This window comes from Paenibacillus sp. ov031, assembly GCF_900143165.1.
Classification (GTDB): Bacteria; Bacillota; Bacilli; order Paenibacillales; family Paenibacillaceae; genus Paenibacillus; species Paenibacillus marchantiae.
Map to the genome: position 1 here is coordinate 1,329,125 of NZ_FRDO01000001.1, position 57,671 is coordinate 1,386,795.

50 protein-coding genes (2 of these 50 running past the window's edge) are annotated in these 57,671 nt (G+C 47.1%); 44 read left to right on the plus strand and 6 right to left on the minus strand.

All coding sequences use genetic code 11. The annotated features are described in order from the left end of the window. From BUA17_RS05725 to BUA17_RS05765, 9 genes are all read left to right on the plus strand, one after another. A protein-coding gene (locus BUA17_RS05725; protein WP_083584590.1) for a VPS10 domain-containing protein crosses the window boundary here: on the plus strand, positions 1-32 show its final stretch. It extends 1,246 nt beyond the left edge of the window; only the last 32 of its 1,278 coding nucleotides appear in the window; its start codon lies off the left edge, out of view; the stop codon is at positions 30-32. A gap of 135 nt (positions 33-167) precedes the next feature. Next, positions 168-377 (plus strand): hypothetical protein, encoded by a 210-nt coding sequence (locus tag BUA17_RS05730; RefSeq protein ID WP_063564961.1) that lies wholly within the window; start codon positions 168-170, stop codon positions 375-377. 358 nt (positions 378-735) lie between these two features. After that, positions 736-1,866, plus strand: a complete 1,131-nt coding sequence (locus BUA17_RS05735; protein WP_072732887.1) for a collagen-like protein — start codon at positions 736-738, stop codon at positions 1,864-1,866. A 208-nt stretch (positions 1,867-2,074) separates the two neighbouring features. Beyond that, positions 2,075-2,467, plus strand: a complete 393-nt coding sequence (locus tag BUA17_RS05740) for a DUF2500 domain-containing protein (protein ID WP_062319566.1) — start codon at positions 2,075-2,077, stop codon at positions 2,465-2,467. A 183-nt stretch (positions 2,468-2,650) separates the two neighbouring features. Then, a complete protein-coding gene (locus tag BUA17_RS05745) occupies positions 2,651-3,400 on the plus strand; it encodes an SDR family NAD(P)-dependent oxidoreductase (RefSeq protein WP_063563954.1) in 750 nt (249 codons plus the stop codon). A gap of 204 nt (positions 3,401-3,604) precedes the next feature. Next, a complete protein-coding gene (locus BUA17_RS05750; RefSeq protein ID WP_244552078.1) occupies positions 3,605-5,290 on the plus strand; it encodes a hypothetical protein in 1,686 nt (561 codons plus the stop codon). A 158-nt stretch (positions 5,291-5,448) separates the two neighbouring features. After that, positions 5,449-5,871, plus strand: a complete 423-nt coding sequence (locus BUA17_RS05755) for a cell wall hydrolase (protein ID WP_063563952.1) — start codon at positions 5,449-5,451, stop codon at positions 5,869-5,871. A 108-nt stretch (positions 5,872-5,979) separates the two neighbouring features. Beyond that, positions 5,980-6,381 (plus strand): spore coat protein GerQ, encoded by a 402-nt coding sequence (gerQ, locus tag BUA17_RS05760; protein WP_231952753.1) that lies wholly within the window; start codon positions 5,980-5,982, stop codon positions 6,379-6,381. Between the two features lie 215 nt (positions 6,382-6,596). Beyond that, positions 6,597-8,168, plus strand: a complete 1,572-nt coding sequence (locus BUA17_RS05765) for a sigma-70 family RNA polymerase sigma factor (RefSeq protein WP_072732889.1) — start codon at positions 6,597-6,599, stop codon at positions 8,166-8,168. 165 nt (positions 8,169-8,333) lie between these two features. On the opposite strand, the gene BUA17_RS05770 is transcribed toward BUA17_RS05765, so the two are convergent. Next, a complete protein-coding gene (locus BUA17_RS05770) occupies positions 8,334-10,190 on the minus strand; it encodes an alkaline phosphatase (protein WP_211754037.1) in 1,857 nt (618 codons plus the stop codon). Positions 10,191-10,571: 381 nt separating this feature from the next. Between BUA17_RS05770 and BUA17_RS05775 the strand changes: the two genes are divergently transcribed. The 8 genes from BUA17_RS05775 to BUA17_RS05810 all read left to right on the plus strand — a co-directional run bounded on the left by BUA17_RS05775 (position 10,572) and on the right by BUA17_RS05810 (position 19,681). Beyond that, positions 10,572-11,888 carry a hemolysin family protein gene (locus tag BUA17_RS05775; protein WP_063563949.1) on the plus strand — a complete coding sequence of 439 codons (1,317 nt, stop codon included), beginning with the start codon at positions 10,572-10,574 and terminating at the stop codon, positions 11,886-11,888. 158 nt (positions 11,889-12,046) lie between these two features. After that, positions 12,047-12,955, plus strand: a complete 909-nt coding sequence (locus tag BUA17_RS05780) for an ArsR/SmtB family transcription factor (protein WP_244552079.1) — start codon at positions 12,047-12,049, stop codon at positions 12,953-12,955. A gap of 322 nt (positions 12,956-13,277) precedes the next feature. Beyond that, on the plus strand, positions 13,278-15,002 hold the full coding sequence (locus BUA17_RS05785) for an ABC transporter substrate-binding protein (RefSeq protein ID WP_072732891.1): 1,725 nt from the start codon (positions 13,278-13,280) through the stop codon (positions 15,000-15,002). 101 nt (positions 15,003-15,103) lie between these two features. After that, positions 15,104-16,060, plus strand: coding sequence for an ABC transporter permease (locus BUA17_RS05790; protein WP_072732892.1), 957 nt, complete (start codon positions 15,104-15,106; stop codon positions 16,058-16,060). A 12-nt stretch (positions 16,061-16,072) separates the two neighbouring features. Continuing rightward, the gene (gene opp4C, locus BUA17_RS05795) at positions 16,073-17,014 is read left to right on the plus strand and encodes an oligopeptide ABC transporter permease (RefSeq protein ID WP_063563945.1); all 942 of its coding nucleotides are present in this window, start codon (positions 16,073-16,075) and stop codon (positions 17,012-17,014) included. Between the two features lie 9 nt (positions 17,015-17,023). Then, positions 17,024-18,007 carry an ABC transporter ATP-binding protein gene (locus tag BUA17_RS05800; RefSeq protein WP_072732893.1) on the plus strand — a complete coding sequence of 328 codons (984 nt, stop codon included), beginning with the start codon at positions 17,024-17,026 and terminating at the stop codon, positions 18,005-18,007. Continuing rightward, a complete protein-coding gene (locus tag BUA17_RS05805; protein ID WP_072732894.1) occupies positions 18,000-18,965 on the plus strand; it encodes an ABC transporter ATP-binding protein in 966 nt (321 codons plus the stop codon). The genes BUA17_RS05800 and BUA17_RS05805 overlap by 8 nt, the downstream gene beginning before the upstream one ends. 224 nt (positions 18,966-19,189) lie before the next feature. Further along, positions 19,190-19,681, plus strand: a complete 492-nt coding sequence (locus tag BUA17_RS05810; RefSeq protein ID WP_072732895.1) for a hypothetical protein — start codon at positions 19,190-19,192, stop codon at positions 19,679-19,681. Position 19,682: 1 nt separating this feature from the next. Here the strand turns inward: BUA17_RS05810 and BUA17_RS05815 are convergent, their stop codons facing one another. The 4 genes from BUA17_RS05815 to BUA17_RS05830 all read right to left on the minus strand — a co-directional run bounded on the left by BUA17_RS05815 (position 19,683) and on the right by BUA17_RS05830 (position 23,980). Then, complete coding sequence (locus BUA17_RS05815) at positions 19,683-20,651, minus strand: hypothetical protein (protein ID WP_063563941.1); 969 nt, start codon at positions 20,649-20,651, stop codon at positions 19,683-19,685. Further along, positions 20,629-21,219, minus strand: coding sequence for an RNA polymerase sigma factor (locus BUA17_RS05820; protein ID WP_063563940.1), 591 nt, complete (start codon positions 21,217-21,219; stop codon positions 20,629-20,631). Before BUA17_RS05820 ends, BUA17_RS05815 begins: the two co-directional genes overlap by 23 nt. Before the next feature lie 213 nt (positions 21,220-21,432). Continuing rightward, entirely contained in the window at positions 21,433-22,665 is a 1,233-nt protein-coding gene (locus tag BUA17_RS05825) for an aminopeptidase (RefSeq protein WP_072732896.1), read from the minus strand. Between the two features lie 82 nt (positions 22,666-22,747). Next, entirely contained in the window at positions 22,748-23,980 is a 1,233-nt protein-coding gene (locus tag BUA17_RS05830) for an aminopeptidase (RefSeq protein WP_063563938.1), read from the minus strand. Between the two features lie 214 nt (positions 23,981-24,194). On the opposite strand from BUA17_RS05830, the gene BUA17_RS05835 reads away from it, so the two are divergent. The 18 genes from BUA17_RS05835 to BUA17_RS05920 all read left to right on the plus strand — a co-directional run bounded on the left by BUA17_RS05835 (position 24,195) and on the right by BUA17_RS05920 (position 48,355). Continuing rightward, the gene (locus BUA17_RS05835) at positions 24,195-24,461 is read left to right on the plus strand and encodes a hypothetical protein (RefSeq protein WP_079696002.1); all 267 of its coding nucleotides are present in this window, start codon (positions 24,195-24,197) and stop codon (positions 24,459-24,461) included. Between the two features lie 184 nt (positions 24,462-24,645). Next, entirely contained in the window at positions 24,646-25,455 is an 810-nt protein-coding gene (locus tag BUA17_RS05840) for an MBL fold metallo-hydrolase (RefSeq protein ID WP_072732897.1), read from the plus strand. A gap of 214 nt (positions 25,456-25,669) precedes the next feature. Next, positions 25,670-26,680: an aldose 1-epimerase gene (locus tag BUA17_RS05845; RefSeq protein WP_072732898.1), complete on the plus strand. Its 1,011-nt coding sequence runs from the start codon at positions 25,670-25,672 to the stop codon at positions 26,678-26,680. A 224-nt stretch (positions 26,681-26,904) separates the two neighbouring features. Further along, on the plus strand, positions 26,905-28,293 hold the full coding sequence (gene fumC / locus BUA17_RS05850; RefSeq protein WP_072732899.1) for a class II fumarate hydratase: 1,389 nt from the start codon (positions 26,905-26,907) through the stop codon (positions 28,291-28,293). 179 nt (positions 28,294-28,472) lie between these two features. Further along, positions 28,473-31,217: a CHASE3 domain-containing protein gene (locus BUA17_RS05855; RefSeq protein WP_072732900.1), complete on the plus strand. Its 2,745-nt coding sequence runs from the start codon at positions 28,473-28,475 to the stop codon at positions 31,215-31,217. A gap of 254 nt (positions 31,218-31,471) precedes the next feature. Further along, positions 31,472-33,094: a PucR family transcriptional regulator gene (locus BUA17_RS05860; RefSeq protein ID WP_072732901.1), complete on the plus strand. Its 1,623-nt coding sequence runs from the start codon at positions 31,472-31,474 to the stop codon at positions 33,092-33,094. Between the two features lie 256 nt (positions 33,095-33,350). Next, positions 33,351-34,895 carry a factor-independent urate hydroxylase gene (pucL, locus tag BUA17_RS05865; protein ID WP_244552080.1) on the plus strand — a complete coding sequence of 515 codons (1,545 nt, stop codon included), beginning with the start codon at positions 33,351-33,353 and terminating at the stop codon, positions 34,893-34,895. Further along, on the plus strand, positions 34,892-35,272 hold the full coding sequence (gene uraH / locus BUA17_RS05870; protein WP_348537060.1) for a hydroxyisourate hydrolase: 381 nt from the start codon (positions 34,892-34,894) through the stop codon (positions 35,270-35,272). Before pucL ends, uraH begins: the two co-directional genes overlap by 4 nt. Before the next feature lie 40 nt (positions 35,273-35,312). After that, positions 35,313-36,728 carry an allantoinase AllB gene (gene allB / locus BUA17_RS05875; protein ID WP_072732904.1) on the plus strand — a complete coding sequence of 472 codons (1,416 nt, stop codon included), beginning with the start codon at positions 35,313-35,315 and terminating at the stop codon, positions 36,726-36,728. Continuing rightward, positions 36,715-38,016 (plus strand): Zn-dependent hydrolase, encoded by a 1,302-nt coding sequence (locus BUA17_RS05880; protein WP_083584591.1) that lies wholly within the window; start codon positions 36,715-36,717, stop codon positions 38,014-38,016. The genes allB and BUA17_RS05880 overlap by 14 nt, the downstream gene beginning before the upstream one ends. A 6-nt stretch (positions 38,017-38,022) precedes the next feature. Beyond that, the gene (locus BUA17_RS05885; protein WP_072732905.1) at positions 38,023-39,264 is read left to right on the plus strand and encodes a pyridoxal-phosphate-dependent aminotransferase family protein; all 1,242 of its coding nucleotides are present in this window, start codon (positions 38,023-38,025) and stop codon (positions 39,262-39,264) included. Then, the gene (gene ggt / locus BUA17_RS05890) at positions 39,258-40,856 is read left to right on the plus strand and encodes a gamma-glutamyltransferase (RefSeq protein ID WP_072732906.1); all 1,599 of its coding nucleotides are present in this window, start codon (positions 39,258-39,260) and stop codon (positions 40,854-40,856) included. The genes BUA17_RS05885 and ggt overlap by 7 nt, the downstream gene beginning before the upstream one ends. Positions 40,857-40,963: 107 nt before the next feature. Then, positions 40,964-42,286, plus strand: coding sequence for a 5'-deoxyadenosine deaminase (locus BUA17_RS05895; RefSeq protein ID WP_072732907.1), 1,323 nt, complete (start codon positions 40,964-40,966; stop codon positions 42,284-42,286). Between the two features lie 129 nt (positions 42,287-42,415). Beyond that, entirely contained in the window at positions 42,416-43,591 is a 1,176-nt protein-coding gene (locus tag BUA17_RS05900; protein WP_072732908.1) for an XdhC family protein, read from the plus strand. After that, on the plus strand, positions 43,557-44,201 hold the full coding sequence (locus BUA17_RS05905) for a nucleotidyltransferase family protein (protein ID WP_072732909.1): 645 nt from the start codon (positions 43,557-43,559) through the stop codon (positions 44,199-44,201). The genes BUA17_RS05900 and BUA17_RS05905 overlap by 35 nt, the downstream gene beginning before the upstream one ends. 308 nt (positions 44,202-44,509) lie before the next feature. Then, positions 44,510-45,424 (plus strand): FAD binding domain-containing protein, encoded by a 915-nt coding sequence (locus tag BUA17_RS05910; RefSeq protein ID WP_072732910.1) that lies wholly within the window; start codon positions 44,510-44,512, stop codon positions 45,422-45,424. Between the two features lie 70 nt (positions 45,425-45,494). Further along, positions 45,495-47,828, plus strand: coding sequence for a xanthine dehydrogenase subunit D (gene pucD, locus BUA17_RS05915; protein WP_072732911.1), 2,334 nt, complete (start codon positions 45,495-45,497; stop codon positions 47,826-47,828). Continuing rightward, entirely contained in the window at positions 47,825-48,355 is a 531-nt protein-coding gene (locus BUA17_RS05920) for a (2Fe-2S)-binding protein (protein WP_072732912.1), read from the plus strand. The genes pucD and BUA17_RS05920 overlap by 4 nt, the downstream gene beginning before the upstream one ends. A 74-nt stretch (positions 48,356-48,429) precedes the next feature. On the opposite strand, the gene BUA17_RS05925 is transcribed toward BUA17_RS05920, so the two are convergent. Further along, positions 48,430-49,344, minus strand: a complete 915-nt coding sequence (locus BUA17_RS05925; protein WP_072732913.1) for a hypothetical protein — start codon at positions 49,342-49,344, stop codon at positions 48,430-48,432. Between the two features lie 210 nt (positions 49,345-49,554). Between BUA17_RS05925 and BUA17_RS05930 the strand changes: the two genes are divergently transcribed. The 9 genes from BUA17_RS05930 to BUA17_RS05970 all read left to right on the plus strand — a co-directional run. Continuing rightward, positions 49,555-49,911, plus strand: a complete 357-nt coding sequence (locus BUA17_RS05930; protein WP_072732914.1) for a hypothetical protein — start codon at positions 49,555-49,557, stop codon at positions 49,909-49,911. Positions 49,912-50,005: 94 nt separating this feature from the next. Next, a complete protein-coding gene (locus BUA17_RS05935; protein ID WP_079695986.1) occupies positions 50,006-50,227 on the plus strand; it encodes a 2Fe-2S iron-sulfur cluster-binding protein in 222 nt (73 codons plus the stop codon). Between the two features lie 240 nt (positions 50,228-50,467). Then, positions 50,468-51,415, plus strand: coding sequence for a helix-turn-helix transcriptional regulator (locus tag BUA17_RS05940; RefSeq protein ID WP_072732916.1), 948 nt, complete (start codon positions 50,468-50,470; stop codon positions 51,413-51,415). Positions 51,416-51,481: 66 nt separating this feature from the next. Next, the gene (locus BUA17_RS05945) at positions 51,482-52,048 is read left to right on the plus strand and encodes a DinB family protein (RefSeq protein WP_072732917.1); all 567 of its coding nucleotides are present in this window, start codon (positions 51,482-51,484) and stop codon (positions 52,046-52,048) included. Positions 52,049-52,098: 50 nt separating this feature from the next. Then, positions 52,099-52,596, plus strand: coding sequence for an EVE domain-containing protein (locus BUA17_RS05950; protein ID WP_072733497.1), 498 nt, complete (start codon positions 52,099-52,101; stop codon positions 52,594-52,596). 676 nt (positions 52,597-53,272) lie between these two features. Continuing rightward, positions 53,273-54,349 carry a class II fructose-bisphosphatase gene (gene glpX, locus BUA17_RS05955; protein WP_064638164.1) on the plus strand — a complete coding sequence of 359 codons (1,077 nt, stop codon included), beginning with the start codon at positions 53,273-53,275 and terminating at the stop codon, positions 54,347-54,349. A 260-nt stretch (positions 54,350-54,609) separates the two neighbouring features. After that, positions 54,610-55,656: a LacI family DNA-binding transcriptional regulator gene (locus BUA17_RS05960; protein WP_170867792.1), complete on the plus strand. Its 1,047-nt coding sequence runs from the start codon at positions 54,610-54,612 to the stop codon at positions 55,654-55,656. Between the two features lie 36 nt (positions 55,657-55,692). Next, positions 55,693-56,865 (plus strand): Gfo/Idh/MocA family protein, encoded by a 1,173-nt coding sequence (locus BUA17_RS05965; RefSeq protein WP_063563916.1) that lies wholly within the window; start codon positions 55,693-55,695, stop codon positions 56,863-56,865. 162 nt (positions 56,866-57,027) lie between these two features. Beyond that, positions 57,028-57,671: the 5' portion of a ThuA domain-containing protein gene (locus tag BUA17_RS05970; RefSeq protein ID WP_072732919.1), read on the plus strand. The gene runs 85 nt beyond the window's last position; only the first 644 of its 729 coding nucleotides appear in the window; its start codon is at positions 57,028-57,030; its stop codon lies beyond the right edge, outside the window.

The following is a 57,671-nucleotide window of genomic DNA, read 5'->3' on the forward strand; positions in this document are numbered from 1 at the left end:
TAGACGGCGGTGTGCGTTGGAAAGTACTATAATTGCGTTCGAATAAAACGTCTTAAGAAAGGGAACCTACGGGTTTCTTTTCATTTTAATTACTTTGTGAATTAAATCACAATAAATCCCTTCAAATGATGTTATATTGAATTCAAGAAGAGATGGGAGTGATGAACATGAGAACGAATGAACAAGCTCAATTCACGCAGGCGGACGAGTTAACCAGATACATGCTCCAATTATGCTACACATGTGATGATGCCAACCGTTGTACCACTGAGGAAGAAGTCAAAGCCTGCATGGCGAAGCACGCACAGGCAGATGAACCGGAGCAAGCGGATGGTGAAGAAGTCACTCGCGGATTCATGGATCTGATGTACGCTTAGACTCATAGAAAAAGTGTCAAATGTTCTGAATATGACAGTCCGATTGTTAGGAAACATCTCCAAGCGGGGATGTTTCTTTTTTGAGCGGATTTCCTCTTGATTATGGAATCAAAATCACGAAAGAGATTTATAAGAGAAAGATACATAATTGGTCAAAACATAATAAATCAAAACTATATACTATTACGATCAGAGCCTTTTTTTAATTTTAGTCATCTATAATCGGGCTAATCTACGATGTTAATAGCCTCTTTTTCCTAAATATAGGTTGTAGTTTAGTTGAATATGGTTTTTCGTCCATACACCAAACTAACCACATACGTACGTTAAACTATGTCTATAGGGAGGTGTCCACACGATGAGCAGTTCAGAAGAGAAGAAGCGATCTAAGAGGAAAAAGGTAACGGTATATCCCTGCAAATCTAAAAGAAAAAATTGCAAAGTGAAGGTGACTAAAAAATTAGTTCAGGTAAAATGTCCGCCGCCTAAAGTGAAAATTATTACGCCTACGGTCACTGGTCCAACAGGACCACAAGGTACTCAGGGCGCACAGGGAATTCAAGGACAGCAAGGGGTGCAAGGGGTGCAAGGGCCACCTGGAGCTCAGGGTCCGGCCGGAGGCCCTCCAGGTCCACAAGGTCCTCAAGGTCAACCTGGACCAGCGGGAGCCATGGGTCCACAGGGGCTGGCTGGTCCAGCCGGACCGATGGGCGTGCAGGGTATTCCTGGGGAACAAGGACTTGTGGGTCCACAAGGACCTCAGGGTGTGCCTGGCCCAGCTGGCGCTATTGGACCGCAAGGCTTTCCCGGTGCGACTGGGGCCACGGGCGCAGCTGGAGTGGCAGGTCCAGCAGGTGCCACGGGAGCCACGGGTGTTACAGGAGTGGCGGGTCCAGCGGGGCCTACCGGAGTGACAGGCGCAGCTGGAGTGGCAGGTCCAGCGGGGCCTACCGGAGCGACAGGCGCAGCTGGTGTAGCAGGTCCAACGGGGGTCACCGGAACCACGGGAGTAGCTGGTGTAGCTGGACCAACGGGTGTTACTGGCGCTACAGGAGCAGCCGGAGGGGTTCTGGGATTTGCTGATTTCTTTGCGCTGATGCCTCCAGACAATGCTGCAACGGTTGCTCCGGGCACGGATGTAAGTTTTCCGCAAGATGGACCTACAAGTGGGACTACAATTACTCGTACAGGACCGAGTACATTTAATTTGGCTGCGATCGGTACGTATCTGGTTTTGTTTCAGGGGAGTATGAATGAAGCTGGGCAACTTATGTTAACACTTAATGGCGCTGACCTCTCCAATTCAGTTGTGGGGCGGGCAACAGGTACAAGTCAGATGCCAGGAATGGCTATCGTGCAAACAACAGTAATTAATACAATACTCACTGTACGCAATCCAGCTGGAGAATCAACGGCATTAACCATGACTCCGCTCGCAGGAGGAACAAGGCCAGTTTCGGCACATCTGGTTATTACTCAATTAGCATAGAGAGGGGGTAGGGTACCTCAACTGGGATAACGTTCATTCATCAAGGCGCTATCCCAGTTGGTGCCTAGGATTTGATTAGGACGATTGATATGTTAATACATATTGGATTTGAATACGAATAACAAGTTCCCTGTTAACGTGCATATATATTACAGAAGACGGGTCAAGACTCCGGCTGTCCTAGGTTTGATGAACGGAGGGGAGAGACATGGGCATTGAATCATCCTGGATGTTTGATTTTTTTGGAACCGTCTTTCCGGTAGTATTTGTCCTGATTATAGGTATCGTTCTTCTGTCGGTAGGGAAAGAAGTATGGAGATGGGGTCGTAATAACTCAGAGCCTCTGCTTACCGTACCTTCACGGATTACCAGCAGGAGAATGCAGATGAGTCAGTCGCACTCCGAACCAGGAAGTACAGCCCGTACGCTTTATTACATCACATTTGAAGTGGAGAGCGGGGATCGTCTCGAATTCAAGGTGAATGGTGATGAGTACGGCTTGTGCGCCGAGGGAGATGAAGGTCGACTCTCTTTCAAGGGAACGCGTTATGTAGGCTTTGAACGCTACAATCGTTTGTATTCAGAGCGTGTACGCGGATAAACCGGCTGGCTTGCGCCATAGTGGCGTAAGCTTTTTTTAATTTCTTTTATGGACAAGCGTTTCTTAATGGGGCTAACGTGTTTTTATATAAGAAGAGACTTTATTCAATTTATGGTCCATATTCGGTGAGTTGATGTAGGCTTATGTAATGAATGGACCATCCCAATAGAGGAGGAAATGATGATGTCATTTACAGATCAAGTCGTGGTTGTAACGGGAGCAGCCCAAGGAATCGGACGAAGTGTAGCTGAGGCCTATGCGGTTGCAGGGGCTAAAGTCGTACTTGCCGACTATCAGGAAGCGGAAGGGGCTGCTGCGGCAGCTTCGATTCGCAATGAAGGCGGAGAAGCGATTTTTGTCCAGTGTGATGTACGTCAAGAGAAGGATATAACAAACCTCATTCAAACGACAATGGATGAATTCAAACAGATTGATGTGCTCATAAACAATGCGGGTGTCTCCAGGTGGAAGTCTCCCTATGACCTAACGCTGGAAGAGTGGGACGATATACTCAATACCAATGTGCGAAGTTGCTTTCTCGCAAGCCGTGAAGCGGCCAAACATATGAAGCACAACGAAAATGGTGGAGCAATTGTGAACATGGCCTCAACACGTGCGTTGATGTCAGAGCCGGAAACAGAGGCCTATGCTGCGTCCAAGGGAGCTATCGTGGCGCTGACACATGCGATGGCCGTATCCTTGGGTAAAGACAAAATTCGGGTCAATTGTATCAGTCCGGGATGGATTGAGACAGGAAATGTGGAGAAATTGAAGCCAGAGGACCATGAACAGCACCCGGCAGGACGTGTAGGTGTTCCTTCGGATATCTCCCGCGCTTGTTTATATTTGTCCGATCCGAGCAATACCTTTGTCACAGGGACCAACCTGATTATTGACGGGGGCATGACCCGAAAAATGATATATGAGGACTAGTACCGGGATTTCTCCGGTCAATTGTAAACTTTTGAAAACATAGCAGAAATAAGCCCAAGTTAAGCACTTGGGCTTATTTGTTTTTGGTAACTCGGTTGCTATAATAAATGTGATTTTACCACAGTACAGGAATGGAGGGAGAATATGTTCGGGAACTCATCCCGGAAAGTGTTTTGGCTATTACTGCTGATTGGAGGGATTATAATGACAGGCTTTGAATCTACTGCTGAGGCTGACGCAGATATAAGAGCAGCCTGGGTATGGCAGGCCAAATCTGTCAGTGATGGAGGAAACGAGCTGCTGGACAATGCAGCTAAACATAAGATTAACAGACTGTATGTGAATGTGGATATGAATCTGTCAGAGGATGTCTATCATACGTTTATATCCAAAGCCAGCAAGGCTGGAATTGCGGTTGAAGCTCTGGGTGGAGATCCGTCATGGGCAGTGAGTGGTCGTGAAGGTCCAATGCTCAAACTGGCGTCCTGGGTAAGTAATTATAACCTCGCTGCAAAGCCGGAAGAGCGATTTGACGCCCTTCACCTGGATATCAAACCTTATGTACTGCCACAGTGGAAAGAAGATGCTAAGCCGCTGGTCCAATCCTGGGTTGTCAATATGAAGCTCTTGCTGGAACAGGTGAAACAGGCTGGGGCGGTTGAAGTGAATGTTGACTTGCCTTTTTGGCTTGATTCTTACACGGTGACAGGTAGCAGAACCACTGACGATGCGGATAACGAGTCGTTGTCACACTGGTTTATTGGACAATTTGATCATATTACGCTGCTCGCTTACCGTGACAGCGCGCAAGGAAACAATGGAATTATACGTTTGGTAGAACAGGAAATGATATGGGCTGACGCCAGAAATGGTTCTATTACCGTTGGGGTAAATACCAAGCCTATGCCTGGGGAAGAGTTCACGACGTTTGCCGGAAAAGGCGCTGCGCAATTGGAGAGTGTCATAAAGGAAGTGGCGTCTGCATTCACAGATCATGCTTCCTACGCAGGTTCAGCTGTGCATGACATCGTGTACTGGGGGCAGCTGGAGCCAGAGGAAGTACCATTACCGGAGAATCCATCCAATCAACCGGAAATCCGGGGAACCTATATCTGGCAGGCTTCTCAAGTTACGAATGACGGTGGAGATCACATTCTGGAGTTCGCCAAAGAGCAAAACATCAATTGGTTATACGTCCGGCTTGATTTGGATCAACCGTACTCCAGTTATCGCAGTTTTGTGAAACGCGCACAGGCTCAAGGTATTGAGGTTCATGCCATGGGCGGCCATCCAATCTGGGGTAAAAAGGAAAATCGGCCACGGATACAGCGCTTGATCGATTATGTGAAAAATTATAACGCCGAATCTGAACCGGATGAACGTTTTAAGGGAATCCATCTCGATATTGAACCATACACCTTACCTGAATGGGAAAATGATCGGGATACGCTGCTGACCGAATGGGCTGCCAATATTGCTTATTTCCATGAAGAGACGAAAAAGGACAGCGATCTCGAAACGAGTGCCGATCTGGCCGTTTGGCTGGATACGTTCCCGTTACCAGGAAGAGACATGTCTGTCAGTGAATACATGATCACAACACTGGATCACATATCTCTGATGGCATTCCGTAACATCGCTGAAGGCTCCAATGGAATTGCCGACGTCGTCAGTCAGGAAATGAAAATTGCGGATCGTTTGGGTAAACCACTGTTGATCTCGGTGGAGATGAAAGAGAATTTTGAAGGTAGACATATTTCATTTTATGATAAGGGAGCAGCGGAGATGGAACGCCAGCTGGCACTGCTTCCCGATCTGTTAAGTGAGTATAAAGCCTACAAAGGCAATATCGTACATGCTTACGATTACTGGATTCAAGCCAAGCCCTGAATAGGCAGGTTATATAGGAAATGTTATGTCTCGGGACTTCACATAGGGTGAGGTTCCGGGCTTTTTTTATGAGAAAAGATAAAATCGTGTCACCGAATGGGCATCTGCACAATACGATATACGGTGATGAAGAGGTTCAACAAGGGAGGAAACAGGATATGGCTGTTATTAAAGCCAACTCGGAAGACGTCAAGCTGCTCGCTAGACTGATGAGAGCGGAGGCTGAAGGTGACGGCGAACAAGGCATGCTGCTTGTAGGCAATGTGGGGGTAAACCGGGTGCTCGGCGATTGCTTGGATTTCGGTGATATTCGGGACATTAATCGAATGGTGTTTCAGAACCCGGGTGGCTTCGAATCAACGCAAAAAGGATATTTCTACCAACGGGCAAGACAATCGGAAATACGCTTGGCACAGCGTGTCATTAATGGTGAACGCTTCTGGCCAGCCAGCAACTCCCTGTGGTTTTTCCGTCCGGTGGGAGAATGTCCGCCAACCTGGTATGACCAGCAAAATACAGGCCGCTTCAAGGCGCATTGTTTCTTCAGTCCGACAGGCGAAGACTGTCCAACCGTATATTAAATTTTGGGAGGAATCATTATGATTAACCAGCCTTATCAACCAACACAGGTTATGGGCCAACAGGCCAATTCGCAAGTCCAAGGAACATCATATAAAATCGGTAACGGGATGCCGATGATGTCCCCAACACCAGGCATGGTTTCACCTAGCTCCACAGGCGTACCTCCGCTCGTATCAAGCGGTGCTCCAATGACACCTACGGGTGGAGTTGTAACCACAACTGCGCCACAGTTTGAACAATCCTACATCGAAAATATTTTACGGCTTAACCTGGGTAAATGTGGAACATTCTACATGACATACGAAGGTAACAAAGAGTGGAATGCCCGCATTTTCCAAGGCATTCTGGAAGCCGCTGGTCGTGACCATATCATCATCAGTGACCCGAACAGCGGAAAACGGATCATGCTTCTGATGGTCAATTTCGACTACGCTACATTCGATGAGCCGTTGTTGTATCAATATCCAGGTGTGATCGGAAACTATCCGCAACAACCGAGCAGACGTTAATCTGTAGGAAAAAAAGAACATAATATAATACGGCCATACAGAGGCTGTCTCGATTGCGGATGTTATTCCGCAAACGGGGCAGCTTTTCCTATATGATGATAAAGAGCATAATCAAATAGAAAATTAAACATAAGCAGAAGTAACCTTTTTCTCAAATCAGGGCACTTAAAGATAAATACATCAAGCAGCAAGCGCACAGGAAGGAGCAAAACATATTGAAGATATGGATCGATGGAGCAATCAAGGGCGAAGCCGAGGCATATGAACAGCTGGTGACGCAATTTCGCGGGATGGCACTGGCTGTAGCCTATCAAAAATTAGGGGATACATTCCTGGCCGAAGATGTAGTACAAGAGGCGTTCACGGAGGCCTTTGTGAATTTGTCCAAACTGGACAACCCTGATGCTTTTCCCGGGTGGTTCAAAGTCATCGTGGAGAGACAGTGTTACCGTTTAATGAGGCGTAAGCAGCATGGCACCGTCCCGGTCCTGGAGATTCAGGATGTTATTCAAGAAGAGGATCAGACTCATAACCCTGAAGAACAGGCTTTGAAAGGAGAGGTGCATCGTCTCCTGCGAGATTCGATTTCCATTTTGCCAACTTCCATGCAGCTTGCTGTTGAACTGTTTTATTTTCAGGGCTACTCGCTCAAGGAAATGTCGGAATTCCTCGGGGTTAATGTTCCGGCTCTAAAGAAACGGTTGTATGATGCCAGATCCAGGCTCAGACGTTCATTGCCTGTGGCGGATGTGATTTCAGTATTTAGTGATCTATACGAAGGAGGAAAAGGGATGCTTCACATTATGAATGGTGACCATGCGGCAGATCGATTAAGACAAAGCGGGATTCAAGGTGAAATTCTGGTCTGTCGAGAGCTCTATACATTTGGACCGATAACAAGAAATATGAGGAATGAGAAAGATCGAAGTGGACGTGCACAATATTTGGAGCAGCACTTGGGTATCCCACAGACTGAATATTTGAAAATTAAGGAACTTGAGCAGACGCTTAAGTCATTCCATCAGCACGAAGAGATCGTCCTGTGGTTTGAGTATGACCTCTATGATCAGGCGATGTTATCGTATTTGCTGCACTATTTCAAGGAACAGGACCTGAAAAATACAAAGCTGAATCTGTTATGCATCGATGCCTATCCAGATATTGAACATTTTCGGGGACTTGGGCAACTTACACCCTCACAGATCGGACGTTTATCAGGTACCTGGCATGTGATGGGGGCAGAGGAAATCAAGGCTGGCAGCGATTTTTGGGGTGCGTATGCATCCTCTGACATTCAGGATCACAAGGACTACTTGCTGAAAAATACATCGGTGCTTCCTTTTGCAGATGCTGCATTCAAGGCACACTTGTCCCGTCTTCCTTCTGTATCGAACGGACTGGGCATAATTGAGCAATCCACACTGGAGGCCGTAAGAGAGGGCGTGGATAGCCCTTATCCATTATTCAAGCATGTTGGAGATCAACTGCATATCTTGGGAATGGGTGATCTGGAGTACTGGGCTCATCTGAAGAGAATGACGGAGGAACCTCATGCTTTACTTCAATTAAGCGGTGTACAAGCTTTTCCTAACTTCCAGCAGCATCACGATGAATTCCGTCACGGTGTCTTGTCTTTGACCGAACTCGGTATTCAGGTGCTGAACGGAGAAGCAGATTGGGCACTATTAAGACATGATACATCTTGGATTGGCGGTCTTCAGATTGGCAAAGGGGAAGACACGCCGTGGCGCTGGGACACCGTTAATGGGAACGTAGTGATCCTATAGAGAATAAGTTGGCATCAGAAACAGAATAAAATCAGTAGAAGCAGTAGAGCAAAGCGTTAAGTAAACGTGCTAGCTAATCCTTATTATCCATAAAATCATGAAAAAAGAGTATCCCGCCATGCCTGAGCATGAGCTAGGATACTCTTTTGTTAGTTCACCGTTGTGCTACTTGGACGCATCCAACTTCAATGCAGTTACCATCTTACGGAACACATCCGTATTATCGAGATAGCCGGAGAACAGACGGGACCCTGGTCCCGAGGCATTGATTGGCACATCGTCGAATGTGTGGACTTCCTGGCCTTCATCATGAGGCAAGTTACCCGTGTAGTGAACACCGTCCGGATCTTTGTCCGGGTTAGCGATATACCATGTTTTGTCTTTGACGTTAGGGTCCTGAATGGTAGGGCTGATTGGTACCGGATTAGCAAGATAGTCCTCGTTGTTATCCGGCATATTGCCCCAGCCGACAGCAATCTTCCACTCGGAATCCGGATTATCCGGGAAGCCATCTCCGTTTGCATCCACATACGTCGGGAACTTGGAATCAGCATATGTGCCGATCAATTCACGGAGTTCGTCGCCCGATTTACCTTTGGCGGCTTCCGTGTTATACGTTCCGTTGAGGGTAAGGGAATGACCATGGTCGGATGTGACGATAACGAGCGTATCCGGGTGTTTCTTCGCATATTCCTTAACCCGACCAACCGTTTGATCGAATTCAATTGCATCCCATACGGAACGTTCAAAATCCATCGTGTGAGCCTGTTTATCAATTGATGCGCCTTCAACCATCAGGAAAAATCCATTCTTGTTCTGTTCCAGCACCTGAAGGGCTGTGTCGGTCATTTCCATCAACGTTGGCTGATCGGTATCCTTGCCCACAATTTCTGCATTGTTAGGTTGAGTATACTCCCGGTCATAATATACGTTCATGTTGCCTTTGCGGAATAATCCAAGCAATGATTTGGTAGAGGCAGACTTGTCCAGATTCGTTGCATCTGTAACATAGGTATATCCTTCTTTTTTGAACTCCTCCACAATATTGCGTCCATCTTTGCGTTTTCCGCCATCAGCTGCTGGAAGGAACCACTCCAGTCCACCGCCCAGAATTACATCCGGTCGATTGGCTTCATTCAGATACATGCCGGCGATCGCTTCTTGCTCTCCGCGCTTACGTGTATGTACAGCCATCGCAGCAGGTGTCGCATCTGTCACATCCGCAGTCGTTACAAGGCCGGTAGCCATGCCACGTGTCCGTTTCACCAGCTCAACGATGTTTTCCACCTTCGGATCGTCAAAAGGGTCTGGTGTATTGTCTGGGTAGACACCCTCGGCATTTACAGCTGTTTTGTGACCGGTTGCATAAGCGGAAGCACTATTGGCGGAATCGGTAACGATGGAATCCATGCCAGACGTGGTGACCATGCCCATGGCGTCCATTTGTTCCATCTCCAGCCAACCCTTGAATTTGCCTTCGTTAATACCCTTGGATACAACACGTGCGGCGGTACGAATATTGGCACTCATGCCATCGCCGATCATCAGAACGACATTTTTGGCTTGCTCACCGTTTGTCAGTGTGGCTGTGTCTTTGGAAGGATCGAACACTTGGTATACGACCCGTGAATATGTACGCTTGCCTGTAGCAGTTGTCTCGGCGGTTACCACAATGGAATCGCTCTCTTTGAAGGCAACATCCCGTATGGTGTATTCTGTACTCAGGTCGGTGCTGGTTGTCCATGTTCCGGACTTGCCGAAGTATTTGTCCGGTGACAAACCATTAACCTGGATTTTAATGTCTTTCGAATTCAGCTTGGCACCGTTCAGCTCAACCCGGAAATCCAGCTTTTGGCCTGCGAGAATCTGAGCACGGTCGATAGGTAAAATGGTAAATGCGGCCTGGGCCGTCTGTAGCTGGGCAGATACGGGTTCAGCGTTGACCTGCCAGGGCACTGCTGTGATCGCAACAGCCGCGCTGAGTAGTAGAGCATTCCATTTCATAGCATGATGGCTTTTCAATGTACATACCTCCGGAATCAAAAATTGTTGTTCTATTTGGAAGTATATCGCTGAATGATTAACTGAGCGTAAGAGAAAAGTTAAACCGTACGCAAGAAGATGCATATATTTGTTAGTAAAACGTAAAAAAAACTGCGCATTCGGTACATTTGTTAACGAAATAGCCTGTATGCATCATTTCGTTGTCATAGGACACGGATTGACTGTGTAGTGTAGAATTATATAATAAAAGAAGCATATCCTTGTTATTCTACAGAAGAAGGTGGAGGTGAACGCATTGGGAAGTTGAAACTGCATATGAGCGGCAGAATGGCAAATATCCTACATTTTCGAAGGAGGTGGACCTATTTGCCGAAGAATGACGGCGAATAGGATGATAATTTGAGTGACCCCTTACCGAGTATATTAAATTTATTTTTAATTGCTTTGCTTGTATTGATGAATGGTTTCTTTGTCTCGGCAGAATTCGCGATGGTCAAAGTTCGTGGTAGCCGGATTGAAGCTTTGGTGGAAACAGGTAATAAAAATGCGATTTATGCTTCCAATATTGTACGCAACATGGATGCTTATCTATCCGCGTGTCAATTGGGCATAACGCTCGCTTCACTTGGACTCGGTTGGCTAGGAGAGCCAGCGATTGCTCACCTGTTAGAGCCCATGTTTACTGCGTTTGGAATGGGGCCGGTATACGTACACGGTATTTCCATTGCGATTGCTTTTGTTATTATTACGATTTTGCATATTGTACTCGGGGAACTTGCTCCCAAGACGATGGCCATCCGCAAATCAGAGACGATCACGTTATGGTCTGCGGCGTTGCTTACGTTCTTTTACAAATTAATGTATCCCTTTATATGGGCATTGAATGGTATGGCGAACAGCCTGCTGAGAGTGTTTCGCATGGCACCGGCCTCGGAGCATGACTCAGCGCATAGTGAAGATGAAATACGCATTCTGATGAAAGAAAGCAATAAGAGCGGTTTAATTGACAATACTGAATTGGCACTTGTTGATAATATATTTGATTTTACGGCAACAACCGCCCGTGAAATTATGATTCCGCGGACGGAAATGATCTGCCTGAATGCCAATCAGTCCATGCTGGAAAATCTGGAAATTGCCAGTGAAAGCATGCGTACCCGTTATCCGGTTTATAACGGTGACAAAGACCATATTATCGGTTTTATTCACATTAAAGACCTGATGCGATCTCAGCTTACAGATACCATCTCGGTGATTCGGCCGATTCTCGCAGTACCCGATTCCACTCCCATCAGTGACCTGCTCAAGCGGATGCAACGTAGCAAGACACAGATTGCCATCCTGATTGATGAGTACGGAGGAACCTCCGGCCTTGTAACGCTTGAAGACATCATGGAAGAGATTGTGGGCGAGATTCAGGACGAATTTGACCAAGAGCGTCCATCAATTGAGAAAGTGGATGAGATGGAATATTCCATTGACGGCCTCATGCTGATTGAAGAGGTTAGTGAACGCTTTGGGCTGGATATGGACCGGGCAGATTATGATACGATTGGCGGCTGGTTATACTCCAGAGTAGAGGCCATCCCACCAGAAGTGGGGCAATCGGTAGAGTATGGTGGATATGTCTTTGTTATTCAAGAGACCGAACATAAGCGGATTTCACGTGTGAATGTGATTAAGCTGGAACTGATGGTTGAAGGCGAAGGAGCCTGATTCAAGGTATTATTTTTGGAGACAGGAGATCCGGTCTATTGAGAAGCCGTACGGTGGAATATTTCACTGTGCGGCTTTTTGTTTACCCTATAATCGTAGCATGCACGGCTGCAAACAGGGTATAATGGAACGACTTTGCAAGATAGGAGAGGTTGAGATTGAGCTATCGCATTGAGGTTGGATTTACGTCTGTATTTGAATTCATGGCTAGTTTGCATACATATATTTGCCGAAAATCGCATAAAAAGATTGATTTATCCATAGCCTGGGCGCTAGAAACAGAAGGACAGCTAACTCCTGAGCTTGCTGCTGTCTTGCAAAATATGAACGTGGATGATGATTGGAAATGGATGTATCTGCTTGTCTGTTTGCAAGTGGAAGCGGAGGAGCCGGAGGATTTTATTGAATGGTTCAGCCAACGAACAGTGCTTGAACTCCATGACATTTTTAGTCGGTACAGCTTCCCGTATACAGATGATATCGCTGCTTTCCAGACTAAGATGACCTATGTCTTAACCGGGTGGAATGAGCAATATTTTCGCTTGCTTGATCCCGTAATCTTACAACATCTGCGCCAGGAGGTTCTGAACCGCAAGGAACAGTTAAGTCAATCTCCCCAGGAAAAAGTACTCGACGATGCGACCAACGGTTTGATGTTCCGTGACATAAAGGGGTTGGAGAGACTGCTGCTTGTACCACAATTTCATTTTCAGCCGCTAAATGTCATCCTGCATTTTGGGGATACTCTGCTGTGCCATTATTCCTCCAGATTGTATATGGGAGACCATGAGTATATTCCGACCCATCATTTGCGTGTGATTCGCAGCTTGGGAGAGAAGAACCGACTGAAAATCATGCGTTTTCTGCATCAGGGACCGCGTTCGTTCATAGAAATTGTTCGTCACTTGAAGCTCTCCAAAGGAATTACTCATGACCATCTTTCCAAGCTTCGTGGAGCAGGGTTGGTCTATGCTCATTTTGAAGGAGAGAGCCTGGTTGAGTATTCACTTCGTCTTCATGCACTGGAGCAAATTTTACCGAATGTCATGAATTATTTGGAGCAATAACGTTTATCAAAATGTGGTTTTTAGAAAAAAAGTATTCCTCTGATGCAGCCGTATGTTTGTTGTGGACGAACTGAAATTTATTCAGGAAATCCGCGCAAAACATACGGCTATTTTATCGCTTTAAAGTGGATATTAATGGGTTTAATATAAATATTTTTTTGTGGTTCTCTATTTACAGAACCGAATGAGGTTCTTATAATAGGGCTTATCGAACTTATACCTTACTAATTTCATAGGAATTATATATATTCTGGATTATTTCGGGAATTAGGAACGGCTGAGCGAGAAAAATATGGATCATTTATGAATTGGGGAGGATTTTATGAGAGTGAAAGGTTTATCTGTGGCATCGTTAATTATCAGTAGTGCAATTGTGTTATCGGCATGTGCTGGAGGTGGGGGAGCAGAGACCACTACTGCTGGAAGCGGGACAACGAATCCGGGTACACAAGCCACTCCGGTTTCAGCAGCACTGGATGCACCATTTCAGGCGACGGACTTGAATCAATTACCTGAGACGGCAAAAAAACGGACGGATACGGTGATTGTGGGACTTACGGATCCCAGCGGGGCTTTCACACCGTACTTCCATCAGAGCGGATATGATGGCAACGTTGCTTCATTGCTTTTTGCTTCGCTCGTGACCGTAGATGAGAAGGGATTGCCTGTTCCTGATCTCGCTGAAAGCTGGGATGTGTCCGACGATCAGCGTACATACACGTTTCATCTGAGAAAAGATTCCAAGTTCAGTGACGGTTCCCCGCTCACCGCAGATGATATTGCTTTTACATGGACCATTCTGCATGACAAGTCGTATGACGGTGGATTCGATATTTTCTCCACCAAGGTGAAAGGCGGCAAAGCGTATACCGAAGGAAAGGCAGATCACATTGAGGGTATTAAGGTCATTGATCCGTTAACGATCTCGGTCACGCTGGAACAACCCAACGCAACTGCTCTGCTTACATTGGGCTCTGAAGTGTTGTCCAAAGCCTACTACGGCAAAGACTATCAATTCGGCAAACTCGAATACATTAAAAATCTTCATGCAACACCTGTAGGTAATGGCCCTTATAAACTCGAAAAGTTCATTCCGGGTCAGGAAGTGCGATTCGTTGCCAACGAATTCTACTACAAGGGCAAACCGAAAACCGAGCACTTCATATATAAAACATCGGAAGGAGACACCTGGCAGTTTATTGAGACCGGAGAGATCGACTTCACTTCGTTCACGGCTACCCAGGAGAATATCGATAAGCTGAAAAATATCCCATACCTTAACCTTCTACCTTACACACCAAGTACATACGGATATTTACAGCTTAATCTGGAGCATGAACAGCTTCAGGAAAAAGAAGTACGGCAAGCCATCACCTATGGCCTGGATCGTCAGTCCATCTATGTGGACGCCAACCAAGGGGCAGGGGCTGTTGCCAACATCCCGACTTCACCTATTTCCTGGTCATATACGGAGGAAGGTATTAATCCATACGCCTATGATCCGGACAAAGCCAATCAATTGCTAGATGATGCAGGGTGGGTGCCTGGAGCCGATGGCATCCGTGAGAAAAACGGGAAGAAGTTGTCCCTGCATTTCCTCGGAACGAAGAGTCCGGCCACGGATATCTTCATTGCGGTGGCCAAAGAAAACTTTGAAGCGATTGGCGTGCAGTTCCAGCCGGAAGTCTTCGCGGATTTCAACTCACTTGTATCCAAAGTAGAGGGCGGCGATTATGACGTGGCTTCCTTCTCTACACCGATGTTAACGGATCCTTCGGACGGGGTACTGCAATTTGTGGATGGCGAGCTGAAGGGCTACGACAATCCCAAAGTGAAAGAGCTGTACAACAAAGGTCTGGCTACGACAGACATTGAGGAACGTAAGGCAGTATACAAAGAGCTGTATCAGTTGCTCAACGATGAGCTGCCTGTCATTTTCACCAGTTACAAAAAAACAGTCTATGCCTATAACGGTCGGATCGATGGGCTCTCTGTCAGTCCATACCGCGGGATTGCAACCAGCTTGCCGGAATGGTCTCTGAAATAAGCAGTGGTATGAATCAAGAAACATCCATACCGAAATAAACAAAACGTCCCTTGTGTTTGCGATGTCGCAGATGCAGGGGACGCATTGATAAGGAGCCTAATATGAGCACTTACATTGTGAAACGGATGACATACATGGTTCTTATTTTGCTGGCCGCTTCCGTTCTGATTTTCAGCCTGTATGCACTTACTCCTGGAGATTATATCTCCAGCAACATTAAGCTGAGTCCTGAGCGTAAGGCCGAACTGCGCGAATTATACGGACTGGACAAGCCCGTTGTCGAACGATATCTCATCTGGATGAAAAATGCTGTACACGGGGACTTCGGATATTCATTGGCACAACAAAAGCCAGTACTCTCGCTGTTCAACGAATATATCTGGAATTCATTTCTGTTAGCTGCGGTGACTACGTTCCTGACCTGGTTTATCGCGGTTATTATCGGTGTGATCGCTGCCTATAAGCAGTACTCGTGGTTCGATACCTTCGTGATGATAGGCATATTTGCAGCCATGTCCGTGCCATCCTTCTTTATCGGATTGTTTTTGATTAAACTGCTGGCGGTTGACCTAAAATGGTTGCCTCCAGGCGGCATGATGACTACAGGAAGTAATGCTACCGGTCTGGCCTATGTCAAAGAGGTGATTCAGCACATGACCTTGCCTGTAATTGTCATGACCCTGCTTGGGGTAGGCTCACTTACCCGTTACTTCCGCAGCAACATGATTGATGTGATCAAGCAGGATTATATTCGAACAGCGCGAGCCAAGGGTTTAAAAGAAAGCAAAGTGTTGTATACCCATGCCTTGCGCAATGCTCTTTTACCTGCAATTACACTGATTGGATTCGAGCTGCCGTCCTTATTCGGCGGTTCACTGATTATTGAGAAAATATTCAGCTGGCCCGGTATCGGCCAGTTATATATGCAGTCCTTCTCACTGCGTGACTATCCGCTGCTGATGGGCTTTACCATGTTTATCGCCATCCTTACCGTCATTGGAACGCTACTGTCTGATGTGCTCTATCACATCGCAGATCCGCGTGTCCGTTTGCAATAGGGGGCTATGAAAATGACAATCTCTTCATCGTCTGTAACGAGAAATGCCGCAGAAGCTGCCTTACCTTTAAAGGTTCCTACCAAGTCTTCTTTATGGAAATTGTCGCTCCGAAGACTGCTCAAGAACAAACTTGCCGTTGGCGGATTCATCGTGGTTTTGTTGATGTTTGTGGCTTGTTTCATTGGACCGCTGTTCTCACCTTATACCGATAACAAGATCAATATGGCGGCGATGAAACAAGGTCCAGGCATTCATCATTGGCTTGGTACAGATGCGCTTGGTAGGGATGTGCTTACCCGTGTGCTGATGGCTGGTCGTATCTCGCTCACTGTTGGTTTGGCTTCCATGGTTCTATCCGTATTTATCGGCTCCTTGCTTGGAGCCATCGCCGGATATTATCGTGGCATTGTTGATCAGGTCATTATGCGGATTGCCGACTTGCTGCTTACGATTCCGGGATTGCCGCTGCTGTTCATTTTCGGCGCGTTGTTATCGGATTGGAAAGTTCCACCGGATTCCAGAATGTATATCGTCATGCTGATGCTCAGCTTTGTCAACTGGCCCGGTATGGCCCGAATGGTACGGGGACAGATGTTAAGCTTGCGGGAGCGTGAATTCATGCAGGCTGCTGTTGTTCTTGGCTTGCGTGACCGTCGCAAACTGTTTCACCATCTTCTGCCCAATATTGTCCCGCTGCTCATCGTCATGGCGACTCTGAATATCGGCGGGTCCATTCTCAGCGAGTCGGTACTCAGCTTTTTTGGACTGGGTGTCATGCCGCCAACGCCTACATGGGGCAATATGATCGATGCGGCCAACAACATGATTGATTTTCAACAGCATCCGTGGTTATGGATTCCGCCAGGGCTGTCCATTTTCGTGACCGTTATTGCGATTAACATTTTTGGTGATGGTCTTCGAGACGTATTAGATCCCAAACAGAAGAGAAGGTGAGCACGCCTCATGCAAAATATGATTGAAATTGAACAACTTGAAACTCATTTTTACTCAGAAGAAGGCAATGTCAAAGCCGTGGACGGCGTAAGCCTGAATGTACGTGAAGGGGAGACGGTGTGCATCGTTGGTGAATCAGGTTGCGGCAAAAGTGTAACCGCCATGTCGATTATGGGATTGATTGAAGAACCGGCTGGCAAGGTAGTAGGAGGTGTGATCCGTTTTGATGGCCGGGATCTGCTCCGTGAAAGTAAATCTTCGCTGCGTGCCATCCGGGGCAATGACATCTCCATGATTTTTCAGGAACCGATGTCCTCGTTGAATCCCGTGCTGAAGATCGGTGAGCAATTAATGGAGCCGCTGATTGTACACTTGAAAATGAGTAAAAAGCAGGCTCGTGCCAGAGCGGTTGAGCTGATTGCCGAAGTTGGTATTTCACGACCGGAACAGATTGCAAACAGCTATCCGCACGAACTGAGTGGAGGTATGCTGCAGCGCATTATGATTGCCATTGCCATCTCATGTAACCCGAAACTGTTAATCGCGGATGAACCAACCACCGCACTGGATGTGACCATTCAAGCGCAGATATTGGATATGTTACAACATATCAAGTCCCAGTCAGGAACCTCCATTCTGATGATCACGCATGACCTTGGCGTTGTAGCCGAAATGGCGGATTATGTCGTTGTAATGTATGCAGGCAAAGTGGTGGAAGAGGGGGAAGTTGTGCAATTGTTCGAGTCTCCCAAACATCCATATACCCAGGGATTGCTTCGCTCCAAGCCGATTATCAATCAACGACAGGACGAATTGTATTCGATACCCGGACATGTACCTGATCCACTATCCTTAAAAGATTCCTGTCATTTTGCTGATCGTTGTGAGCACTGTATGTCGATATGCACCACGCAAATGCCTACGCTGAAGCAGCTTGGACCTGGTCAGAAGGCTGCATGCTTTCTGTATGAGGAGGCGTTGAGTCATGTCTGAACCTCTATTGGAAATCGAACATCTCAAAACCTATTTTCCTGTGCGCAAAGGTTTATTGAATCGTACAGTAGCCCATGTGAAAGCAGTCGATGATATCAGCATCACAATCCATGAAGGCGAGACGTTTGGATTAGTGGGTGAATCCGGAAGTGGCAAGAGCACCGTTGGAAGAACGATCGTGCGATTAACGGAAAAAACGGAAGGACAGATTCGTTTTCAAGGTGTTGACTTGCATCAGTTATCAATGCAGGAAGTGCGGAAGATCCGTCCGCAGCTTCAACTTATTTTCCAGGACCCCTACAGTTCACTGAACCCGCGCATTCGCATTGGTGATGCGATCGGGGAGGCTGTATTGGATCACGGGTTGGCTACCGCAAGCGAGGTTCGTGATCTCGTCAAGGAGGTACTCGGAGCCTGCGGATTGTCATCTTATCATATTGATCGTTTTCCCCATGAGTTCTCTGGTGGACAGCGACAACGGATTGGGATCGCGCGAGCTTTGATCTTAAATCCGAAACTGATTATCGCAGATGAACCGGTATCAGCACTCGACGTGTCTATTCAGGCTCAGATTATCAACCTGTTCAGACGGCTTCAGCAAGAGCGTGGCCTTGCTTACTTGTTTATTTCGCATGATCTGAGTGTGGTGGAACATCTATGTGACCGTATTGGAGTGATGTATCTGGGCTCCATGGTCGAGACGGCCTCCAGAGATGAGTTATTCGGCAATCCACTGCATCCGTATACGAAAGCGCTACTATCAGCTGTACCTGTGCCGATTCCCAAATTGAAACGGGAACGAATTGTGCTTAAAGGGGATATCCCCAGTCCGGTGAATCCGCCAACTGGATGCAAGTTCCATACACGTTGTCCATGGGCAGAAGATATCTGCAAGCAGCAAATTCCAGCGTATCGGAACTTTGGAGCGGATCATTTTGTAGCCTGTCATTTGGTCTGAGGCATGTGAGAATAATTTCATATCAACGTTATCTTATGGATACGGAATGGAATTATTTAGGTTTCATCCATTCAGTATGTATTTACCCGATGATGCATCAGAGAACCAAAAGACGCTGCCGACATGTAAGTCGGAGCGTCTTTTATTTTTTTGAAACCTTCTAACCACTACATCCGTTTAATACTTACACAAAATCAAATTTGGAAAATGAAGGGTGGATACATATGCGGAAAATAAGAATAACGTCCATGTTGAAAGTCATGATTGTTGCAGCACTATCGGCACCCATAATTCTTGCTATACCAACCGCCGGGGTAGCTGTCGCCAGTCCAAGTATCCAGCCTCACGCGCTTACTCCACCACCACCGCCCTTGGAACCAAGTGTTAATATGTTGTCTTCCCCAAATTATATTTATCAGGCAGAGGGGACGGTTACACCTGGAGGGGGGCTGACTGCGGTTGTAAATACAACAACAACGACCTTCTCGGAAATGAAATCGCTGCAAGTCGATTATCGACTTGAGCGCTGGACGGGATCGGCCTGGATACTCTATCAATCCGGTTCCAAGAAGAAATCGCAAACGCAGACCCTGAATGCCCAATCGAACTGGACCGTTATAACCGGATATTACTATCGGGTTGTCAGTCTTCATACGGCCAACGATGGGGTCAAACCTGAGACGACAACACATATTTCAAACAACGTATTATTTTAATTTATTTTTGAGTACTACCTGGAAATTTTTGTTCCTGCAGGTCATTGGCAATGGCAATCATCTCTTCTTCCGAGACGGTTCCGAATAAGCTCATGTTGACAGAACCCATCATCCATTGAAAGGTATTATAGGGGGGGCCGAGGTACATAAATGCATCGCTGCCATCAGCCAATTTGACGATACTTGTTTCGCGAAGCATGGGCCCCTCAATGACCTGACCAGGCGAAACATAGGCATAATCAAACTGAATGACTTCTTCTTCACCATTTTTGCCTTCGCCGCTATAACGAACCCTCATTCGTTGAGATTCGTAATAATCTTCCGGATTGACGGGATTAAGGGTATCCAGCATGAGCTCAAATTTGATCTTTGTAAACCGCTCGGGAATCGCTTTTGATAACAAAAAATCACCCATAAATCCCGAGCGTGCTATTTCCTTGGTTACAACAACAGCTTCAAGTAAATGTGATGTCTCATAGAAGGGGAGAACAATATCTTCATCCTCTTCTGGATCGTCTCCAGAATAGAATTTGGGAGCTTCATTAACTCCTCGTTCAGGAGGTGGAGGTGTCTTGGCTGTCGAAGGATCAGCACCCAAATGAGTAGTACGATCCTCAATAACAATGGATTTCATGCCATTGCCCCAGTCCTTGATTGATTGTACAAAAGGGGAGACGGCTTGCGTCCCGGTTGGCATACTGAAGATGACGGCGCCGATGGTCACGGACGCAGCAACAATGACGGATAAACGTATGGTGCGCATTCTTTTCTTGCGTACGCCAACCCGGTCAATCTCCTTTTGAACTTGGAGCCAGGATTGGCGCATGGATTCGGTGTTGGAAGCAGGGGTGGCAGATACAGCCTGATGGAAGGCTTCGTCAAAAGCCATATCAAACGCGGCATCGAAAAAATCGTCTTCCAGCTCTGAATCGAATGAATCAATATGCTTATCGGACTTGCCTTTGCTCAATGCTTCCACCCCATTCCTTATGTAATTTCTTCTTGATACTTCCGCGGGCTCTGAACAAACGTTGCTTCACAATTTCTTCGGATGTATCAAGCAGATCGGCCATTTCCCGATAGGAAAGACCCTCTTTCCAGCGCAGCTCCACGAGTACACGGTATTCCGGCTTAAGCTGTTCCAGATAGAACTCGATGGATTCCTGCATCATTTGAGTCTCCACCGTGCTCTCCACGGAAGCTGCCGTCTGATTAATTGTCTCCATATCTATAAAAACACTATCCGTATCCAGTTGGTTACGGTTATTTTTATTTTTTCTCAGATAATTAATGGCGGTATTCCGTGTGACAACCTTCAGCCAGGCTTTCAGCTTGACTTCGTTGTCAAAGAGAGGTTTGTTTTTAATGATTTTGATAAAAGCTTCCTGAATGATATCTTCTGCTGCAGCACGTTCTTTGATGATGTAAACGATGAGACCATGTACCATATTATAGTATTCGTAGTACACTTCTTCTTGAAGCTGAGGGCCCAAATTATGGAAATCTGAGGCTAAGAGTAATTGGAGCCGATTGGCCATGATGTTCTCCTTTCTGGTGAACAATCCACAAACATTGGTATCATTTCATTTTACAACATTATATGGAAGCGATACAATGGGAGGTTAGTCCGACAGAAGCAGAAAAAGTATAGCCGAAATAGAGAGAGGCCGCCTCACTAACCAGTAAATTATGGTTAGTAGGGCAGCCTCTATGTGTTATTTAATAATCGTAGAATAACAGATACAAATGGCTTAGAAAGCCCAATCGCCGTTCAGGAAGATGGCTTCACGCTCGTCATTCGCTGTAACACCGTAAATGTTCGTTTCCGGCGATCCCATCATGAAGTCCACATGTGTAATGCTGGAGTTCATGCCGCGAGCTGCAAGCTCTTCGGTTGACATGGTTTTGCCACCATCGATATTGAAAGCATAGGAACTGCCGATAGCGAGGTGACAAGATGCATTCTCATCATATAGCGTTGTGTAATAGAGAATACCACTTTCCGAGATTGGAGAATGGAAGGGCACCAAAGCGACTTCACCGAGATAATGCGAACCTTCATCCATTTTAATGAGTCTTTCAAGGGTATCTTGACCTTCTTCGGCGTGGAAATCAATGATGCGTCCGTTCTCAAATGTAAGGGAGAAGCGATCAATGATACTTCCGCCATAACTGAGTGGTTTGGTACTAGACACTTTACCGTTTACCCCATATTTAGCCGGCGCGGTGAATACTTCCTCTGTCGGAATGTTGGCGACAAAACGTGTACCTTGTTCGTTAATGCTGCCAGCCTGCGCCCAAATGTGCCCTTCAGGAAGCTCAACCGTAAGGTCGGTTCCCGGTGAGACAAAATGAAGAGCTTTGTATTTTTTGCTGTTCAGGGCAACTGCTTTGTGCTCCAAACGCTCAATATGCTGCTCCCAAGCCGCTACAGGATCTTCGAGATCAGCTCTTACAGCAGCAAAAATGGCTTCCCAGAGCTGTTTCATCTGCTCGGCAGGGGGAAGGTCAGGGAAGACTTTGGCGGCCCAATCCGGCGAAGGACAGGCTACTCCTGTCCAGCTCATTTTGTCCGCCTGCTGATACTGACGGTATTTGGACATCGCCTGTCCGTATGTACGCTGATGGGTGGAAATGCGTTCTGGATCGATGCCTTTTAGCAGGTCTGGGCTGGATGACAATATGGTCAAGAACGCAGCATTGTTCGCTGCCAGCTCCTCAAGTTCAGCGGCATGCCATTTCGGTGCATCTTGGAAAGAGTCCTCAGGCGCCATTTCAAAGCGCAGCCGATTGACAGTTTCGTCTCCATATTTGACGATGACTTTCTTTGCTCCGGCCTCGTAGCCTTTACGCACCAACAAACGCACGAATTCAGCTGTATCAATCATCGCGCTGATAACGAAGATTTGTCCGGGCTGAACGTTGGCTCCAACTTTTACAGCCAGTTCAGCATAACGATCCAGTTTTTGTTCAAAACTCAACATATCAAGTTCCTCCATATCATGAATGCCCCGCATACGCAGGAAAAGAGAGGAGTGACCCTCTCTCTCATTTACATCGTCTAAATTAGAAAGCCCAGTTGCCTTGCAGGAAGATTGGCTCTTCGCTGCCTTCGGAAGTGACACCGTGAATGTTCATTTCTCCTGATCCAATCATGAAATCCACATGAGTGAGACTGGAGTTCATGCCATGGCTGATCAATTCATCCTTGGACATCGTTTTGCCGCCTTCCAGACAGAAGGCATAGGCGTTACCGATAGCCAGATGGTTGGATGCATTTTCATCAAAGAGGGTGTTGTAGAACAAAATATTCGTATCCGAAATTGGTGATTGATGTGGAACGAGAGCTACCTCGCCCAGATAATGTGCGCCTTCATCCATTTCAATCAAGCTTTTCAATGAATCAAGTCCTTGTTCAGCAGTATAATCGACAATTCGACCATTTTCGAAAGTGATGGAGAAGCCGTCGATCAGATTGCCACCATAACTCAGTGGCTTAGTGCTGCGAACTGTACCGTTAACTCCGGTTTTCAGTGGAGCGGTGAACACTTCCTCTGTAGGCATATTGGCAACGAAGACGTGTCCCTGCTCATTAATGCTTCCACCGGATACCCACAGATGACCTTCAGGAAGCTCGATCGTCAAGTCTGTGCCAGGGGCAGTATAGTGAAGTTTTTTGTATTTCTTCTCGTTAAGCAGATCAGCACGGGAGTCGAGATTCAGCAAATGTGTTTTCCATTCAGCGACAGCATCCTGCTCACCAATGCGAACGGTTTTGAAGATGACATCCCACAACTTATCAATTTGCTGCTCAGCCGGAAGATCAGGGAATACTTTGGCTGCCCACTCAGGGGAAGGAACTGCCACAATGGACCAGCTGAATTTGTCTGCCATCTGATAGGAACGATATTTCTCCATCGCTTTACCGCGAACTTTCTGACTAGTCACGATGCGTTCTTGAGGAACACCGGCAAGCAGGTCCGGATTTTCTGCAATAACATGCAGAATGGCGGCACCTTCTTCTACGAGTTCAGTCATTTCCCCTGCAAACCATTTTGGTTCAATGGAGAAGGATTCCTCTGGTGCGAGATCATAGTGAAGACGTGTAATTACCTCATCACTCCAGTTTACTTTGACCAACTTGGCACCTGTGCCATAAGCGGCTTTGACGATCAGGCGCACAAAATGTGCTGCGGAAATGGGTGCGTTTACGACGAGCGTCTGCCCAGGATGGACATTGACACCCACTTTGACTGCCAGTTCGGCATATTGTTGTAAATTCGTTTCAAAATTGTTCATGCTATTTGTTCCTCCTGTTTGGTATAATGTCGTAGCTGTTTGTTATTATAGTCCTCATTACAGGTATGTAAGGAGTCAGTAAGGTTCCCTCATTGAATAAGGTATACGTTGCTACGATATATATTGTACAATTAACCAATAATAATTACCAAACTAGGTTTACCATAAATTGTGGAGACCTGCAACTGAAGAGAGATTAAAGGAGAGAACGATTGTGAATATTGAGATTATTCGTGCAGAGATGCGTCGTGAAGATGAGAAGAATTATGTAGGAAATACGGTTTTTCGTGCAGAAGGCGAAAAGTCAGTTTATGAGATTACGTTTATGAGCAAGAACGGCAAGGATTGGGACTATAGTCTGCATTTCACTGAACAATCCGGTGATGAAGATGAATTGCTGCGTATGGACGAGCTGCTTGAAAACGATGATGATATGTACAATCAACTGCTTGATGCGGCACTGGATGCTTACCCGGCATAATAGGACCGAGAGGTTCTTGTTCTAATATGGAATGTAGCTGATTATACTAGACGGTGTATGCCTGAAACAGGGCGTCCACCGTCTATTTTATTGGGAATAAGGAATAGTTACTCCAGAAAAGGGAAGTCTATGACAGATGAATGGAACCAGAGAGACAATCCGCCTGAATGGGAGGTAACCGTGAATGGCATCTGACAATCTGATTACATCAGGAATGACGGGACTTGAAGAAGTCGCGCACGATATCCTCAGTCTGCGTACACTGTTCGTTAATGTTGTGTTCATCGGGGAGCCTGGAAGCAGGAACTGGGTGCTCGTGGACACTGGAATGGCCAGTTTCACTGATCAGATTCTTCATGTTGCAGCTGAACGCTTTCCTGGTCCACCGTCTGCGATTATTTTGACACATGGTCATTTTGATCATGTAGGGACCGTCATCGAACTCGAACAATTCTGGGGTGTCCCGGTGTATGCACACCCACTGGAACTGCCTTATTTGACAGGTGTGAAAGATTACCCTCCGGCGGACCCTACTGTAGGTGGCGGTTTGATGGCACGGCTGTCATTTGCTTATCCTAATGAAGCTATTAATCTCGATGATCGGATATTCAGTCTGCCGGATGATCATTCAATCCCAGGTGTTTCTGGATGGGAATGGCAGCATACTCCCGGTCACACACCGGGCCATGTATCGCTATTTCGAAAAGAAGACCGTATCCTGATTGCGGGAGACGCGATCGTCACTGTAAAACAGGAATCGCTCTGGAGTGTGCTGCTTCAGGACAAACAGTTGCACGGTCCACCTGCATATTTCACGACGGATTGGCAAGCGGCTCATCGATCAGTTCAGCTTATTCGACGACTGGAGCCCATAGTTGCTGTTACCGGGCATGGTCATTCCTTAACCGGAGAAATGCTGAGAGATTCGCTGGAGCGGCTCGATCTCGATTTTGAACAGACCGCCGTCCCGGATCACGGCAAATATGTGGATTAATAGAGCCGATGCCATGTATGGGCATACCTTTGAAATCTTGAATGATTTCAGTACGGCAACATAAGGGGATGGAGACAGCCACGGAGCATCGTAGCTGTCTTTTTTGTCGTTCTATTATGAATTTGTTCTCTATCATAGATTGGTATTTTGTGCGTGGTCATGATATAGTCGAGCCGTATAATATAACCTTAGTATGCAGGAGGTACATATAACGATGACACAGCAAAATGCAGCTTTCGAAGAACAATTTGGAGGTATACCAGCCGTCTGGCTTCGTTTTAATCAATTCGAAGCAGCTGTTATTCCGAGCGTGGGTGCCAACCTTGTTGCTTTCCGTGATACAGAGCAGGGATTCCGCTATTTGCGTGAGCCAGACCAGGAACATATGGACGAGTTTATGGCTGCACCTGCCGTTTACGGTATACCGATTCTTTCTCCACCAAATCGCTATGAGGATGGTCGATTCCCTTGGAACGGCGAAGTCTATCAACTACCTATAAACGAACCAGCTACAGGCAACCATCTGCATGGATTTCTCCATGATGCCGAGTGGAAGGTTGAGGGCTACGGATCTAACGAGCTAGAGAGTTATGTTTTGCTTAGTCAGGAAGTGAAAGAAGGACATGTGTTCTACAAATACCTGCCATTCACCTTTACAGTGACACTCCGTTATTCGCTGAGTAGTCTGGGACTTCAGCAGCAATTGAATGTCCGCAATAACGGGAAGGAACGTATGCCGAATTTGTTCGCATTCCATACAGCCATTAGCGTACCTTTTGCTCCTGAAAGCCATGCATCCGATTACACGGCCAAAATAACGATTGGTCAGCGTCGTGAATTAAATGAACGTTCTTTGCCTACGGGACAATTTCAACCGCTTACACCAGAGGAAGAGCAATTAAAGGGTGAGGGTGTTAGTCCGTTTTTTGCAGCCATGGACAACCATTACACTGCAGAACCGCAGAATGGGCGAAACTATATGGAGCTTACCGATCATCGTACCGGTGACAAGTTGGTATACGATGTAGGCACGTCATACAAGCACTGGATGATCTGGAATAACAATATGACTGGCGGATTCTTCTGTCCTGAGCCACAGATGAACCTGGTTAATGCCCCGAATGTACAAGGCATTCCTGCTGAAGAGATCGGTCTGATTGGTCTTGAGCCGGGCGAATTATTTGAGCAAACCAGCCGTCTTTATTCGATTAAACCGCAAAAATAAATACTCGGACATTTTGCGTCACGCTTACATTTTTGTCGAAAAGGTGAAAACCGGTCAGGCAATCATGTATAATATGACAAGATACACAAGCTTTGCTCATAAAAGCATTTTGCATAAAGCCCAAAGTTAATTTTGGAATCAACAGATGCAAGATGCTGTGAAGAAAAGAATGTATACGTATTTTTGTAGAGACCCAAACCATCTTTTTGGAGGAGGAAAAGCAAGTGGAATACCGCATTGAGAGAGATACGTTAGGTGAAATGAAAGTACCAGCCGACAGGCTGTGGGGAGCTCAAACGCAGCGCAGCAAGGAGAACTTTCCGATTGGTCGCGAGCATATGCCGATGGAAGTTGTACGTGCTCTTGCCATATTGAAAAAAAGCGCTGCTGCCAGTAACCATAAATTAGGTAAATTGTCCGCTGCCAAATCGGATGCAATCGCTTATGCCGCTGATGAAATTATTGCAGGCCGAATTGATGATCATTTCCCGCTCGTGGTATGGCAGACGGGTAGCGGAACACAGTCCAACATGAACGTAAACGAGGTCATTGCCAATCTGGGTAACCAGCTGCTGGAACAAAAGGGCAAGGAAGAACGTCTGCATCCGAATGATGATGTGAACATGTCCCAGAGCTCCAATGATACATTCCCAACGGCTCTGCATGTTGCAGGTGTACTTGCTGTTGAAGATCAGCTCTTGCCGGCAATCGCGGTGCTGAAAGCCACTTTTGCAGACAAATCGGAAAAATTCAAAGATATTATCAAAATTGGACGTACTCATCTTCAGGATGCAACGCCAATTACACTCGGTCAGGAGATCAGTGGCTGGGAAGCGATGCTCGATAAGAGTGAACGCATGATCCGGGATAGTGTTAATTATATGAAAGAACTCGCAATTGGTGGTACAGCTGTGGGAACCGGAATTAATGCACATCCTGACTTTGGTGATTATACAGCCAAAGAAATTGGCAAGCATACCGGCAAGAATTTTGTATCCGCTCCAAACAAATTCCATGCGCTTACAAGTCATGATGAAGTGGTCTACGCTCACGGTGCAGTTAAAGCGCTTGCAGCTGACTTAATGAAAATTGCCAATGATGTTCGCTGGCTGGCTAGTGGCCCACGAAGTGGTCTGGGAGAGATTCGTATTCCAGAGAACGAACCGGGCAGTTCCATTATGCCGGGTAAAGTGAATCCAACCCAGAGCGAAGCGATGACCATGGTGGTTACGCAAGTGATGGGGAACGATGCGGCGATTGGCTTCGCGGCAAGTCAGGGTAACTTCGAGTTGAATGTGTTCAAACCGGTTATTATCTATAACTTCCTGCAATCTGTTCAGCTTCTCGCTGATTCCATCGTTGCATTCAATGATAAGTGTGCGGTGGGTATTGAGCCTAACCTCAGTCAGATAGAACATAATCTGAATAATTCGCTTATGCTGGTTACTGCTCTTAATCCGCACATCGGTTATGAGAATGCAGCCAAAATTGCCAAGCTTGCGCATAAGGAAGGACTGTCTCTGAAAGAAGCCACTTTGCAGACAGGTCTGCTTACGGAAGAGCAATTCGATCAGTATGTTGATCCAGCGAAAATGATTGCCCCGAAAGCCTAATCAATCATTATCATGCGAACTTCATTCTAATAAACAAGCGACCTGCATCCGCAGGTCGTTTTTTAGCTCGTGAGGTTTCGTGAACTAATACTTGTCAGTCTATACGTATACATATAAACTACATATGCGACTGTTTTTTTAATCGATCGGAATTGTTTATTTCATTGGAGGTTTCTGCGTTGTCGAAAAAGAGAAGATTCACGATACGCTCCAAAATTCTATTGGGCTATCTAGTGGTTGTGTTGTTATTTGGTGCTGTGTTGCTGGTGTTATCTGCCCAAATTGATGCATCGCAGAAGGAAATCGATTTTATCAGCCACCACGACCTGGAAGTGCATAACCTGACCAACGCAATTGAGAAAAATGTTCTGAATATGGAAACAGGACAGCGGGGATTCATGATTACCGGGGAAGAAAGTTATTTGGAGCCATACACCCAAGCAATGACCCAATGGAACTCCAATTATGCCCAACTGTATGAGCTGGTTAGCGATAACCCATCCCAGCAGAAGAGCCTGGAGAACATCAAATCACATATTGTCCGCTGGATTGATGTTGCCGGAACAGCCTCGGTAGCCCTAAAAAGACAAGGGGATCAGGAGAAAGTTATTGATTTTTTCCATTCCGATCCGGGGAAAAGCGAAATTGATCTGTTACGGTCCCAGTTTGAAACCTTCCGCAACACAGAGATGGGCCTTACGGAGAGTCGGGTGACTGAGCTCGCCGAACGAAGCTCCACACTGCTTACGATTATGTACACCTTATGGGCTGTCGTTGCTGGACTATCTGTAGCCGCAGCGCTTGTCATTTCGGGTAATATCGTCAAAACCCTGCGTGAAGTCAAACAAACCATCACCGACATATCCCAAGGCGGCAATCTTACACAGCGTATTGTTGTCCGAACACATGATGAAGTCGGTGATTTGGGCCAAGAGACCAATATATTGCTGGACACGGTACAGGAACAGAATCGACTTAAGGATCAGGTTGCCAACATCGCCACGCTCCTGCAGAACCCTACGAGCCTGGAGGGACTGTCACGCTTGTTCCTAAACCAGGTCGCGATCCTGTTGGAAGCCCCGTATGGCGTGTTATATGCGATGAAAGAGAATCGTCTCATTCGTGTAGCTGCGTATGCAGCAGATGGCGAGAAAGAGCGTTCCCTTGGTAAAGTGTCCGTTGCACCGGGTGAGGGATTAGTTGGTCAGAGTGCAATTGAGAAGCGGGTTCTGCAAATGAACGACTTGCCTCAAAATTATATTCGTATCTCATCGGGTCTTGGTGATGCGTCAGCTGCATCACTCACGGTAGCACCTGTGGTATTTGAAGGTAAAACGATAGCTGTAATCGAACTGGCTTCCATGAAGCCAATCGAACCTAAGGAAACAAAGCTGCTAACCGAACTGATCGAAATCTTCGGGGTGTCGCTTCATTCCACCGTCACACGCATGGAATTACAGCATTTGTATGATGAATCCCAGGTACTGAATGAAGAATTACAGACACAATCGGAGAAATTGCAGGCACAGACCGAAGAGATGGTGTCTCAGACGGAAGAGTTACATATGCAGACTGAAGAACTGCACATGTTGAACGAGCGTCTGGAACTGCAGAAAAATGCGGCTGAGACCTCTGCCAGTGAACTTGCAGAAGTAGCGGATCAGTTACGGACAAGCTCTGGTTACAAGTCTGAGTTCCTGGCGAATATGTCGCATGAACTGCGTACTCCGCTGAACAGTATGCTGATTCTGTCCGAGATTTTGGCTGAGAACAAGCATCAGCACTTAAACAGTGAAGAACAGAAATATGCTTCGGTGATCCATGCATCAGGCAAGGACCTGTTGAATCTGATTAACGATATTCTCGATCTTTCCAAAGTGGAGGCCGGGGAGATGGAAGTGGACTTGGATGATGTCTATCTTGGAAGCCTGCCCGAAGCGATGAATCAATATTTCCTGAAAACGGCTGAGCAAAAAGGAATTGATTTCCGTATTCAGCTTCAAAGCCCTCTGCCGGAAACGATTTTTTCCGACGAGATGCGGTTACATCAGATTCTGAGAAATTTGCTTTCCAACGCATTCAAATTCACCAATGAAGGAGAAGTGGCCTTAACTATTTCCAGAGTGAGTCTGTCCAATCCTGAAGGGAGCGGAGCAGAGACGGATGTTATAGCTTTCTCGGTTAGTGATACCGGAATTGGTATTTCGGAGAACAAACTGCTGCAGATCTTTGATGCATTCAAACAGGCCGATGGAGCCACAGCTCGAAAATACGGTGGAACCGGACTGGGACTATCGATCTCTCAATCCCTTGCCAATCTGTTGGGAGGATCAATCTCGGCAACGAGCCGCGAAGGACAAGGAAGTGTCTTCACCCTATTCCTCCCGCTTAGAAGGGAAGAGCCTGAGGTTATGCAGAACTCCAGATTGTTCTTGAATGAGGTTGCTGTGACTGCTCCTGAAATAAACAGTGCTTCAGGAATGAATTCAACCAAAATCGAGATGTTGCTGACTCCACTTGAAGAATCATTATTGAATGGTCGTCAGGTTCTCGTTGTCGATGATGATATTCGAAATGTTTATGCCTTGGCAAATGCCCTTGAGCAGTATGACATGAAAGTGATAACAGCTCAGAATGGCTACGAGTGTCTGGAGATGTTAGAGAGCGGAGAAGCAAATCCAGATATTATCTTGATGGATATCATGATGCCAGAGTTGGATGGGTATGAGACCACTCGCCAGATCCGTGATAGATTGAATCTCAAGAAGCTCCCTATTATTGCTTTGACTGCCAAAGCCATGAAAGAAGATCGTGATAAATGTATCGCGGCAGGAGCTTCGGATTATATTAGCAAACCGCTCAATATGAAAGAGGTACTCTCCCGCATGAAATTATGGCTGAGTCATGAAACATTGGGTATCTGATCTTTTCCGTTTGAAATTCAACAGTATTAACTCAAAAATAAAACCTATGCCAGTTGCGCAACGATTGCTGCAATTGTGTCATGGGTTTTATTTTTTTTCATGTAAGCTATTAAAATAAAAATGATGTTATAATACTTAACAACAATCAAGGTTTATTTCAATAAAATGGTTAAAACCAAGTATGGAACTTTTGTTCAATTCCAAATAAGAGATATAAACGGCTTCATGCGTTATATATATGGGAGGTAATGTCCATGCAGCTCACGGTTAAAGAGGCTTTACAGGTATACCCGTTGTCTGAGGCCAAACTGGTTGCAGGTGGGGAAGGGACTTCGCGGATGATGAAATCCGTTAACGTCATGGACGCTCCAGATATAGCGGATTGGATCAAATCCGGAGAACTGCTGTTCACAACCGCATTTATTATGAAAGACAACGAGACCGATGCACTTCGTTTGATGCGCCGCCTGAACGAACGTGGTTGTGCTGGGCTTGGCATTAAATTGGGCCGCTTCTGGCAGGCCATTCCGCAAGGGATTATCGAGGAAGCAGATCGACTGCGGTTACCGCTACTGGAACTGCCGTTTCAGTTTACATTTTCAGACCAGATGAATGCGTTATTCAAGGCTGAACATGAACGCAGCAATCGTTTACTGCACGAGGTGGTGCAAAAACAGAAAAAATTGATGCAGTTTGCATTGCAGCAGCAACAGCATCGGAATGTATTTGCCGAACTAGCTACCGTGTTGAATTATCCACTTGCGGTTATTGGCTCCCGCGGACATGTGCTCTATGGTAGCGAAGGTATTGCGGGAGATGCTGTAGTACAAGGTTGGCCTTGGAAATCCGTCATGCACCGAGTGAAATGGAATCAGGGAAGCTGCCACCGGGTACCCATCAAGCAGAATGATGAAGAATACGGATTTTTGCTCGTCTTCACAGACTCGGCGCTGTCACTTAGAGCGGAGGAAGAATTGTTTCAGCAGGCTGCGGATGTCCTGGCATTCTATATGGATATGACCTATCGAGAACACATTAACCCCACCGTTCAGGATGAGATGCGTACACTGCTAACCCAATATCTAGATAACAAAATGACGGTAGATGAACTCACCAATCTCAGCGAGAATAAAGGCGTTCATCTATTTCAGGGGACCTACCAATGCGTGTTGACCACACTGGAACCGTCTGTTTTTGCAGAAGGAAAGCTGTTGAAGCAGATCCACCGTGAGTTGCAGTACAATCCGCTTATGCAATTCACGGCCTCACAGCATTTTCAGATCGAAGATGGCATACTATCCATCTATACCTGTCCAACGGGGAGGGATTATGGAGAGGAATTATCAGCATTCCTGCTTAATAGATTCGGTGACGTTCTTGCAGCACAGGAAGCCAAGGGAGCATCTGCACCGCGTTTCTGGATCAGCAAAATGAAGCATGAGCCGAAGTCGCTACGCGAAGCCTATCAGGAATGTCTGGATACCCGCCAACTGGCTCGCCGATTCGGTATGAAGGATCGGGCTCTCCAGTTTGAGATGCTGGAATTCGCCTATGTATTCCAACATGTTCCGGATAACATCATGGAGAATTACTGTAATAAAGTACTTGAGCCTTTACTGGCCAGGGACGGCGATCCCAATCAGGTGCTGATGAATACGTTGGAATCTTTTATCGAGAATGATGGGCTCATTAACGAAGCTGCGAAGCAACTGTTTGTCCATCGGAACACCGTTACCTATCGGATGGAGAAAGTCGGAAGTTTGCTGCAAATGGACTTTAAGAAGACTAATGATTTGCTAAAATTAAAGCTCGTATTCACCTTCCGTAAGTTTGTGCGGGACAAAACTACGGCTAGGCCGTATTCGCAGCATTATTAACTGAAGAGTGGACCTACTTAATACGTAAATACTTTTATGATCATAATCATTATCCAGAACAAGTGTTGTGCAGCATGACAATGAAACAGGCATGTCAGATAAAACCGTATTTCCCTTGAGGAAGTGCGGTTTTTTAGCTTTTCATTACATTTGAACAACCAAATCCCGTGCATTGCTAACAAATCACATAACTGATGTTATGTTATATTACAAAATTACGTAAATATTGTTGTCGCAGTATCGAGAGACACTTAAAATGAAAAACAACAATCCACAGAAGACCGGAGGTTCTAACATGGGCGACTTCATTAAACTCGTTAACAACTGGTCTATCACACAGTTCGTGCATACGTTTGGCGGACTATTCGAAGAATCACCTTGGGTGGCGGAGCGTTCCTGGCCTTCACGGCCATTTGACTCTTTTGAACACATGATGAATGTCATGAAGAACACAGTTCAGACATCCGATGAGAAGGTCAAGTTGCAGTTGCTTTGCAATCACCCGGATCTCGGTGCGCGGATCAGCATGAGCAGCAATTCTGTTCAAGAACAGGCTGGTGCAGGGCTTAATTCACTTTCGTCGGAGCAATATCACGAACTTAGTAAACTAAACAAAGAATATACAAGCCAATTCGGCTTTCCTTTTATATTGGCCGTGAAAGGTCACACAGCTCAGTCCATCCTGGAGTCCATGCGGAAGCGCAATGGGAGAGGAAGAGGGGAGGAATTCCAGACCGCCCTGAAGGAAGTGTTCAAGATTGCTTCCATTCGATTGGAGCAGTGGCTGGTGCAGATTGGTCATGAACATGAGATTGAATTTAAGCCATCCGAAGTAAAGCAACGGACCATGTATTACGGCAAAGGAGATGTATGGATGTACCGCTCATACGCCAAAGCGTTGACGGGTATTCAGTCCATCCCGGAATCTCCATTCACCGGACGGAATAATATCCTGTTCGGATTAAACATTAAAGTAGCCGTGCAAGGCGACGAATTTCTGCCTTCTTTTATCGAAGGAGATAACTCTCGCGTCGTTGCAACGGATTCAATGAAGAATTTCATCCTGAAACATGCTGCGGATTACTACGGAGCTACGGTGGAGGGTTTTCTCGCTTACGTTAGCCGACGTTTTCTGGAGACATATCCGCAGATGACCAAAGTGCAAATGACGGCAGATCAGATTCCTTTTGAAGATGTGCCTGTTCGCAGAGAAGGAAGCCTTCGTGCAAGCGAGCTGGTATTCCGTTATTCCCAGAATGATCGCGCGACGGCTGCAATTGAAGCGCAGCGAAAAGGAAATCAGGTTGAACTGAGCAATCATTTCAGTGGTGTCGCAGATATCAGGCTGATTAAGGTCAAAGGCAGTGAATTTGCCGGTTTCGTCAAGGATGAGCACACCACCTTACCCGAGACATGGGACCGTCCACTGTTCATTTTCCTGAATATCAATTGGCGTTACGAAGACCCGAGAGATGGCATGGACGATCAGCGCGGACGTTATGTAGCGGCGGAGCAGGTAAGAGATGTAGCTGCAGCCGTGTTCCATGCGTGTCGTTCGGCATCCATTCAGCATCTAATTTATCAGATTGGACTAAGGCTATTGCGACGATTTGGACAGCTCAGTGAGGTTTCATTTGAATCCAACAATCGGACATGGGAAACGGTGCTGGAGGAAGTAAAAGAAGGAGAAGGCAAAGTATTCACCGAGGCCAGGCCTCCTTATGGGTTTCAGGGTTTCTCAATGACAAGGGATGATCTAGAGGCTGACCAGAGGGGCTCGAAGAGAGAAGGTGAGGCATGATGTCGGTAGCTGGAGGACGGATTACTACGCATGTGCTGGATACTTCCAAGGGCGTTCCGGCCGCAGGCGTGCGGGTTGAACTTTTTGTATTACACAGAGATGGCGAGAAGGAAAGCAAAATGAAAGTTGCTGAATCGTTGACCAATGCCGATGGGCGTCTGGATGCACCTTTGCTTGAAGGCGGGAAGCTTGAGCAAGCGGTCTACGAGCTTCATTTCAACGTTGAGGGATATTACGCACAGCGATCTCTTGAAGAATTAGGGCAGGTATTATGGACGGTTGTGCCGATCCGGTTTGCCGTATCCGATGCTTCAAGTCACTACCACATTCCTCTGTTGATTGCGCCTGGAGGTTACAGTACATACCGGGGAAGCTGAAATATACGAATCCAGTTCTGATCAGAGGAGGGTCATCCATATGACAAGATTAGATACGATCATCCGGGGTTCCCGGGTTGTGTTGAGAGATAGCGTGGAAGAACTGGATATTGGGATTACTGGTGAACAAATATCAGCTTTGTCCTCACACCTGGTGGGTGATGAAGATACTGAAATAATAGAAGCAATTGGCCTCACAGTGATGCCGGGGGCTGTGGACATACATGTTCACTTTAATGAACCTGGACTCGCGAGCTGGGAGGGTTTCAAATCGGGATCCGCATCACTGGCTGCTGGTGGAATTACGACGTATGTCGATATGCCGCTTAATGGTGTCCCTCCAACGATTAGACCGGAGGCTTGGGAGTCGAAAATGAAAGCAGCCGACGGTCAATCCTATGTTGATTATGCGTTCTGGGGAGGACTTGTTCCCGGCAATCGGGCCGAGCTTGCACCTTTGGCCGATATGGGTGCGGCGGGATTCAAGGCATTTATGTCCGAACCTGGCGGAGAAGGGGAAGACATCTTCGCCAGAGCGGATGACGATACACTTTTGAATGGCATGTACGAGATTGCAAAGCTAAACCATATACTGGCGCTTCATGCGGAAGACGAAGCGATGGTTGCTGAACTTGGGGCCAGAAGTGTTGCGGATGGACGAATCGGACCGATGGATTACGTGCAATCTCGCCCTGCAGAAGCAGAGGTTCGGGCGGTGTCACGAGCGCTGCAATATGGGGAGCAAACCGGATGTGCCCTGCATTTTGTTCATATCAGTACACGGGAAGCGCTTGATCTGATTGCAGAGGCAAAACAGCGCGGGCAGGATGTAACTTCTGAAACATGTCCCCATTACCTGACTCTGACAGAGGAGGATGTTGTCCGGTTGGGAGCTGTAGCGAAGTGTGCGCCACCTTTGCGGAGTATGGCTGAGCAAAATCGGTTATGGGATGCGCTGGGAGCAGGTCTGATTGATGTTATCGCATCCGACCACTCACCCTGTCCGCCATCGATGAAACAATCTGATAATTTCTTTGAAATCTGGGGTGGCATCTCGGGTGCGCAAAGCACACTGCTGCTCATGTTGGAAGAAGGACATCTTCAGCGAAATGTAGCCCTTCCGCTGCTCGGAAAAGTTCTGGCTCTGCAACCTGCCAGAAGACTTGGGTTGGAGAGTAAAGGTGAGATAGCCATCGGCAAGGATGCGGATCTGGTACTAATTGATTGGGAGAAGAGTACCACCTTAAATACGGATGACCTGCACTACACACATAAACAGAGTCCTTATGTGGGACGCACGTTTTCCTCTAGCATTGTAGAGGTGTTCTGCCGGGGCACACGAGTATACAGTTCAAAAACAGGATTGTCGGATGAACCTGTGGGACGATTTATCCGTGCTAACTCATCTGTTCCGGTTGGTGTTGAAGGAACGGAGGGGTATCATGACGGACTTTGAAGTACACATGCCTTCCGGTACGGAACGTCCCACCCAGGCTTTGCCGCAATTGGAGCAGGTGCAGCTGCAAGGCATGCTTGACTGGTTGTCTACATATGGCGCTGATCCCCAGGGAGGTGTGACACGTCTTTTGTACGACCAAGCATGGTGTAAGGCACAGCATGCGCTTGCGGCAAAAATGCAGGAGAAAGGATTGGCTCCTGAATTTGATCAATCGGGCAACCTGTATGGAACTCTGCACGGTACGGGTTCAGGAACAGGAATGGAAGAGGCGCCGATTGTTACGGGTTCCCATATCGATACCGTGGTACAAGGTGGGAAGTATGACGGTGCATATGGCGTAGTTGCAGGAGTGCTCGCGCTAGAGTATCTACAGAAAAATTTTGGGGCACCCAAACGAACGCTTCAAGTCGTGTCCCTATGCGAGGAAGAAGGTAGTCGATTCCCCTTCGCTTATTGGGGATCACGAAGTATAACGGGGGTAAGCGTGCTGGAAGAAGTTCAGCATTTGAAGGATCAAGAAGGCATTACCTTTGCACAGGCAATACATGATGCAGGCTTTGGACCAGATAGTAGCTATAGAATGGCTTCACACACATACGGTGCATTTATCGAACTTCATATCGAGCAAGGCCAGGTCCTTGAACGATTGGGCCATTCGATCGGTATTGTATCGAATATTGTAGGCCAGAAACGCTTTAGCATTACAGTAAGTGGCGTAGCTAATCATGCCGGAACTACACCGATGGCCTGGCGCAAGGATGCACTTGCAGGTGCAGCCGAAATGATTACAGCCGTAAGAAACATTGCGCTTGAAGCGGGAGAACCACTTGTAGCCACAGTGGGACGAATAACAGCCGATCCGGGTGTGGGTAACGTCGTTGCATCCCGGGCCGTATTCTCGCTCGATATCCGGCATATCAGGCAAGAGAGCATTGATCGATGCTGGCACAATATGCTACAGGAATTTAGCAGAATCGCAGCCGAGCAACAGCTCGGACTGAACTGGGAGGAGCACTTGTCTGTCACACCTATTCCGATGAACGAACAGATTACGTCAGACATTCGTGATATTTGTGAAGTGGAGCAATTATCCTATATACACATGCCAAGCGGCGCAGGACATGATTCGCAGATCTTTCAGCCGGCTTGTCCTACAGCGATGATCTTTGTACCAAGCCAAGATGGCATTAGCCATAATCCCCTTGAATATACAGCTGAAGAGGACCTGATGAAAGGTTTCCGGGTTCTGGTTCAGTTACTCTATAAATACGGTTACGGGAGTTGAGTGAAGATGTCCAACTATAAAGAATTGTCCCCGTCCTTGCGGACGATCATGACACCGGGGCCAGTTGAAGTCGACCCAAGAGTTCTGAGGGCATTATCCTTCCCGATCCTGGGGCAGTTTGATCCGGAGTTCACTTCCCTGATGAATGAGACGATGGCCATGCTGCGTGAACTATACATGACAGATAATGAGTGGTGTTATCCGGTGGATGGCACATCCCGCTCAGGGATTGAAGCCGTGTTGGTCAGTCTGATTCAACCGGGGGACAAGGTGTTGGTCCCCATCTATGGACGCTTCGGACATCTGTTGGTTGAAATTTCGGAACGCTGCGGTGCTGAGGTTATCTTTTTTGAAACAGAATGGGGAACGGTATTTGATCCCGAAGAGGTAATCAAGGCGATCCATGCACATAAGCCGAGTTTGGTTGCGATGGTTCACGGCGAGACATCAACCGGGCAAATGCAGCCCCTCGCCGAGATTGGTAAAGCCTGTCGTGAACTCGATATTTTACTTGTCGTCGATGCAGTTGCCACAATCGGCGGTACACCTGTCGAGACGGATGCCTGGTATCTGGATGCGGTGATGGGTGGAACGCAGAAGTGTTTGTCCGTTCCATCCGGGATGGCGCCAATAACGTATAACAGCCGTGTGGAGAAGAAACTGATGAGCCGCAAAACCGTCGAACGAGGGCTCCGGGATGCAACAAGTGCTCGGGCTGAAGGGCGCACGATTGCCAGTAATTATTTTGACCTGAGCCAATTGCAGGACTACTGGAGCTCGGCACGGTTGAACCATCATACGGAGGCCACTTCGATGCTCTACGGTCTTCACGAAGGACTGCGAATTTTGCTTCAGGAAGGTCTGGATGCCCGTTTTCAGAGACATCGGATTAATGAACGAGCGTTGGTTGCGGGGATTCAGGGCATGGGGCTGAAACTGTATGGAGAGATGTCCAGTAAACTTCCAGTGGTCACCTGTATCGAAATACCCGATGGTATGGATGGTGAGTCGGTACGCAACATGCTTCTGAACGATTTCAGTATTGAGATTGCCAGCTCATTTGGACCACTGAAAGGCAAGATTTGGCGTATTGGTACGATGGGATTCAGCTGCCAGCGCAAAAATGTACTTCATGTGCTGGGCGCACTGGAAGCTGTACTGTTGCGTCATCGTCACGCCTTGCCAGCAGGCGAGGCCGTGCAGGCAGCGCTGGATGTGTATGCCGGGAAGGAGGGCGTCTTATGTTGAACCAGATGCCGATATCCAGAGAGGTGATGGTTACCTCCCCACATTATTTAGCGAGTGCGGTTGGCAGCGCAATCCTCCAGCAAGGTGGTAACGCTTATGATGCTGCTGTCGCTGTAAGTGCCGCACTGGGTGTAGTCTACCCACACATGACAGGACTTGGCGGAGATGCTTTCTTTCTAATTCACGATGGAACAAGTGGTGATATAACGGCCTACAACGGAAGTGGTCGTTCAGCAGCAGGCATTCATGCTGATACGTTCAAAGCGATGGGGATGAGCGCCATTCCTCAACGAGGCGTGCTTAGTGCGATTACGGTTCCTGGAATGGTAGATGCATGGTGGGAAGTCTGGTCCCGCTACGGAAAGTTAAAGTGGGAACAGTTACTTGAACCAGCTGCGCAATATGCGGAAAAGGGATGCCCTGTATCCCGAAATCTGCGCCTGTGGCTGGAACGTGATGAGGATTTCATTATGGGGCATACACCGCTGCGAGCGGTATTTGCCCCTTTTGGTACACTTTTGCAGGAAGGCGATCTACTCTTGCAGCCTGATCTTGCCTCTTCCATTCGCCTGATTCAGGCAGGTGGACGTGATGTTTTTTATACCGGGGAACTGGCGGAGCAGCTAACTTCGGCTATTCGTGAGGATGGCGGCATGCTCGCTCCAGCGGACTTCGCGGCTCACAAGGGAGAGTGGGTGAAGCCGATCACTACCGATTACCGTGGCTATCAAGTTCACCAGATGCCGCCGAATTCACAGGGCTTCTCGATGCTGATGATGTTGAATATGCTGGAACATATTGATCTCTCTTCCGTTGCGCGGACGTCCCCCGAGTTCTATCATCTGATGGTTGAAGTGGTTAAAAAGGCTTTTCGTGACCGTGATCGTTATCTCACAGACCCGGAGTTCAGGGATATTCCGCTGGAAAATCTGTTATCCAAGGTTTATGGAGATGAATTATGGAACGAGATTCAGTCCGCTCCACCTGCTGTGGCACAGCCTTTTCTGTCCAAAATGATGGGTCAGGATACGGCTTACGCAGCGGTTGTGGACAATGAAGGCAATGCCGTCTCGTTTATTCAGAGCCTGTACTTTGATTTTGGCGCTGCTTATGTGCCTGGGGATACGGGTGTGATCATGCAGAACCGCGGTTCCTTTTTCTCACTTGATCCGAAGGACGCCAACGTATTGGAACCGAATAAACGCTCATTCCACACCCTAATGCCGGGTCTTGTCACTCGTAACGGGAAACCTTATATGCTCGTAGGCACGCAAGGTGGTGAGGGCCAACCCCAGACACAGTTATCGGTTCTTACGGGTGTGCTGGACTATGGTCTGAACATTCAGGAAGCCATTGGGCTACCGCGTTGGGTGTATGGGCGTACCTGGGGTGAAGAGGGTGACACGCTGAGAGTAGAGAACCGCTATCATGACGACGTATGTGACACGCTTGCCCGATGGGGGCATAACGTCGAAGCCAGAGCGCCGTGGGACGGAATTATGGGGCAGTCACAAGGGATTGTCATCCGTGAAGATGGCATGATTAGCGGGGCAGCAGATCCCAGGGGAGATGGCATGGCTATCGGGTGGTAGCGTGATTTATGTAAAGCATCATGCATAGATCCAAAGAAGATCATCTTAACTGTGCAGGATCAGAATTAATAAAATTACGCAGATAGATACGGATAGGGGAGATTATCATGGGAACGATCCTGCTAAAAGGTGCACAACTCGTCACAATGAATGCAGAAGAGGATGTATTTACGGGAGATTTGCTGATCGAGGACAATAAAATCAAAGAAATTGCAGAGCATATCGATGTTCAGGCAGATCAGGTCATTGATGCTCGAGGCAAAGTGCTGCTTCCAGGTTTTATCCAAACGCATATTCATCTATGTCAGACCTTGTTCCGTGGACGTGCGGACGATCTGGAGCTGATGGATTGGCTTCGCCAACGCATCTGGCCGCTTGAGGCAGCGCATGATGAAGAGTCTGTCTATTACTCGGCGATGCTCGGCTTGGGCGAATTGATTTCCAGCGGGACAACAACCATTTTGGATATGGAGACCGTGCATCATACCGATTCGGCTTTTCAGGCGATGGCACAGAGCGGCATTCGGGTGATTTCCGGTAAAGTGATGATGGATCACGGGGATGAAGTTCCTGAACCGCTGCGTGAAAATACGGCTACCTCGCTGCAACAAAGTGTCGATTTGCTGGAGAAATGGAATGGATTCGGCGGTGGCCGTATTCAGTATGCGTTTTGTCCACGCTTCGTCGTCTCGTGCACCGAAGAATTATTGGTTGAGGTGCGTGACCTGTCGAATAAGTACCATGTGAAAGTGCACACCCATGCCTCCGAAAATCGTGGCGAGATCGAACTGGTAGAACACGAGCGTGGCATGCGCAACATTGTCTATCTGGATCATATCGGTCTAGCTACCCCAAGACTGGTGCTTGCCCACTGTGTGTGGCTGAGTGAGGAAGAGAAGGAGATTATTCGCAAACGCGGGGTAAAAGTCACCCACTGCCCTGGATCGAATATGAAACTGTCCTCAGGTATAGCGGATATTCCTGATCTGCTGAATCGCCAGATTGCGGTAGGGATTGGTGCCGATGGTGCGCCGTGCAACAACAATCTGGATATTTTCCAGGAAATGCGCCTGACCGCGCTCATTCAAAAGGTGCCTCACGGTCCAACAGTGATGGACGCCCGTACGGTGCTTCGTATGGCGACGATGGGTGGAGCAGAAGTGCTCGGAATGTCCAAGGAAATCGGCAGTCTGGAAGTGGGTAAAAAAGCAGATATATTGCTGCTGGATCTGGATGATTTTCATACGTACCCTTCCTATGAGACTGATGTGTATTCCCGTGTAGTCTATTCCGCAACTCGCAGCTGTGTAGACACCGTTATTATTGATGGAAGCATCGTGCTCCAAAACCGGAAGATTCAAACGATTGATCGTGGCATTGTGCTTCGTGAATCGGATAAAAGTATTGCAAGATTGATGAAACGCATCTAATCGAACGCAGCCGTATGAAACTCACCCAATGAACTATCTGAGCAAAAGTTGGACATTCAATATACGCTAGGAAGGTCCAGAATCACTTCTTCGGATTCGGATTCAAATCCCTGAAAGGATGGAGACGCGATGGAAATGCATGATCTGTGTGCAATTGCAGGGCGGGAACCGCGCTGTGTTCTCGCAACAGCGGTTAAGGTAGAAGGTCATGCTTACCGTAAGCAAGGAGTCTCTATGCTTTTGACCGAAGAAGGTGTGGTGTATGGCAGTATCAGTCCAGGTTGTCTGGAGAGTGATCTGCAGGCCAGGGTGGACCGTGTGCTGCATACACAGCAGTTGGAATTCGTGGAGTATGATATGCGTCCCGAAGATGATATGTCCTGGGGAGAAACGATTGGCTGCGGCGGGTTAATTATAGTGCTGCTAGAGCCGGTATGTGGTGAACTCAGGTCGATCATGTCCCATATGCATGCGTATTTTCAATCTGGATCAGCTGTGGAGCTAACCCGTTCATTCTACGATCAATACACCCGGATTCATTATGTGATTCAGCTCGCTGAGGGTGCAGAAAGGCAGACATCATTATACTCTTCTCCAGCTGTCAAGGGAGCTTCTCTAAATCCAATAAACACATTGATTACAGAGGAGACACCGCGACTATCATTGGTCGTTATTCATTCGTCTGAAGCTGATGATCTCACATCTAATTCTGGAGAGAGTGATCTTCAGAGGGATGGATTGACTGAGGTGGAGAAGTGGGATATCCCTTTACAGATCTCCGCAAAATATGTGCCCAAACCCCGTCTGATTATCATTGGAGCCGGAAATGATGTAATCCCGGTCGCCCGTCTGGGCAAATCGGCAGGATTTCGTGTGGTTGTAGCAGATTGGCGAGAAACCTTTTGCACCGCTGAACGCTTTCCGGGTGTTGAGTTTGTTCGCGGTTTCCCAAGTGAGATCATACCTGTACTGGATATCCAAAGCGGGGATTATATCGTATTGATGAGTCATCAATTTCCGAGAGAACGGGAGTTTCTTGAATTACTTGAGGATCGGAATTATGCATACCTTGGTATTATGGGCTCCAGAACGCGAACAGCACGTTTGCTGAACGATCTCCCTCCACTAAAACAGTTGCATTCACCCGTCGGCTTGACCATTGGTGCCGATGGACCGGAAGAGATCGCAATCAGCATCGCAGCAGAACTTATTGCCTGTAAACGAGCAGCTGTTGCCGCAGAGCATCGCAACGTACAGAGGGGGATTGCACATGCGACTGACGGGCATCGTGCTAGCGGCAGGTAAGAGCAGCCGAATGGGGCGGGATAAACTGTCTATCGTCATGCCTGATGGAAGATGTTTGGCCGCATGGACATTGGAAGCTGCCTTGAAATCCGATTTGGAGAAAGTTATCTGTGTGGTCAAACCCGAGGATTCATTAGCGTGGATCCCCTCCATGTGGCTCAATGCAGCATCATATGGTTGTACTCCAGATACGACGATGAGGCTTCAGATTGCAATCTGTACCGATTATGTATACGGTATCGCCATGTCCCTTCACTGTGGCATTCTGTCTGCTATAGCATACAAGCCAGAAGGTGTGATGATGATTTTGGCGGATCAACCGCTATTGCAGGCACAAGATATTAACAGGGTTGCTGAGGCGTTAGCCGTCAACAAACTGTGTGATTATGCAGCAGCTACGGATGGCAGTGGAGGCAAGCCTCCGGTCGCCTTTCGTGAGCATATGCTGGGGCCTCTTTTGTCGCTTAGCGGAGATGAGGGGGCGCGAAAAATCATGCGCAATGCCAAATATGCAGGCACGCATGTATCGTTGTCTGAATTTAGCTTTTGGGATGCGGATACCGAACCAGAGCTGGAACGTATTTTGGATTATGTGAATGGCATAAGATGAATGAAAATCGAGGCAGAAGGAGCGATTCCTTGTGTATTATTTCTCGCAGTAATGAGGTCAGCCAGACCATCTGGTTGGCCTCTTTATTGTTTTGATCTAATTGGTTATGAAATGGCTTGTGTTAGCTTTTGAGAGTTAATAATGCATCAGGCACAAATCAAAGAGTCTATTTATACATTTATCCAAAATGATGTGAAGATAATTGACCTTATTGTTGCAGTCCCATATGATTTGAAGAATTATTTGGATCATTCGTTCATATCCAACGTCCCGAAGACAGATTCCAGGTAGAGAAGGGAGATGGAAGGATGGTTATGTCTGCATATGGGTCTGGAGCGCAACCAACGGTTTGGCAGCCCGTTAATCTAGATGAGCTTCAAGCTTTAAAGAGTGAACTGTCCGGGAAGTATTGTTTTGCAGCAGGGGCCACATTATTGCGTACTCAGTGGGAGGGCGGCCTTGTTCCTGTACCTGAGCATATGATTAGCCTTGCCCGTATTCCAGGTGCAAGCGGCGTATATGTGGGTGGAGATGAGCTGGTCATTGGAGCACTGACGCGATTAAGTCATTGTGCCACAGACGTTCATCTGCAACAGCTGCCCTTATTACAGTCTGCAATGAATGCTATCGCTGCTCCTTCTATCCGGAATGTGGCGACAATTGGCGGAAACATTGTATCGGGAGTTGGTGACTCGATCCCTGCACTCCTTGTCTACGATGCACAGCTGTACTGGATGACGAACAACGGCATGGAGATGCGAAGTTTTTCGTCTTGGCTGAACGGTGGTCGTGACGGCAGTCGCAATCCGAATGATGTGTTAATATCCATTCATATTCCGATGAAACATACGCCTTTCCCTGATGTCACCAGCGAGCGGGCATCTGCGACGCGTGAAATTTCATTTTACCGCAAGCTGGGTCGGCGGGAGACCTTTACAGCATCGCTGGTGACGATTGCATTTCACGGAGAAGTGGATGCAGATGGCCGCTGGAATAAAATAGCGATCGCTGCAGGTGGAGGTTCAGGCATGGCCATGCGACTTACGGAGTCGGAAAAGTTGCTTCTTGGCGTGGAGGCTTCTGTTATGCAAGCTTTATCGCTAGCTGCCTCGGCAGCTTCGGAATTCGTGACTTATAGCGATGCATTTGCTACAGAACAGTACCGTAAGCAAACGGCAGGTAATATGCTCGGAGCCGGACTCTGGGAAGCACTTCACTCATAGAAGAAAACCATTTTGGAGAAGCAAAGCGTAAGCCCAACAGCTTCTGAGGGGAGAAAGGGGAGAGAAAATCATGCTGTTGAATCGGGATAATAGTGGGAAACGCTGGCATCTGCGGCCAGATGGGGTAGGCAAAGTAACAGGACAGCTTCAATATCTGACAGACATGACGCTGCCCGATATGATCCATGGAAGGGTCCTTCGAAGCTCATACCCCTATGCCCGCATATTGTCTATCGATATAACCGAAGCGGAGGCTATAGAGGGTGTATTTGCCGTACTCACCTCGAAAGATGTGCCCGGTTTGAACCTGTTTGGCATTGCAACTCCGGATCAGCCTGTATTTTGCGAGCATGTCGTTCGTTATGTCGGTGATGCCATTGCCGCAGTTGCTGCGGACTCCCCGGAACGTGCAGCGCTCGCTCTGGATGCCATCCGGGTTGAGTATGAAGAATGGACTCCGCTGGACAGCCCAGAGGCTGCACTGGCACCCGGTGCACCTGAGCTCCATGAACATGGTCCCGGCAATGTGCTGCACCGTACCGAAATCAAACGAGGCAATGTAGATGAGGGCTTTGCTGCATGCGAACATATTGTGAGTGAGACGTATTATACCCCTCGCCAGATGCATGCCTATATGGAGACGGAAGGCGGGTTATTTGTTCCTGATGAAAGTGGGAGACTCCATGTCTACGCGGCGACACAGCATGGTTACAAGGACAGGATGCAGCTTGCCCGAATCATTGGCTGTTCCGAAGAAGATATTCGGGTGGTCTCGTCTCCGATAGGCGGTTCTTTTGGCGGGAAAGATGAGCTGAATGTACAGCCTTATGGGGCACTGCTTGCTTTAAGGTCCGGACGTCCTGTGAAAATGCACAATTCACGCAAAGAATCCGTACGTGCAGGATTAAAGCGTCATCCGATGAAAATTGAAATGCAGACCGGAATCAGCCGTGAAGGCATGATCCAGGCTCACCGAGTCCGCATTACCGCAGACACCGGAGCATATGCCACGCTGGGGGCACCCGTCCTGAATTTTTGCACGGAACACTGTCTCGGACCTTATTCTATTCCCCATGTAGATGTGGAGGGTGTCTCGGTATATACGAATAATGGGGTGTCGGGAGAGTTTCGCGGATTTGGCGGAAATCAGGCGATCTTTGCAATGGAGGGTCAGATGGATCGACTCGCCGAGATTATGGATATAGACCCCTGGGAGTTTCGGAGACGCAACATGAGGGAAAAGACCGATCCAGGGCCACTAAATCAACGGATTCTGGTCACGGATGGTCTGTCGCAAGTATGGGAGGCGCTGGATCGTTCGGAGTTATGGCAAAAGCATCAGCATCCCCCAACAGATATTGCTCTGCCTCCCTGGATTAAACGTGGAGTGGGTGCAGCCATCGCGATGCACGGAGCAGGGCTTGGTTATGGCATTCCCGATCCGGCGGGCGGGCGTCTATCTCTGAATGCCGAAGGTAAGATTGAAGTGGCATTCAGCTACGAAGAATTCGGTCAGGGACTTATTGCTACGCTTGAAATGATGCTCTGCGATCTGTTCTACTGCTCAACATCCGATCTAAGCATAATCATTGGGGATACGGATCGAGTGCCACACAGTGGTTCAAGCACCGCTTCGCGTTCAACGACGATGGCCTGGATGGCTCTTCAGCGATTACAGACACCATTCCGCTCCAAAATCTTGTCAGTAGCCTCTGCTTTGTCAGGAATTCCGGCTGCTGAACTGATTACTGGAATTGAGGGAGTATGGCACAAGGGACAGCTTTCTCCAGAAGTTACAGCGAATGAACCGGCGATGAATTCCAGAGTTGTTGTTTCTTACGTTGATCTGGCGAAGCATGGAAAAGAGGAAGAATGGATTTTTGATACTCAATTTGAATATCCGACCACGCCGGACAATGTTGTGGGTGGGCATTATCTATATACGTATGCGGCAGTAGCGGCAGAAGTGGAGGTAAACACGCTAACCGGAGAAGCCAAATTGCTGGATACGAGGCATGTGGTTGCTGCTGGCCCTGTCATCAATCCAATGGGATTCATCGGGCAGATCGAAGGCGGAAGTGTAATGGCTCTGGGTTTTACATTGACCGAGGATGCTGTGATGCAAGACAGTCGCTATATGACAACCAATTTGGACACCTACCTGATTCCGACGATTCGCGACATTCACACCAACCTGGAGGTGGAGGCAATTGAAGATCTGCCAGAGGGCGATCCGTTTGGACCACGGGGGATTGGCGAGATTGGTTCGGTGGCGCTTGCTCCGGCCATCACCGCTGCGATTCACCAGGCTACAGGGGTGTGGGTTAATCGTTTGCCGATTCCGCGCGATCAACTGATCAAACCACTGTGCGTCTCGCTTCAGAAAGGAGTGGGTTCATCATGACTGAACCTTTGAGCAATTTCTGGACAGCCGTTGTGAATGGCGAGGAGAAACAATTGCACATTTCCCAGACAACCCGTCTTGTGGATGTACTACGGACGCAACTGAATCTGACCGGAACGAAAGTTTCCTGCGAGGTTGGTCGTTGCGGTGCATGTATGGTACTGATGGATGGAGAGCCGGTCAATTCCTGTCTCGTTATGGCTTATCAATGTGTTGGAAGCGAGATAACAACAATAGAAGGGTTGTATGGTGAAGAGGAAGGGAAGTTGCACCCAATTCAGCAGGCTTTTGTGGAAGAAGGCGGCTTCCAATGCGGGTATTGTACACCCGGGATGGTGATTTCCACCAAGGCTCTCTTGGACCGCAATCCGCAGCCAAGTCAGGAACAGATCGAAACGGGATTATGCGGTAATCTGTGCCGCTGCACTGGATATGGAGGGATTCTTCGTGCAGTTCGTACCGCAGGAGAAACCTGTTTATCATCATCCATTTTAACAACGGAAGAGAAGAAAGTAATTGACCTGTGATTGAACTACGGAATTAAAGAAGACCGGGCGCTGGAGGGCATATCTCCGCTTCGCTCGGTCTTTATTTCTAACGATTAATATTTGATAATGTACCATCCGCCCCAAGTCGAATAATTCAGACCATTTCCATAATTACGATCAGCTGTTTGTGGATTACGAATCGAATTACCACTGGCATCTCTAAAATCAATAGCAGTTAGCCCACGCTTATGTGACCACCCACCATCAGCATCCTGTCTGTACCAATGATAATCATAATTTGGTGCAATAACAAGTGCTACCTTGTACTCTCTGTATCCAGGAACTTCACTATATGTAGAAGTTCGTAGGGATTTATTTAAATATGGCATGTCAAGCTTAGAGGCACTAATGATGCTCGAAGAAGTTAAACTTGTAAAAACTTTTCCGGCCAGTTCACCTGGTTGTAATTTATGTCCAGAATATGTGGATGTATTCAACATGTATGCATAGCAATTAGCTTTATCCGTCAAATTTTCCCATGCACTTGAAGAATAAGGGTGTTCATATCCACCAGTAGGCATTGTTTCAAGAGCTTGAAGAGTTAATTGATCATTTGAGTTTGTTTTAGAATCAATAGTCTGGTTGTTGTATTGGGTTTCATGAACAGTGACTTCTGTTTTATTCAATAAGGCGAATTCAGCAGGTCTATAATTCACCTGTAATTGTTCTTCTTCTGTTAAACTGTTAAACCAGTTCAACCATTCTTTAGTATCTGGAGCGAAAGAAGCTAATGGGTCTACATTAGGTAACGATAGGAGAGCATTCTCGTTAAAAGATATTAATTCAGCTGGTTTGTAACTTACTTTTAATTGATCTTCTTTAGTGAGTTTGTCAAACCAATTCAACCATGTTTGAGTTTCAGCTGCGGGAGAAGTATCCTTTTTGGAACTGTTTGATTCAGCTAATACAGGTAACGCTAGTGTGAATAACAAGATCATTGCAAATAAAGATGAAACTAATTTTTTCATTGTTACGTCCCCTCCTGAAATTTATTAAATATTTTGATTCCAAATGCGATGTGAAATGTGTTTAACTCAACTGTGCTTATGAATAGAGAACCCCCTCTCGAATAAATTCTAAAAAATGTAATATAAGGTAATTATGTTATGGTACAATAGTGATAAAAGCAAGATATTTATTACAAATTATTCCACATAAAGATTTAAGGAGGAAGAATAATGACAAAACTTATTCCTAGAAAACTCAGTTTAGTATTGTTGCTTTTGGTTGCATTTTGTTCAGGATGTCAGGCAAATAATGATCAGGGGGGGGCGAGTACATCCATTCCCTTAAAAAAACTAAATACTCTCGCAGAGAAAGGAGACAGCCTGACATGGAATGATTTTGCAGCGTACCCTTATGAAGATGAAGGATCGGGATTATATATTCGAAAATACAACATAGAAGGCGGGCACCAATTGATGATTAGCGGTAAAAGTTTGGACAAAAAACCAGACCATATTTATGTGGTGAATAAAGATGGGGAGAAAATCGACCTTTTAAAAGAAAACATCAAAAAAATGAACTTAAAATAACGTAACAATTATTATGTAAGCTTATTATTTTGGATTAACTCATAAGCTGTATCTATATTGCTTGCTAACTATCTCTAACGGACGATAGATAAGGATGATTATTACGAAGGTTTCCTGTCTCGTTATGTCTTATCAATGTGTTGGCAGTGAAATAACAACAATTGAAGGGTTACATGGTGAAGAGGAAGGGAAGTTGCATCCAATTCAGCAGGCTTTTGTGGAAGAAGGCGGCTTCCAATACGGATATTGTGGAGGAATACTACGAGCGGTAAACAAGGTGATTGATGAGCACGATAGGAGGGGTTCTACCCAATGATCCTGGAAGTAGTGAGGTCCGAGCTTTCTCTGAATTTCAATATCATAAAAGTTTTTATAGACCAACCTATACTCTGCGGGTTGGTCTTTGTGGTTTAATGAAACACCTTACGAAAATGGGTCGACGCGGCCATAATGAAGACTTGTTAATCAGTATGCTTTTCAATTGTCCATATGTTACTTATAATAGATGTCCAATGAAGATGAGTGTAATTAGTATTACACACAAGGAGGTGTGTTCTTGAACAAATCGGATCGTATGCTGGCTATCGTACTTGAGCTGCAGCGGGGGAAGGTTCAACGTGCGGAAGATTTAGCCCTCTTGTTTGAAACAAGTGTCCGAACCATATACAGAGACATTCAGGCGTTATGTGAGGCAGGAGTTCCTGTGGTGGGAGAACCCGGAGTAGGATATTCACTTATGGAAGGATACTTTTTGCCTCCGATCAGCTTCACAGCTGAAGAAGCGGTAACACTTCTTATCGGACTTGATTTTGTTGAACAGCGCTTCGATAACTACTACAAGAGTACATCCCTTACGTCCCGTTCCAAAATTGAAGCAATCCTGCCCGTGCCTCTTCGGGAAGAGGTGGGACAGATACAACAGGGTATCCGTTTACTTCGTTCACCGGACAGTGATACACGCGAGCGAGAGATCGAACATATGGGAATCATCCGAAAGGCAATGCAGCATAAACTCAAAATCCGGTTTCATTACCATAAGCCTGGAACGGTTAATGAAACCGTACAAAAGACCGTTCGTATGTCGTCCCCTTACGGGATGCTTTGGATGCAAGGCTCATGGATGCTGATTGCCCGATGTGATTTGCGACAGGAGATTCGTCATTTTCGTATATCCCGCATGAGTGATCTGGTGATTAGCACAGACCCATTCGATCTTCCTCCAGGTTTTAATATTCATAGCTACTCACCACCTGACAACCGTGATGTTCATGTCCGTGTATGGTTTCATGGTCGAATTGCAGATAGAGTGATTGAAGCGAATAATTACTACATGGAGAAAGCGGAACTGCAAACAGATGGATTATACGCAGATTTTCGTGTAAGGCATCCAGAAGACGTATTGCATTGGATACTTGGATGGGGAGCCTCGGCTCTGGTCTTGGAGCCCGAATCATTAAGAATTCGAATTCGCGAGGAAGCAAGCAATCTCCTTAAACACTACTGACATAACGCTGTCAGTAGTGTTTGTGTATGATCGGTTTATAACCGATTGAAGGAGTTGTGTATTTGTATGGAAACGACAATAACAAGGAACAACGAAGAGATTCGACGTGATTTTGAACTGACGCTGGAACGTTATTTGCAGGAACTGGATCTGATGAGCGATGCTCAGTTAAGCTACAAACCCAGTGAGATTGAGTGGTCGATAGGCCAGATGTACCAGCATTTAATTCAGTCTGCGATGAAAATGCATTTAGCCAATGTTCAACTTTGTATAAGCGCAGACGAGGACTCGGGCAAGAAGAGAAACCAGGGCAAAACAGAAACAGGTGAAGCTGTTTTTGCGCAAGCAAGTTTTCCTCCGATACGTATCCACGTTCCTGCTTCTCCTGAGTATACTCCACTACAACCGGATGGAAGAGAATCAATAATTCAAGGATTTAATGAGGTAAGGGATGAAATGCGGAGAATGGAAGTGCTGTTGGATGAAACAACACAGGAATGTACGTTGGCACATCCAAGCTTCGGTGGTTTGAATGCAGAGGAATGGTTTGCATTGGTCGAAATGCATTATCGTCATCATTTCTTGCAGCTTGAGCGTCTGAAGAAGGCATGGGAAGAACAGGTGCAGAGATGAATGAACAGGAAAAGGAAAAGCATGATTTGATGGCTACCAGCAAAGGAATTATGCAGATTCATACGAGTGAACTCCTGGCTTCTCAGTTAGAAGTTGAGGCTGAATCTGAAAAAGGAAACCGATACTGGATCGGCGTTGTGTCTGCATCACATGTGGAAAAAGGGGTGGAAGGGGGCTTCGCCCAGCTCTGTCACGGCAAGGTAGCTTCTCTGCGCAAAATGAATGCAGGAGACTGGCTGATCTATTATTCGCCGCGAACAAGCATGCAAGGAGGCAAGGTACTTCAAGCATTCACCGCCATAGGGCGCATAATAGACGATCAGGTATACACGTACCATGTGTCAGATTCCTTTGTACCGTATCGGAGGAATGTTCAGTATTATTCTTGTCAGCAGGTGAAGATCACTGATCTGCTGGACCAACTGATCCTTACTCGGGGACAGACACGTTGGGGATATCATTTTAGATATGGTCATTTGCAGATTCAAAAAGAGGATTTTCTGAAAATTGCACTTGCCATGTTGGGGGCTGAGGCAGAAACCTGCTAACCTACATAGTTTGAGCAAAGAGTCAGATCTTATTTATGTGACACAAAGCTGAGGAAAAAATAGACCTTTTGAGGGGAAATAAAAATAATCGAATTTTCAAAAACGTAATAATTATTATGTAAACTTATTATTTTCGATGACCTCCATAAGCTGTATCTATATTGCTAACCATGTTTAAGGGGCGGATACAGCTGGATTTAGGTGAATTTCCAGTTCAAATCTTTGAATAAAAAACCTCTTTTAAATGGTCTTCAATATTGTTCCTTTAAGAGTACAGGACGGTTGTAGGGGTCTTATTATAAATCGTTTTCGAAGAACTTGAGAACGGATGAGATTCCTCTCTATAATTGCAACTTATATGTTCATAAACCATTGTTATACGAAATTTTAACTCTGATTTATTCCTGAGAAACACTCAATGCAATGAATATAGAATATCGAAAAATATAAGATGAAATATACTGCTTCAAACCAGATATAATCCGGTGGATAAGACTCGTAAAATGGCATGTTCAAAGCTGTGTAAATGTGTTCATTTATCGATGAGGGACAGAATGGGGTGATTTCTCAAAATCGGGTTATTACTCCCGTTTTAGATCAATTTCATATGGATTTGCGATGGATTTAGTACCGCTTTCAATGTATGCTTTTGGAAACTGGAAAGGAAGTGGGAAAAATGGAACGCGAACTGGCGTTGGAAATTGTCCGAGTAACAGAATTGGCTGCGTTAGCTTCAGCACCTTGGATGGGGCGGGGCGACAAGAATAGTGCAGATGAGGCGGCTACTTTGGCTATGCGCGCCATGTTCGATTCCGTGTCTATTCGCGGCACGGTGGTAATCGGTGAAGGAGAAATGGATGAAGCACCCATGTTGTATATCGGCGAGGAAGTCGGCAACGCTGAGGGCCCCGAGGTTGATGTGGCTGTAGATCCTTTGGAAGGTACAGAGATCGTAGCCAAGGGCCTGAACAACGCTTTATCGGTTATTGCAGTGGCGGGAAAAGGCAACCTGCTCCACGCACCGGATATGTACATGGAGAAGCTGGCTGTAGGGCCTGCTCTGGTGGGCAAGGTCAGTATCGAAGATCCGGTTGAGGTGACATTGGAGAAAGCCGCTGAAGCATTGAACAAAAACATCTCAGATCTAACTGTCATGATTCTGGACCGTGTTCGCCATGAAAGCATAATCAAGACATTGCGCAAGGTTGGTGTGCGGATCAAGTTCCTAAGCGATGGTGATGTTGCAGGCGCGATGGCACCTGCGTTCCCAGAGGCAGGTATTGATCTGTATGTCGGATCAGGCGGGGCACCAGAAGGTGTGCTTGCTGCAGCTGCCTTGTCCTGCCTGGGAGGCGAGATTCAAGGTCGCCTGATGCCTGCGAACGCAGACGAGTTCCAGCGCTGCTTGCAAATGGGGATCGACAATCCTTACAAAGTATTAACGATGCAGGATATGATCGGCACGGAAGATGTTATTTTTGCAGCAACTGGTGTTACCCCTGGTGAGATTCTTGGGGGAGTGCGTTACCTCGCAGATGATCGGGCAGAGACCGATTCCATTGTCATGCGTGCCAAAACCAAAACGATTCGTTTCATCCGTTCTCAGCATTTCCTTCCGAATAAGGAAGTTTTGCACAAAGTGCGGCAGCTTCAATCTACACCTGAGCCTTCAGATCGCATTCAAAGTCACGTCACTATTATGGAACAGGCTGAGTTCAGTCAATCATCTGTTGGTAACGGTGTGACGACCTGATATAGGTCTGCACTGTAGTTGGTCTGCCCCAACATGAATCCGTGTGAAAGCGAGTGAAGAAGAAGGTTATATAGGACAAGTTACAAGAGAATATAGTAAGCAAGAGGTGGGGAATTTGTTTACACAAATCCTCATCTTTTTTTGTGTTAAAAGCATTGACAACGGTTACAACACATGAGAAGATGTACGCGCGTACATAATTATTTGATACACTGCATCGGTTTGGCAGGTGTTCAGGAAACATGAAGGAGGTGAGATCCATGGCATCCCGTAAAGAAGTGGCTGATCTTGCCGGTGTTTCGGAAGCTACAGTATCCCGAGTTCTTAATGGCGTTGGTCCTATTAAAGAGGAAACCCGCCGTAAGGTTATTGAAGCTTCCGAGCAGTTGGGTTACGTCCCCAGCGCACTGGCCCGCAGCTTTGCGAGAAGTAAAAGCGGTAACCTTGGCGTGGTGTTGCCCTACGTCCCGAAAGCACACTTGTTCTCGGCGTATTTCTTCTCGGAAATGCTGAGTGGCATTGGGAGCAAAGCCAGGGACAACGGCATGGACCTGCTGGTCATGTTCAGGACACCGGGTGAAGTGATGAATTATACGGATCTGTTCCGCCGTCAGAAAGTGGATGCTTGCATTATTCTCGGCGCACGAGATGATCATGGGGAACTGGCAGCCATGCAGAGGCTTCAGCAGGAAGGACACCCCTTTTGCATTATGAGCCAGCACTTTGCAGGTGAATCATTCATGGAAGTGGATGCCGACCATGTGGAGGGCAGCAGGCTGGCAATCCGTCACCTTACCGATCAGGGCTACCGGAATATCGCCTTTCTTAATGGTCCGGATAGTTATTCCAACAGTCAGGAGCGGCTTCAGGGCGTTCAAATCGGACTGAATGAGGCCGGAATGAATATGGATTCCAGTCTGTTGCTGGAGGGGAACTATGGTAGACGAAGCGGGGTGGAGGCAGCTGCCACCATTGCAGCCCGGCTTAACGAGATTGACGCTGTATTTGCTGCGAATGACCGGATGGCAATCGGTGTTATGCATGGTTTGCGTGAGCGTGGGATCAAGGTTCAGGATTTCCCTGCGTTTGTAGGTTATGATGACTCCGATGCGGCCGAGATGGCGGTTCCGCCGCTGAGCAGCGTCAGGGTTCCCTTTTATGAAATGGGAGAACTGGCCGCATCCAAACTTATTCATGGATCACTGGGAGCAACAGCTTCAACAGTGAATTCCGAAGTTCCCTCAGAAACAGCAAGGCAGTTGTTGCCTACAGAGCTGATCATCCGTGCCTCTTCAATCCGTAATTAATACATTGCTAGTTATATTCCAAAGGAGGAAGTGACCATGTCAAAGCGTCTTCGTGTCGGAATGGTTGGATACAAATTTATGGGGAAAGCCCACAGCAACGCTTATCGCAGTCTGCCGATGTTTTTCCCGTCTGCCCCGCTGCAGCCGGAGATGTCTGTAATCTGTGGACGGAACGAGCAGGGAGTTCAGGAGGCTGCCAGTCAGTTCGGCTGGTCTGAAAGTATAACGGACTGGCGCGAGCTGGTGCGGCGTGATGATATCGATCTGATCGATATTAACGCTCCAAGTGATGCCCATAAGGAAATCGCACTGGAAGCCGCTCGTCAGGGTAAACATCTGTTCTGTGAAAAGCCGCTGGCTTTGTCGCTAGCTGATTCGCGTGAAATGCTCCAGGCTGCTGAAGAAGCAGGAGTTGCGCACATGGTCGGATTCAACTACCGTTTCTCTCCAGCGGTGCAGCTGGCTAAAGAGTTGGTGCAAAGCGGACGCCTAGGCAAAATCTATCATTTCCGTGCGTTTTTCCTTCAGGATTGGATCATGGACCCTTCGTTCCCGCTGGTATGGCGTCTGCAAAAGGAAGTAGCCGGTTCCGGCTCACATGGCGATCTCGGCGCACACCTAATTGATCTTGCACGTTTCCTGGTGGGTGAATTCAAGGAAGTAATCGGGATGAGCGAAACGTTCATTAAAGAGCGGCCGCTGGCTTCGGAAATGACCGGACTTAGTGCCAAAGGCAGTTCGAACGCAGATGCTCCGAAGGGCGAAGTAACGGTAGATGATGCCACGTTGTTCCTGGCACGCTTTGCAGATGGTGCGCTCGGAAGCTTCGAGGCTACACGCTTTGCAGCAGGTCATCGCAGTACCAACTCCTTTGAGATCAACGGCAGTCTGGGCAGCGTTCGGTTTGATTTTGAACGGATGAATGAACTGGAAGTGTATTTTACGAAGGACGATGAAGATGTGCAGGGCTTCCGCCGTGTTCTGGCGACTGATCCGGCACACAAATATGCTGAGGCGTGGTGGCCTGCGGGACATACGATTGGATTCGAGCACACGTTCACACATGAAATGCTGGAACTGGTGACCGCGATCTCCGAAGGACGGCAGCCTGAACCAAGTTTCCACGATGGGGTTGCCTGTCAAGCGGTATTAGAAGCTGTTGAACGTTCCGTTACAGAGCGTCGCTGGGTGTCGCTAGAAGAAATGTAAGCATTAAACCACTGAATTGTGAAGTGGACATCATGTTGGCACTCATTTGAAATAAATAAGCTAGATTTAAGCTAGGATGTTGGCCTCGGAGAGGTCTTGAGTTTGCATAAGGTCCGATAGAGAATGACAATAACTTAACTTCCGGAAAGCGAGTGATGGGTGATGAGCAAAGCACTAATCGTATGGGGCGGCTGGGATGGACATGAACCAGAGCAGGTAGCAGCGATTTTTGAACGCATTTTGAAGGAAGAACAATTCGAGGTTGAAGTCTCTGATACACTGGAAGCTTATGCGGATGCAGAGAAACTGCTGGGTCTGGATCTGATCGTTCCGCTGTGGACAATGGGACAGATTGAACAGGAACTGGTCAATAACGTATCTGCGGCTGTTCAGAGCGGCGTGGGTCTTGCGGGTCTTCACGGCGGGATGTGTGATGCGTTCCGTAACAACGTCGACTGGCAGTTCATGACGGGTGGGCAGTGGGTTGCGCATCCAGGGAACGACGGCGTAGAGTACACGGTAAACTTGAAACGTGGTTCCAGTCCGCTATTGGATCATATTGAAGATTTCCAGGTGAAAAGTGAACAGTATTACCTGCACGTGGACCCTGCTGTGGAAGTGCTGGCAACGACACGCTTCCCAATTGTTAACGGTCCGCATGCAGCGAATGGCCCAGTAGATATGCCAGTCGTTTGGACCAAACGCTGGGGTGCAGGCCGCGTGTTCTACAACTCGCTCGGACACCATGCAGATATCGTGGAGATGAAACAAGTTACTGAGATGATGCGTAGTGGTTTCAAATGGAC

Bases quoted from the DNA above. Each gene is read 5' to 3' on its own strand.
- BUA17_RS05885 (WP_072732905.1), top strand. From the start codon at position 38,023: ATGTCCAACTATAAAGAATTGTCCCCGTCCTTGCGGACGATCATGACA.
- BUA17_RS05920 (WP_072732912.1), top strand. From the start codon at position 47,825: ATGACTGAACCTTTGAGCAATTTCTGGACAGCCGTTGTGAATGGCGAG.
- opp4C (WP_063563945.1), top strand. From the start codon at position 16,073: ATGACAATCTCTTCATCGTCTGTAACGAGAAATGCCGCAGAAGCTGCC.
- BUA17_RS05860 (WP_072732901.1), top strand. From the start codon at position 31,472: ATGCAGCTCACGGTTAAAGAGGCTTTACAGGTATACCCGTTGTCTGAG.
- BUA17_RS05935 (WP_079695986.1), top strand. From the start codon at position 50,006: ATGATTATTACGAAGGTTTCCTGTCTCGTTATGTCTTATCAATGTGTT.
- BUA17_RS05750 (WP_244552078.1), top strand. From the start codon at position 3,605: ATGACAGGCTTTGAATCTACTGCTGAGGCTGACGCAGATATAAGAGCA.
- BUA17_RS05740 (WP_062319566.1), top strand. From the start codon at position 2,075: ATGGGCATTGAATCATCCTGGATGTTTGATTTTTTTGGAACCGTCTTT.
- BUA17_RS05730 (WP_063564961.1), top strand. From the start codon at position 168: ATGAGAACGAATGAACAAGCTCAATTCACGCAGGCGGACGAGTTAACC.
- BUA17_RS05825 (WP_072732896.1), bottom strand. From the start codon at position 22,665: ATGTTGAGTTTTGAACAAAAACTGGATCGTTATGCTGAACTGGCTGTA.
- BUA17_RS05910 (WP_072732910.1), top strand. From the start codon at position 44,510: ATGGTTATGTCTGCATATGGGTCTGGAGCGCAACCAACGGTTTGGCAG.
- BUA17_RS05735 (WP_072732887.1), top strand. From the start codon at position 736: ATGAGCAGTTCAGAAGAGAAGAAGCGATCTAAGAGGAAAAAGGTAACG.
- uraH (WP_348537060.1), top strand. From the start codon at position 34,892: ATGATGTCGGTAGCTGGAGGACGGATTACTACGCATGTGCTGGATACT.
- pucD (WP_072732911.1), top strand. From the start codon at position 45,495: ATGCTGTTGAATCGGGATAATAGTGGGAAACGCTGGCATCTGCGGCCA.
- BUA17_RS05810 (WP_072732895.1), top strand. From the start codon at position 19,190: ATGCGGAAAATAAGAATAACGTCCATGTTGAAAGTCATGATTGTTGCA.
- BUA17_RS05790 (WP_072732892.1), top strand. From the start codon at position 15,104: ATGAGCACTTACATTGTGAAACGGATGACATACATGGTTCTTATTTTG.
- BUA17_RS05965 (WP_063563916.1), top strand. From the start codon at position 55,693: ATGTCAAAGCGTCTTCGTGTCGGAATGGTTGGATACAAATTTATGGGG.
- BUA17_RS05945 (WP_072732917.1), top strand. From the start codon at position 51,482: ATGGAAACGACAATAACAAGGAACAACGAAGAGATTCGACGTGATTTT.
- BUA17_RS05960 (WP_170867792.1), top strand. From the start codon at position 54,610: ATGGCATCCCGTAAAGAAGTGGCTGATCTTGCCGGTGTTTCGGAAGCT.
- BUA17_RS05930 (WP_072732914.1), top strand. From the start codon at position 49,555: ATGACAAAACTTATTCCTAGAAAACTCAGTTTAGTATTGTTGCTTTTG.
- BUA17_RS05900 (WP_072732908.1), top strand. From the start codon at position 42,416: ATGGAAATGCATGATCTGTGTGCAATTGCAGGGCGGGAACCGCGCTGT.
- BUA17_RS05950 (WP_072733497.1), top strand. From the start codon at position 52,099: ATGCAGATTCATACGAGTGAACTCCTGGCTTCTCAGTTAGAAGTTGAG.
- BUA17_RS05830 (WP_063563938.1), bottom strand. From the start codon at position 23,980: ATGAACAATTTTGAAACGAATTTACAACAATATGCCGAACTGGCAGTC.
- ggt (WP_072732906.1), top strand. From the start codon at position 39,258: ATGTTGAACCAGATGCCGATATCCAGAGAGGTGATGGTTACCTCCCCA.
- allB (WP_072732904.1), top strand. From the start codon at position 35,313: ATGACAAGATTAGATACGATCATCCGGGGTTCCCGGGTTGTGTTGAGA.
- glpX (WP_064638164.1), top strand. From the start codon at position 53,273: ATGGAACGCGAACTGGCGTTGGAAATTGTCCGAGTAACAGAATTGGCT.
- BUA17_RS05800 (WP_072732893.1), top strand. From the start codon at position 17,024: ATGCAAAATATGATTGAAATTGAACAACTTGAAACTCATTTTTACTCA.
- BUA17_RS05820 (WP_063563940.1), bottom strand. From the start codon at position 21,219: ATGGCCAATCGGCTCCAATTACTCTTAGCCTCAGATTTCCATAATTTG.
- BUA17_RS05905 (WP_072732909.1), top strand. From the start codon at position 43,557: ATGCGACTGACGGGCATCGTGCTAGCGGCAGGTAAGAGCAGCCGAATG.
- BUA17_RS05805 (WP_072732894.1), top strand. From the start codon at position 18,000: ATGTCTGAACCTCTATTGGAAATCGAACATCTCAAAACCTATTTTCCT.
- BUA17_RS05880 (WP_083584591.1), top strand. From the start codon at position 36,715: ATGACGGACTTTGAAGTACACATGCCTTCCGGTACGGAACGTCCCACC.
- gerQ (WP_231952753.1), top strand. From the start codon at position 5,980: ATGCCGATGATGTCCCCAACACCAGGCATGGTTTCACCTAGCTCCACA.
- BUA17_RS05755 (WP_063563952.1), top strand. From the start codon at position 5,449: ATGGCTGTTATTAAAGCCAACTCGGAAGACGTCAAGCTGCTCGCTAGA.
- BUA17_RS05840 (WP_072732897.1), top strand. From the start codon at position 24,646: ATGGCATCTGACAATCTGATTACATCAGGAATGACGGGACTTGAAGAA.
- pucL (WP_244552080.1), top strand. From the start codon at position 33,351: ATGAAAAACAACAATCCACAGAAGACCGGAGGTTCTAACATGGGCGAC.
- BUA17_RS05785 (WP_072732891.1), top strand. From the start codon at position 13,278: ATGAGAGTGAAAGGTTTATCTGTGGCATCGTTAATTATCAGTAGTGCA.
- BUA17_RS05925 (WP_072732913.1), bottom strand. From the start codon at position 49,344: ATGAAAAAATTAGTTTCATCTTTATTTGCAATGATCTTGTTATTCACA.
- BUA17_RS05895 (WP_072732907.1), top strand. From the start codon at position 40,964: ATGGGAACGATCCTGCTAAAAGGTGCACAACTCGTCACAATGAATGCA.
- BUA17_RS05845 (WP_072732898.1), top strand. From the start codon at position 25,670: ATGACACAGCAAAATGCAGCTTTCGAAGAACAATTTGGAGGTATACCA.
- BUA17_RS05745 (WP_063563954.1), top strand. From the start codon at position 2,651: ATGTCATTTACAGATCAAGTCGTGGTTGTAACGGGAGCAGCCCAAGGA.